At 40.4% G+C, this 41,973-nt stretch carries 35 protein-coding genes, 1 tRNA gene and 4 pseudogenes (1 of these 40 running past the window's edge); 17 read left to right on the forward strand and 23 right to left on the reverse strand.

All coding sequences use genetic code 11. The features are described from left to right. The 3 genes from F972_RS07125 to F972_RS07135 all read left to right on the forward strand — a co-directional run. Positions 1-535 carry the 3' portion of a Dyp-type peroxidase gene (locus tag F972_RS07125; RefSeq protein WP_004682128.1) on the forward strand. Its footprint begins 1,055 nt before the window's first position, so the window shows 535 of its 1,590 coding nt (coding positions 1,056-1,590); its start codon lies off the left edge, out of view; it ends in the stop codon at positions 533-535. A gap of 81 nt (positions 536-616) precedes the next feature. Next, the gene (locus F972_RS07130; protein WP_004682130.1) at positions 617-1,771 is read left to right on the forward strand and encodes a catalase family protein; all 1,155 of its coding nucleotides are present in this window, start codon (positions 617-619) and stop codon (positions 1,769-1,771) included. A 251-nt stretch (positions 1,772-2,022) separates the two neighbouring features. Then, positions 2,023-3,858 (forward strand): 3-hydroxyacyl-CoA dehydrogenase, encoded by a 1,836-nt coding sequence (locus F972_RS07135; RefSeq protein ID WP_004682132.1) that lies wholly within the window; start codon positions 2,023-2,025, stop codon positions 3,856-3,858. A 39-nt stretch (positions 3,859-3,897) separates the two neighbouring features. Here the strand turns inward: F972_RS07135 and F972_RS07140 are convergent. The 3 genes and pseudogenes from F972_RS07140 to F972_RS07150 all read right to left on the reverse strand — a co-directional run bounded on the left by F972_RS07140 (position 3,898) and on the right by F972_RS07150 (position 7,145). After that, a pseudogene (locus F972_RS07140) lies at positions 3,898-5,009 on the reverse strand (HlyD family secretion protein). A gap of 191 nt (positions 5,010-5,200) precedes the next feature. After that, positions 5,201-6,130, reverse strand: a complete 930-nt coding sequence (locus tag F972_RS07145) for an IS701 family transposase (RefSeq protein ID WP_004682137.1) — start codon at positions 6,128-6,130, stop codon at positions 5,201-5,203. 67 nt (positions 6,131-6,197) lie between these two features. Beyond that, entirely contained in the window at positions 6,198-7,145 is a 948-nt protein-coding gene (locus F972_RS07150) for a MobA/MobL family protein (protein ID WP_004682139.1), read from the reverse strand. Between the two features lie 501 nt (positions 7,146-7,646). On the opposite strand from F972_RS07150, the gene F972_RS07155 reads away from it, so the two are divergent. Both F972_RS07155 and F972_RS07160 read left to right on the forward strand, forming a co-directional pair. Next, positions 7,647-8,339 carry a hypothetical protein gene (locus F972_RS07155; RefSeq protein WP_004682141.1) on the forward strand — a complete coding sequence of 231 codons (693 nt, stop codon included), beginning with the start codon at positions 7,647-7,649 and terminating at the stop codon, positions 8,337-8,339. 252 nt (positions 8,340-8,591) lie between these two features. Beyond that, positions 8,592-8,894 (forward strand): hypothetical protein, encoded by a 303-nt coding sequence (locus tag F972_RS07160; protein WP_004682142.1) that lies wholly within the window; start codon positions 8,592-8,594, stop codon positions 8,892-8,894. A gap of 23 nt (positions 8,895-8,917) precedes the next feature. Here F972_RS07160 and F972_RS07165 read toward each other — a convergent pair whose 3' ends face one another. The 8 genes from F972_RS07165 to efp form a co-directional block, all read right to left on the reverse strand. Beyond that, positions 8,918-9,940 carry a tyrosine-type recombinase/integrase gene (locus tag F972_RS07165; RefSeq protein WP_004682144.1) on the reverse strand — a complete coding sequence of 341 codons (1,023 nt, stop codon included), beginning with the start codon at positions 9,938-9,940 and terminating at the stop codon, positions 8,918-8,920. A gap of 206 nt (positions 9,941-10,146) precedes the next feature. Then, positions 10,147-10,223 (reverse strand) — tRNA-Val (locus F972_RS07170). 19 nt (positions 10,224-10,242) lie between these two features. After that, on the reverse strand, positions 10,243-12,246 hold the full coding sequence (locus F972_RS07175) for a transglutaminase TgpA family protein (RefSeq protein ID WP_004769373.1): 2,004 nt from the start codon (positions 12,244-12,246) through the stop codon (positions 10,243-10,245). A 2-nt stretch (positions 12,247-12,248) separates the two neighbouring features. Continuing rightward, entirely contained in the window at positions 12,249-13,166 is a 918-nt protein-coding gene (locus tag F972_RS07180; protein WP_004682147.1) for a DUF58 domain-containing protein, read from the reverse strand. 13 nt (positions 13,167-13,179) lie between these two features. Then, positions 13,180-14,139 (reverse strand): AAA family ATPase, encoded by a 960-nt coding sequence (locus F972_RS07185; RefSeq protein WP_004682149.1) that lies wholly within the window; start codon positions 14,137-14,139, stop codon positions 13,180-13,182. A 79-nt stretch (positions 14,140-14,218) separates the two neighbouring features. Beyond that, a complete protein-coding gene (locus tag F972_RS07190) occupies positions 14,219-14,521 on the reverse strand; it encodes a YbdD/YjiX family protein (protein ID WP_004682151.1) in 303 nt (100 codons plus the stop codon). Between the two features lie 2 nt (positions 14,522-14,523). Continuing rightward, positions 14,524-16,626, reverse strand: a complete 2,103-nt coding sequence (locus tag F972_RS07195) for a carbon starvation CstA family protein (RefSeq protein WP_004769375.1) — start codon at positions 16,624-16,626, stop codon at positions 14,524-14,526. Between the two features lie 192 nt (positions 16,627-16,818). Next, entirely contained in the window at positions 16,819-17,388 is a 570-nt protein-coding gene (efp, locus tag F972_RS07200) for an elongation factor P (protein ID WP_004652839.1), read from the reverse strand. A gap of 89 nt (positions 17,389-17,477) precedes the next feature. Here efp and epmB point away from each other — a divergent pair, with 89 nt between their 5' ends. From epmB to F972_RS07215, 3 genes are read left to right on the forward strand one after another with little or no spacing between them, the layout of a single operon-like run. Continuing rightward, on the forward strand, positions 17,478-18,494 hold the full coding sequence (gene epmB, locus F972_RS07205; protein ID WP_004682155.1) for an EF-P beta-lysylation protein EpmB: 1,017 nt from the start codon (positions 17,478-17,480) through the stop codon (positions 18,492-18,494). A gap of 13 nt (positions 18,495-18,507) precedes the next feature. Next, the gene (locus F972_RS07210) at positions 18,508-20,265 is read left to right on the forward strand and encodes a hypothetical protein (RefSeq protein ID WP_034428222.1); all 1,758 of its coding nucleotides are present in this window, start codon (positions 18,508-18,510) and stop codon (positions 20,263-20,265) included. After that, positions 20,247-22,337, forward strand: a complete 2,091-nt coding sequence (locus F972_RS07215) for an EAL domain-containing protein (RefSeq protein ID WP_004769378.1) — start codon at positions 20,247-20,249, stop codon at positions 22,335-22,337. The genes F972_RS07210 and F972_RS07215 overlap by 19 nt, the downstream gene beginning before the upstream one ends. Positions 22,338-22,427: 90 nt before the next feature. Here F972_RS07215 and rpmE read toward each other — a convergent pair whose 3' ends face one another. Together rpmE and F972_RS07225 are read right to left on the reverse strand one after the other, a co-directional pair. Then, entirely contained in the window at positions 22,428-22,652 is a 225-nt protein-coding gene (gene rpmE / locus F972_RS07220) for a 50S ribosomal protein L31 (protein WP_004679402.1), read from the reverse strand. Positions 22,653-22,849: 197 nt separating this feature from the next. Next, complete coding sequence (locus F972_RS07225) at positions 22,850-23,824, reverse strand: bile acid:sodium symporter family protein (protein ID WP_171062631.1); 975 nt, start codon at positions 23,822-23,824, stop codon at positions 22,850-22,852. A 135-nt stretch (positions 23,825-23,959) separates the two neighbouring features. On the opposite strand from F972_RS07225, the pseudogene F972_RS15290 reads away from it, so the two are divergent. Continuing rightward, positions 23,960-24,588, forward strand: a pseudogene (locus F972_RS15290) (transposase family protein). Positions 24,589-24,870: 282 nt separating this feature from the next. On the opposite strand, the gene F972_RS15295 reads toward F972_RS15290, so the two are convergent. Then, a protein-coding gene (locus F972_RS15295) for an IS3 family transposase (protein WP_155756559.1) occupies positions 24,871-26,000 on the reverse strand; the annotation gives its coding sequence in 2 pieces (ribosomal slippage) (positions 24,871-25,748 and positions 25,748-26,000; 1,131 coding nt in all). A gap of 309 nt (positions 26,001-26,309) precedes the next feature. Here F972_RS15295 and F972_RS07245 point away from each other — a divergent pair. Continuing rightward, positions 26,310-26,606, forward strand: coding sequence for a hypothetical protein (locus tag F972_RS07245; protein ID WP_004682167.1), 297 nt, complete (start codon positions 26,310-26,312; stop codon positions 26,604-26,606). Between the two features lie 115 nt (positions 26,607-26,721). Here F972_RS07245 and gloA read toward each other — a convergent pair whose 3' ends face one another. Together gloA and F972_RS07255 are read right to left on the reverse strand one after the other, a co-directional pair. Further along, on the reverse strand, positions 26,722-27,123 hold the full coding sequence (gloA, locus tag F972_RS07250) for a lactoylglutathione lyase (RefSeq protein ID WP_004682169.1): 402 nt from the start codon (positions 27,121-27,123) through the stop codon (positions 26,722-26,724). 2 nt (positions 27,124-27,125) lie between these two features. After that, complete coding sequence (locus F972_RS07255; protein WP_004682171.1) at positions 27,126-29,300, reverse strand: AmpG family muropeptide MFS transporter; 2,175 nt, start codon at positions 29,298-29,300, stop codon at positions 27,126-27,128. Positions 29,301-29,496: 196 nt separating this feature from the next. Here F972_RS07255 and F972_RS07260 point away from each other — a divergent pair, with 196 nt between their 5' ends. Next, positions 29,497-32,124: a Lon protease family protein gene (locus tag F972_RS07260; protein WP_004769385.1), complete on the forward strand. Its 2,628-nt coding sequence runs from the start codon at positions 29,497-29,499 to the stop codon at positions 32,122-32,124. 55 nt (positions 32,125-32,179) lie between these two features. On the opposite strand, the pseudogene F972_RS16575 reads toward F972_RS07260, so the two are convergent. The 3 genes and pseudogenes from F972_RS16575 to surE all read right to left on the reverse strand — a co-directional run bounded on the left by F972_RS16575 (position 32,180) and on the right by surE (position 34,597). Next, positions 32,180-32,747: pseudogene (locus tag F972_RS16575) on the reverse strand (LysR family transcriptional regulator). Between the two features lie 129 nt (positions 32,748-32,876). Further along, on the reverse strand, positions 32,877-33,710 hold the full coding sequence (locus F972_RS07270) for a peptidoglycan DD-metalloendopeptidase family protein (RefSeq protein WP_004682176.1): 834 nt from the start codon (positions 33,708-33,710) through the stop codon (positions 32,877-32,879). A 110-nt stretch (positions 33,711-33,820) separates the two neighbouring features. Then, positions 33,821-34,597: a 5'/3'-nucleotidase SurE gene (gene surE, locus F972_RS07275; RefSeq protein WP_004682178.1), complete on the reverse strand. Its 777-nt coding sequence runs from the start codon at positions 34,595-34,597 to the stop codon at positions 33,821-33,823. A 103-nt stretch (positions 34,598-34,700) separates the two neighbouring features. Here surE and F972_RS07280 point away from each other — a divergent pair, with 103 nt between their 5' ends. The 6 genes from F972_RS07280 to F972_RS07305 all read left to right on the forward strand — a co-directional run bounded on the left by F972_RS07280 (position 34,701) and on the right by F972_RS07305 (position 39,715). Continuing rightward, a complete protein-coding gene (locus tag F972_RS07280; RefSeq protein ID WP_004761204.1) occupies positions 34,701-35,072 on the forward strand; it encodes an MCR_0457 family protein in 372 nt (123 codons plus the stop codon). 151 nt (positions 35,073-35,223) lie between these two features. Beyond that, positions 35,224-35,625, forward strand: coding sequence for an MCR_0457 family protein (locus tag F972_RS07285; RefSeq protein ID WP_004682183.1), 402 nt, complete (start codon positions 35,224-35,226; stop codon positions 35,623-35,625). 114 nt (positions 35,626-35,739) lie between these two features. Further along, on the forward strand, positions 35,740-36,888 hold the full coding sequence (gene dacC / locus F972_RS07290) for a D-alanyl-D-alanine carboxypeptidase PBP5/6 (protein WP_004682185.1): 1,149 nt from the start codon (positions 35,740-35,742) through the stop codon (positions 36,886-36,888). A gap of 90 nt (positions 36,889-36,978) precedes the next feature. Next, positions 36,979-37,521, forward strand: coding sequence for a gamma carbonic anhydrase family protein (locus tag F972_RS07295; RefSeq protein WP_004682187.1), 543 nt, complete (start codon positions 36,979-36,981; stop codon positions 37,519-37,521). Positions 37,522-37,835: 314 nt separating this feature from the next. Further along, on the forward strand, positions 37,836-38,843 hold the full coding sequence (locus F972_RS07300; protein WP_004682188.1) for a hypothetical protein: 1,008 nt from the start codon (positions 37,836-37,838) through the stop codon (positions 38,841-38,843). Further along, positions 38,837-39,715: an arginase family protein gene (locus F972_RS07305; RefSeq protein WP_004769389.1), complete on the forward strand. Its 879-nt coding sequence runs from the start codon at positions 38,837-38,839 to the stop codon at positions 39,713-39,715. The genes F972_RS07300 and F972_RS07305 overlap by 7 nt, the downstream gene beginning before the upstream one ends. A gap of 98 nt (positions 39,716-39,813) precedes the next feature. On the opposite strand, the gene F972_RS07310 is transcribed toward F972_RS07305, so the two are convergent. The 4 genes and pseudogenes from F972_RS07310 to F972_RS16255 all read right to left on the reverse strand — a co-directional run. Next, entirely contained in the window at positions 39,814-40,170 is a 357-nt protein-coding gene (locus tag F972_RS07310; RefSeq protein WP_004757958.1) for a roadblock/LC7 domain-containing protein, read from the reverse strand. A gap of 43 nt (positions 40,171-40,213) precedes the next feature. Continuing rightward, positions 40,214-41,206, reverse strand: coding sequence for a hypothetical protein (locus tag F972_RS07315; protein ID WP_228127551.1), 993 nt, complete (start codon positions 41,204-41,206; stop codon positions 40,214-40,216). A 73-nt stretch (positions 41,207-41,279) separates the two neighbouring features. Beyond that, positions 41,280-41,687, reverse strand: coding sequence for a roadblock/LC7 domain-containing protein (locus tag F972_RS07320; protein WP_004682195.1), 408 nt, complete (start codon positions 41,685-41,687; stop codon positions 41,280-41,282). Between the two features lie 8 nt (positions 41,688-41,695). Continuing rightward, positions 41,696-41,842, reverse strand: a pseudogene (locus tag F972_RS16255) (GTP-binding protein); the annotation flags it as partial. Positions 41,843-41,973: the final 131 nt, after the last annotated feature.

Genomic DNA, 41,973 nt, shown 5'->3' on the forward strand with positions numbered 1-41,973 from the left:
AAGCCCAGACCATGATGATGAAGCCCTCGGTAAAGACAATGTAGCAAACAATAAATTTGACTACACGGACGATCCCTATGGCAAAGGCTGCCCATTTGGTGCCCATGCTCGCCGTATGAACCCCCGTAATACCAAAGACTTTATTCTAAGCGATGTGCGTCTTCACCGTATCATCCGCCGTAGCGTATCGTATGGCGATATCGTGCCGCCCAACGTGACCCAAGACGATGGTCAAGAGCGGGGTCTATTTTTTATCGGTATCAACGCGCATGCCATGGACACGCTTGAGTTTTTGCAAAGTCAATGGATTAATGACGGTAACTTTATGAACCTTGGGGAAGAGCGTGACCCAATGCTAGGCGTACACGCAGGTAGTGACGCTGATAGCGATGTGTTCACCGTACCCGATGAGCCAATTCGTAAGCGTCATACCAATATTTTGCAATTTAATACCCTACAAGGCGGTGAATATCTTTTTGTACCGAGCTTGTCGGCACTTAAATGGATTAGTGAGCTTAACGAAAATTCATATTAGTGTAAAACTAAATAAAAAAGGTTAGGCGTTTTTAGTACTGCTAACCTTATAAAATAATGAAAATAACAGAGGACAATCATCATGTTAAATAAATTATTCGGTGGTCGTTATGCCAAGTTTGACCCAGCCATCGACCAGCTTACGAGCGACGATGAAAAAGCCATCGACCAAATCACCGCAGATATTCGTGACTATATCGGCAAATCAGACACGGTTAGCAAAATCAATTATCACACCCGAGATGCCCACGCTAAAGGCTACTGTGCATTAAAAGCCAACTTTGAGATTTTACCAAAACTGCCCAAAGAATATGCCCAAGGTATCTATGCCAAACCCGCTCGTCATGAAGCAGTGATTCGTTTTTCTAACGGCTCATCTCGTGTGGCTGCCGACAACAAGTTGGGGCTTTCTCAAGGGTTGGCGATTAAAGTCTTTGGTGTCAAAGGCGACAAATTACTGCCAGATGAGCCAGATAGCCCAAACTTTGACTACAATCTGATTAATTTCCCTATTTTCTTTTGTAATACTATCCAAGACTATAGTTATATTTCACGGTTATTTTTACAATTAAATGATTATTTTGCCAAAGGGGCGAAAGGTCAAGCCAAGTTTGCCTTTGACTGGCTTACCCAAAATGGCAAAAAACTGCCATCCAAAGAATCTCTTAAGACTTTTAGGGCTTTTAGTAAGTTTAAAACCATCAAACCGCAAAATACCTTGTTATACAGTTTTTATTCACAAGGGGCGGTGCGTCATGGCGACTATATGGCAAAAATCCGTGTCGCCCCGACCAAAGCGTCACAAGCCAAAATCAAACGCCGTGAGCTAGATGTCAACGCCACTAGCGAGGCGATTCGTCCTCTAATTTTACAAGAAATCCGTGAGCATGATTATGAGTTTGATGTGCAAATCCAGTTGTGCCGTAACTTAAAAGACCAACCCATCAATGATTTGACCAAAGAATGGGATGAAAAAGACGCCCCGTTTGTGACAGTGGCAAAACTTACCATCCCTTGCCAAGATGTGCCGGATGACGGCAACTTTGACATTATGGAGCATTTGTCATTTACCCCGTTTCGCTGTATTGAAGCCAACCGTCCGATTGGTAATTTGCAACATGCGCGACTGCGTGCTTATCAAACCGCCTCAACCACTCGCCATCGTTTAAATCATAAAAAACGTGCCGAGCCAATCAATCTAAAACAGGCATTTGATAAAGATTTTTATAACCTTTAAATTTGGCAAAAAACCAGTAGCGGGGCGGTTATGGGGGCATTGTTTGGGGTAAAATTTCACCCATTGGGTGAAAAACTACATCGCCCTCAATCATTCAACAACCGTTAGCCTGTGACTGGGCTAACGGTTTTTTACCTTTTTACGCCATTAAACTTATTTCATTAAACTTAAGCTATTAAACATAGTGATTAGCAAATACGATAATACCAAAAATAAAGTTGCGTATTTGCCAATCAATCTAGGAGTATTGTATGTCAGAGTCGAATCCTCTTGTTAATTTTACCCATATCACAGTCGCAGGCAGTGGTGTTTTGGGCTATCAAATCGCCGTACAAGCGGCGTTTCATGGTTTTAAAGTCGTTGTGTATGATATCAATGATGAGGTGCTCAATAAAGCCAAAACCAAATTTGCCGATATCGCCAAACGTCATCAGGATGATTTGGGTGAAACAAGCGAACAAGCCAAACAGGCTGAACAAAACTTGCGCTATAGCTCAGACTTAAGCGCCGCCTTAAAAGACGCAGACTTGTTGATTGAAGCAGTGCCTGAAGATGTCGCCATCAAAAAAGATTTTTATCAAAAAGCCTCAGCAGCCGCACCCGAAAAAACCGTATTTGTCAGTAACTCATCTACCATGTTGCCCAGTGATTTGGTCAAATTTACCGACCGTCCTGCTAAGTTTTTGATGATGCATTTTGCCAATGAGATTTGGAAGCGCAATCTTGCCGAAATTATGTCGCATGCCGATACTGACCCTAATGTATTTGATGCGGTGACCGCGTTTGCCAAACAAATCGGCATGGTGCCTATTATCGTCAACAAAGAAACCTCGGGCTATGTACTAAATTCACTACTCAATCCTTGGTTAAATGCAGGGATGCAGCTGTATATCCAAGGCATTGCTGACATTCAAACCATCGACAAAACTTGGATGCTTGGCACAGGCTCGCCGATGGGACCATTTGCTTTTTATGATATGCTGGGGCTGACTACCCCTTACAATATTTACAAGCTCGCTGTGGCTAAGGGCAAACAACAAGACCAAGCGGTCGTTGATATGCTCAAAAAAGAGTACATCGAGAAAAATAAACTGGGCGTGCCAACGGGCGAAGGATTTTATCAATACCCCAATCCCGCCTTTAAAAATCCTGACTTTTTAAAACCACCCAAAGCGGATTTATCCAAAGTACCCTATAAAAATATTACCGTGGCAGGTAGTGGCGTATTGGGCAACCAAATTGCGGTGCAATGTGCGTTTCATGGGTTTAATGTGACTATTTATGATATTAACGATGACGCGATTGCTAAGGCGAAAACCCGCTTTACCGACCTTGCCAATCAGCATCAGCATGACCTAGGTGAAACCGATGCCCAAGTGGCAGCAGCTAGCAAAAATTTAGCTTATACCACGGACTTGAATGAGGCGTTAAAAGATGCAGACCTATTGATTGAAGCGGTGCCAGAAAGCTTAGATATCAAACAAGATTTTTATCAAAAAGCCTCAGCTGCCGCCCCTGCCAAAACCGTGTTTGCCAGTAACTCATCGACGCTATTGCCAAGCGTGTTATCGACCTTTACTAACCGTCCAGAAAAATTCTTGATGCTGCATTTTGCCAATCATATCCATATCCGTAATACGGTGGAGTTGATGGCGGCCCCAAGCTGCGACCCACAAGTCTATGCTGACGTCATCGAATTTGCCAAAGCCATTGCCATGTTACCGATAGCGGTGAAAAAAGAACAATCGGGCTATGTGCTTGATAGCTTATTGATTCCGTTATTGGTAGCGGGGTTAAAACTGTGGGCAAACGGCGTTGCTGATGCCGCTACCATTGATAAAACGTGGATGATAGCCACGGGTTCACCCTTTGGACCGATGGCGATTTTGGATAAAAATGGCATGAGAACCAACTACAACATCTTTAATGAACTGGCAAAAACGGACCCTTCTTTGCAGCAGCCCGCTGAAAAGCTTAAAGCAGAACTGGTCGATACCAACAAACTGGGTGAAGCCACGGGTGAGGGGTTCTATCAATATCCTAACCCAGCTTATTTAGCGAAAGATTTTTTAAGCTTATCTGACTAAACTGCGTTTGGCAGAGGAGAATAAAAAAGGGTGAATTTGCTAACTTGACGTATCTACCGTTGCCACTACCGACATGCCTGGCATCAATTCATTCAGACGACTTTGGTTGCCATCGATGTCGATGCGTACAGAAATGCGCTGTACCACTTTGGTAAAATTACCGGTGGCATTGTCGGTTTTAATGACACTAAATTCTGACCCTGTTGCGGGGGAGATGCTTTTGACTACCCCCGTAAATTTTTGTTTGCCTAGGGCATCGACAGTAAACCACGCTTTTTGCCCGATTTTCATTTTATCAATTTGGGTTTCTTTAAAATTGGCAATGACCCACATCGATTTTGGAATGAGGTAAACCAACTGCGTGCCTTGTGTCACCAACTGACCGGTACGGATATTGATTTGCCCTAATTTACCTGAGGTCGGGGCGGTGATTAAGCCATACTCTTGGTTGGTATTGGCTTGATTTAGCTGTGCATTGGCGCTTTTAATCTGTGCCACCAAACCAATTTTTGCCACTTCCGCGGTCTTTTGACCTTCGCGGGCGACATTGACACTGGCGATTGCTTGGCTCAACAGTGCTTCATTGTTTTTAACTGCCGCTTTGGCAGTATCGACTTCATTTTGTGACACGGCGCCAACACCGACCAAGGATTCAAGTCGTTTAAGCTGTTGGATAGACAATGCTAGCTGGGTTTTAACTTGTGCTACTTTTGCCTGCGCGGCTTTGACATCGGCTTTGCGCTGCTCGATGATTTGTTGCTGGTTGGCTAAATTGGTGGTCGCTTGTTCCAGCCCTGATTGCGCTTGTACTACTTGCTGTGAGTAGTTAGCACTGCTGACTTTAACTAACGGCTGACCTTGTTTGACGTCCTCAAAATCGGTGACGTAGACTTTTTCGATATAACCATTAATTTGTGCCGACAATAGGGTGATATTGCCTTTGACATAACTGTTTTCGGTTTGTTGCAGTGGCGTATTAAACGGACCCAAATGCCATGCCCATAAAATCACCCCAACACCGAGCAAAACACCACCAACATGATAATTAAGGTAAGCGCCCTAGGGTTGATAATCTTTTCAGGCGCCTGTGTGGGTTTATTATCGCTGTCATCAGCTGGCGCATCATTCTGGGTTGTTGGTTCACTACTCATGAGTTGGGTTTTCCGTAAGCATTTTATTGTTGATTAAATTTTATTTATCACTGAAGTTACGCACCGCTAATAGCCTTAAGCTGGGCAAAAGCCGACTGATTAGCGGAAATTAGTAACTTCGTACGCAAAGCGAAATGATTTAACTTGGTTTTGATCTTCAAACACTCAAGCTTAAACACCGCATACGTGGCTTAAAACATATGATTAAACCGAGCCCTTTGGCTATGAGCAGGCGACTTACCCAAATTGGCATTTTGCTTTAACGACTTATGATACACTTCAACCTGCCATCGTTTTTGATAGCCGTTGATAAATTTATCCTTGTCGCATTGCAAATCTGAGCATACTAGATATAACACCCCTGTAGAACCGTCCTTGTTTGTAAAGACTCGGCGTAATAACAAGACTTCATCATGATAGTCATTTAAAAAGCCGTGAACAGGGGTATTATCGGGTAGATTAGATTCATCAATACGTACAAAGTTACCTTTTTCTCTATCATCCGGGGTTAAAGCCACCAAGCGATTTGACTTTAACGCAAAGATGAAATGCTTGTTAGCTTTACGAATATGTTTGAATGTTGCTTTGGCTGAAAACCAAGAATCGGCTAATACATAGTCGAATTTGACTTGGTTTTTGATTGCCCTATCAAACATATCAAGCAGTCGCTGATTTTTGGTTTTATCACTTTTACGTTTAACCTTGCCTTTGTCATCGGTAAAGACATTGGGTTTGGTGATGATGTCAAAGCTTAAGGGTATGTCGATATCTTTGCGATGATACAGACAGTTAAGCAGGTTAATGCCTTTGACATTTTTGTTTTGGGTGTGGTCGTAGTGCCAGCAGTTGATGTCGTCGACGCTTGTGTGCGGTTTGGGCTGTATGGTGTCATCAAAGATGAGATAGCCGATGGCATTGGGTGTGGCATTTTCATGCTGTCTTAGCATGGGTTTAATCAGTTGCCATTGTTCTTTGGCGGTGAGTGTTTCACTGTTTAGAAAGCGGGTGATGCTGTCATGGTAGATGCTCCCTTGTAGTAGATTGGCAAGTCCTGTGGCGGTGGTTTGCCCAAAACTTGCGATGAGGTAGTCGCTGTAGAGTTCTATCATGTCTTTGTTCATTTGTTTACTCTCGCTGACTACTTTTTTTGTTATGATAGCGCTTTTTTAAAGGGCTGCGTAACTTCAGTTAGAAGTCAAAATCAAATTTTTTAGATTGATCAAGTTGTGGCTTATTCTGGTTTTCCTGTTCACGTTTTTTAGCCAACGCTAGCTCATACTCTTTTTTATAAAGTTCATACAGATTATTTTGACGAATTTCCCGAATGTTCTTTCTATATTCTGCTACCTTGTTTTGATCTTCAGGATCAGTGCTATAGAGTAATGACCTTGGAATTTGTGGGACTGTTTTTAAATTGGTTCCATGTTTTTTATTATAATCTTCATTAGATAAGCACGATACTGCACTGCTCACTTCGATTTCCATACCATGAATTTCTATAATTTTTGTGGGTGCATATTTTTCTAAAAATTCATTTATTATTTTTTCAGTTTGTGTTCGGTAGTGAAATAATATATTACGACCAAATCCAAGCACATCCGCAGTAATTTTTAATGCGCCTCCTTTTTCAGGATTTTTTTGACGATATTGCTTAAAGAATTGCTCTGGGGAACGTTGAATATTATCCAACATATTTTTTTCTGAAAATAATAAATGTAAATGTGGCTGTTCTGACTGCTCATCGAGCGCAGCCACATGATTATGAATTGCGATTGTTGATGGCATTTTATATTGACCACAGAACTCATACATCAGTCTCTCAGATAATTCGATACATTTATTTCTATCCAGTTCTTTTGGCAAAGCGATTGTAATATGTGATGAGGTTCGTCTAGTCTCACTTGTATATTGATCTGCTGCATACCAAAAATTTTCAGGATTATTTTCAGACCAAATCGGCATATTATAAGATGCACAATATTCAAGCTCTTCAATGTCACTTTTATGCTTTGAAAAATATAAAGTACGCGTAATATAGTGATATGCACTTTTTGAGAGTCGATACTTTGAATCACCATCACTCAATTTTATTTGACTATCACCTTTAACGTTATGACTTAAATGAAAATAATACATTTTTACTTCCGATATTAATTTAATTGGAATATCGGATCCTACAAAATTTTAAAAATTCATGATTCGTTTCGTGAAGAAAAATGAAAAAAAATATTTTTTCAATTAAAACGCATGAGCAATACCACTCCCATAGTTTCAATTTATATAATAAAAACAATAATTTAGTTGTGTGTTTTTTATATGTAGAAACAGTAAATCTAAAACATGAGTAACGCATAAATTATATAATAATCAATTGCTTAAAACTAAAAGTGCTGCGCAGCACGAGGAGAAGTGTCTTTTAAAGCGAGCGAAGCGAAATTTAAAAGACACGGAAACGAGATATAAAAAATCTTTTTTGCATTCGCAAAAAAGATTTTTTATCTGCCCCACCATTAACAGCCATAAATTAACAGTTAAAACTAACAGAAGAGTAGTTTTTTTTGAAAAACACAACATATGACGATTTTTTTTAAGACTCTGTGATATACCAACATTTTCTTAAATGCAGATGGTTTAAAAATGGCTAGAACTAGATTAACAGTAGATGAAATGATTTTAAGTGTTGAAAAGCACTTAAAACAGATAGCAAGACGCACTCATTCAGATGAGTTAATACTACAATTGATTCGATCAAAAACTGCAAATCAATTTACAGAAGAAGACATTAAAAATTTGAGGAATAAATATCATAAAGTTTTAGAATTAAATAGATTAGAAGAAGTAATGGACACTATCTGCTCAATCAAAAAAAGTGATCGCTCTGATATTGAAAAAGACATTGTTGATTTTAGTGGATATGAAGACCATTTCTCTCAGACTGATGAAAGATTAAAAATAGCCTTAAGGATGCTAAAAAACTACAATCGAAGAGTTCCTGATTTAATAAAACAAAAAGCACATGATGAAATCAAAAATTCATTTCATAGTTCTTATAGACAAGTAAAACAAAAGATAAAAGATCGAAAGCAAGAGAATCATGAGAAATTTTTTCTTGGAAGTGTGCTTATATCATTTTTTAAATCACAAAATATTGAAATGAATTATCTTGAGAATACACTTAAAATGATAGAGCTTTATCAAATAAAAAATTATTTTAGAAAAGAGCTGTTTTTAGAATCAGAAATCAAAGAATTTAAATTTTCAGAGCAAGGTAGAAGCTTTAACGACAAGAAAAACGCGATTTTATCTGATCCTAAAAATCCTTTTAAATAGAAATATAGATTAAAAGATAAAGCAGTATACGTTTATCTCATTTATTTTAAATGAGATAAGCAGTCAACGTTGTTATTACCTAAAACTAACAAAAGATTATTTACTGACATAATAAAAAAATAAGTCTTTTTTTTGTTTTTTTAAACATATCTCATCTTTTTTTTAATTAATTTGTTAAATTATATTTTATAAGTAATTGTATTGCTGACCCTCTGCAATTATTTTTAAATCTATTTTTTAATTGGACATAATATGGGAATTATAAACAAATATTTCATGGTAGTTGAATCCGATCAACCTCCACAAGTTTTTCTAAATGAGACTATTCCCAAAATTGGAAAAGTCATTGAACTTAAAACAGAACAGTTGCCTAATCGTGTAGACGCTGCTTGGTTACAAGAACGATTCAGTATCTCGCGCAAAGCACTTATTGAAAAATTGAGAATTTTTAATAGAGGTACTGATAACAAGCATCTTTATGATCCAAATGAAGTTATACCAGTTTTAGAGAATCTCAAGGTAACAAACAGGCGTGGTGCAAACAGAAAAAAATAGGGAGCAATTGCTCCCTCAATTACTTATGAAGCATTCATCATTTTAGCAATGTCTGAAGCATTCGGATTATAATAAGTATTTATCAGAGTTTTAATATCTCGATGCCCTGTCACTTTAGCAAGTATCTCAACTGGTAGTTTACGCTTGTTCACAAGTCGAGTAATAGCTTCATGCCGTGTATCATGAAAGTGAACTATATTATTCAATTCAGTTTTTCCAATTGCCCTTTGCCAGATTAATCGAAATGAATTGGAATTGTGTGGAATCAATTTTACTCGATCTGTATGGGGAATTAGATTGAGAAGATCACGTGCTTCTTTAGATAAGGGAACATCACGAGCATCACCATTTTTTGTGATTGGCAAATGTATGTAATCAGGATAGATATTGTTACACGTTATCCCTAGAATCTCCCCTTTTCTCATAGCAGTTTCAATCGCAAAAAGAAAAGTCCATGCAACATACTGTCTTGGTGTTTGGGGCCTTGTTCCAATTGTATAATTAAGCGCCTTAAGTATGATTTCAATTTCACTATGACTTATTAGTCGATTGCGTGCGGGAGGTTTAGTTGGCTTAGTGACCTGTGCGAATGGATTGTCTTCAATCAAGAAAAGTTCATTTTTGGCATAATTAAAAACTGATGTGTATAAACACATTTGTCTATGTACTGTCCCAGGTGCGACTTTCTCTAAACGTTTATCTCGCCAATTTTTTATGTCAATAGGTTTAATTTCATAAATTGACTTTTCAGCAAGTTCACCAAAATAATTTTTAAATGTTTCTCTTTTTATTTGTTGTTTTATGAAGGATTTACCTCTTTTCTTATATCCAACTTCATCATAATATTTTTGACAAAGGATAAAGAATGAAAAATATGGTTTTTGCATCTGAGTTTTTTTAGGATCATACTCAGCTTTCATTTCAAGTAAACGAATAGCAGCCCATTGTTCACACTCTCGTGCAGTATCACGTGTGACACTGTCTCTAAGATTTTTATAGCGTACTTGAATACGCCAAGCATTGCCGCGCTTCACTGGTTTTTGCATAAATCCACCTTGGTGTCGTAGCAGCACCAGACACAAAACCCAAGTGTAAACTTGGGGGCGTTTTGGTGCTAAAACGGAAATAATAAGGTGTTTTTGACGCAGATTTTGACGATTTTAAACCATCAAGCTGACCAATTTAGCATTAAAAACTCTTAAATTACCTTAATTTTAGCGACTTAACTATTTGATAATTAAGTATAAAATTTTGGTAGGTATAAGCAGACTCGAACTGCTGACCTCTACGATGTCAACGTAGCGCTCTAACCAACTGAGCTATACACCTAGAATGAGAAGTATAATATTCATTTTTCAGCGTGTTCACAAGTTTTTTGGGACTGTTTGAGTGCAATTGCGCAGTCTTTAAGCAACTTCGTGAATTGATGAATATCGGAACCATTCTTTTGTTCTAAAAACACGATTTTTTGATATAACACAATTACTTTTTCAAATGGTTGTTGATCCTCAACAAGTAAAGACAAACGTTTGATCCAGCAATGGAAAGTTTCAGCAGGATATTTTTGCAAATATTTCGGTAACTGTTTTTGAAATTTAAAAATGATACGTTGATATTGCTGTTGACGTCTGCTTTGTTTCCACCAATAGAAACCAACGTAAAGCATTAAAACACCACCGATTCCTAAAATGAGAACCACAGCATAGCCATAGCTTGAATCCAGCCCCAGTCGAGCCAACCAGTTTTTCTGTTTTTCGGCATCATATCCTACGACTTTGCTTTGCCATTGATAACTTAAATAATCGCTCCAGATACGCATATTTTTTAATAATTTAAACTGCTGAACACGCCAAGCCTGTGTTTGATTATCGCCCCAAACTGTTTGATCTTCTGCCAGATAATCCTGCATCCCCGTATCAATTCGTTGTGGGGCAATCATTGCAGTCGGATCAATTCTTTTCCACTTGCCATTGAGATAAACCTCACTCCAGGCATGTGCATCCAGTTGACGAACCTCCCAACTTTGACCATCAGGTGCAAGTTGCCCACCCTGATAGCCTGTCACCACGCGTGCAGGTATTCCAACATAACGCATCAGCATGACAAAACTGGAGGCATAATGTTCACAAAAACCTTTTCGACTTGAAAACAGGAATTGATCGATGCGATCTCCACCCAAAGTGCCAGGTGTCAGGGTATAGACAAAGCCATTTTTACGATACCAAGACAGCACTGATTGAATGTATTTTTCAGGTTGCTGCTGGCTCTGCTCAAACAGTTCATGCGCCAATTGCTGGGCTTTTTTATCACTGCCCTCTTTAAACCTGATATTGAATTCAAGCTGACGTGGTGACAAATAAACAGCTTCTGTTGATGTTCGCCCCAACCATTGCATTTGAATGGGTTGATTACGTTTAATCAATCGGGTTGGTCGAATACTGTCATCCTGATAAAGCTGTAAATAACGTCCCTGAGGAATCGAATATTCCAAACCCATAATCCAGTTTGCCTGTTCATCGGCAGGCAGATATTGGTATGGCACACTATGGGAGGTAGACTGTATATTTTTGACTTGCTGATTAAAAAAACTACTGGTCCAGGTGGTGCCATCATATTCATCCAGCACCAAAGCACGCCAATATAATTCATTGCGACTTGGCAACTGATACATATTTGCGACCACACGAAAAGCCAATGCCGAGGACTGCGAAAGCTCCGCAATATCCCCAGGTGACATGCGGTCACTAATCCCTGTGATTGCCTGATCTTTCTGAATTGGAATTGACCACAGAGGAGGCAGACGTGGGAAGAAGATAAACAGTAAAATAAAGAACGGCGTTGCAATACCAACAAACTTAAAAATCTGTTTAATGTCCTGTTTCAGTTGATTGGTAGATATGGTGTTGTTGTTAAATAAGCTGGTCTGAATCCGATACAATCCCATCAGGCACATCACAAATGATGCGAATACAAGTACCGCCATCCAGAATGCCTGACTGTGCAACAGTAAGCTCGCACTAACGAATAAAGCAAAGTTGAACACGATCAGCAGATCCCGGGTATTTTTAGCCTCCAGACTTTTGGCAAATAAACAGGTGCTTAAAAATGCGACTCCTGCTTCTACTCCCAGTAAAGTTTGATAATTTAAATAAATAAGACCTAAAGACAATAAAGAGAAAAAAACTAAAAATAAGCGTGGAAATGGTGAAATTTTTTGTTTTCTATATCGCCAGACCAGTGTTAACCAAACCACACCCCATAATCCACTTAGGGTGACTGGAATAAAGGCGACTTGCCCCATCAAGACAAATGCCAGTGCAGCCAAAATACAGAAATAGATTTGCTTGGTCATCATTAAGCCTGCGCCAGTAAAAGTTTAGCCTTGATGAGCTGTGATTGCCCTTGTCCACTTTCCAATCGCGCATGTGGCAAAATCACCGCGTAGTCATCACCCAACTGTTCACATTGCTCAATCAAGCCCATCATGAAACTGAGCTTTTCTTCATGCCCCTGTGCTGGAATCTGTTGATAATCAATTTCCAGATGTTGATGATTGGCCTGAGCTTCAAACATCTTGATAAAAAATCCCTGCCCACGCGCAACCTGCTTCCATGCGACATTTTGATAGGAATCACCCTGCTGAAATGCTCTCAACTCTTTAAACTCATCCAGACTATCATGTGCATTTGTAGTTTGCTGCTTATGTTCTTTCTGCCACTCATAGGCTTTGGGTGCAATCCAGACTTTTTGTTTGGGATATAGGTAAGTCCAAGCCCGTACCAGCCCTAAAGGATAGGTGGAATAGATTTTTACTGAGTCTACATCGTAGATACCCCGTTTTTGCGGAATAACTGGTAATTCTAAAGTTTGTTGAGCCTGCTCAAGAAAAAAAATCTGTTCCTGTTGTTGCCATTGCACACGCAGATATCGACTGTTATTTGCTGGCTGTTTAAACAGCAGCTTGAGCATTAAAGCCTGTTCAACCTGCCCAATTTCTGGCGGCACAACTTCAATTTGTAAGCCGTGCAACTGTTTGAAAGTCAGGTAAAAACTAATACATAAAATGGCACTGATTAAAAAGCAGAATCCTAAAATCAGGTTATTGGCATAGTTAATCCCAGCAATAAAGGTAATCAGGATCAAAATGAGATATAAGAAACCCTGCTTATAAATGAAAACCAAAACATCTTTCTGCAACAGTGTTTTACTGCCATCCACCTGAAAGCGTTTTGCAATCCAATGCTGTACTCGCTGCCTAAGTCCATTCTGCATAGGTCAATCTCAACTATAAGACTTCAACTGACTGCAAAAGCTGTTTCACCTCAACCTCTCCCAGACTTAGACGATGCGCAACCACCGCCACAAAAACCGTTTGCACATCATCGGTGGTGACGAAGCTTCGTCCCTCAACCAGTGCATAGGCCTGAGCTGCTGCCTTGAGTGCTAAAACGCCACGGGTAGAAAGTCCATGCCGTTGCTTACGGGTTTCAGCCGCTAAATCAAGAATATAATTTAGCACCGTATCACTGAGAAAAACCTGTTTTGCTAATTCACGTAATTGCAAAATATCAACTTGCGTAAATACTGCTTCTAATTGATGAATTAAAACCTGACGTGAACTTTGTTGTAACAGTAATTTTTCAGCTTGGCGAGACGGATAACCGAGCGATAAACGCATCAAGAAACGGTCAAGCTGCGACTCAGGCAAGGCATACGTTCCACTTTGAAACAGGGGATTTTGGGTCGCCAACACCCAGAATGGTTGCGGTAAGTCATAATGAATCCCATCCACCGTGACTGCCGCCTCTTCCATTGCCTCAAGCAAGGCACTCTGTGTTTTGGGGCTACAACGGTTAATTTCATCAGCCAGCAAAATTTGGGTAAAAATCGGACCTTTCTTAAACTCAAATAAATGTTCTTTTTGATTAAAGATATTGATCCCGATGACATCACTTGCCAGCATGTCATTGGTAAACTGAATACGCTGGAAATGCAGCCCTGCTAGACGAGCCAAGGCACTGGCTAGAGTCGTTTTGCCTAATCCTGGTAAGTCTTCAAACAATACATGGCCACCTGCCAATAAACAGGTCAGGGCAAGTTTAGTCTGTTGTGGTTTATCCAGAATAAGCTGGTTCACTTCCACTAAAAATTTATCGATCTTTTGGCTAAAGCTTTTAATATCTTGTTCTAATTCTTGGTTTTGTTGTTTTTTCTCTTGAACCGAAGCTTTTTCCATGCCCCACATAACGCAATCCCCCAACCTAAAACAGTGCATGATTCAACATACACTGTTTTTGCTTTTTTTCAAAGAAATCAAAAGATTTCTAGCAAGGACATTTCTTCATATTACCGCCTGCTGACGGATAACGCGCATCGATACAATGCCGATAAAATGTCTTGGCATCCATAGGCGTTAAATCAGGATGATGCGCTTGCATATGCTTTACGTAGTTTTCATAATCAGGCACACCTACCATCAAACGAAAACTTTTTTGCAGGTTTTGCCATAAAGTTGCAATACGAGACCAATTCTTCGGAGATAAAAGCAAGTGCTTTTGCGACATGATGGTGAATTTAATAATCTTCACAATCACAGCACTTCCTTGCCGAGCAATCTTAAAATCCATGCCTACTCTCCCTTGATGCTATTCGCGGTCATCGGTGTTTCTGAATAAACTGCGGGTGCCTCATTGACAGTAGGTACAGAACTTTGCAATGCACGGCGTACAATTCCAATTGAGGCAATTACCATCACAATCGCCACAATCATAAAGAAGCCACACAATGCGGCATTGATCTGATTGGACATAACAATGGTCTGCATTTCAGCAACAGTTTTGGCTGGAGCAAGCACCTCACCACGTGCAATCGCGTCAGAAAAACGGTTGGCTTGTGCAAGGAAACCAATCTTTGGATTTTCATGGAAAATCTTTTGCCAACCCGCGGTCATTGAAGTAATGAACAGGAAAATTGTTGGGACAATGGTGACCCAAACATATTTCTCTTTTTTCATCTTGAACAAAATGACTGTACCCAAAATCAATGCCATTGAAGCAAGAATTTGATTTCCAATTCCAAATAATGGCCATAAAGAATTAATACCACCCAGTGGATCAACCACGCCCTGATAAACAAAGAAGCCCCACCCTGCAACCGCAACAAAAGTTCCGACCAGATTTCCAAAGAATGAGCTGGATTGTTTCACCGCTGGCACCACGATACCGACCGTATCTTGCACCATGAAACGACAGGCACGTGTTCCCGCATCTACCGCAGTGAGGATGAATAAGGCTTCAAACAGAATGGCAAAGTGATACCAGAATGCCATCATGGAACGGCTATTGAAAATTTCCGAGATGATATGAGCCATACCAATCGCAAAAGTTGGCGCTCCACCAGTACGAGAAAGGATTGAACTTTCACCAACTTCCTGAGCAAGCACAGTCAGCATTTCAGGTGTGACGATAAAACCTAGATTACGCACCGCTTCCGCAGCCGTATCCACGGTTGTGCCCAGAACTGCTGCTGGTGCATTAATCGCAAAATAAACCCCAGGATCAAGCACGGTTGCACAGATCATGGCCATTATCCCAACGCCAGATTCCATCAACATCCCACCATAGCCGATCATGCGGATATTGACTTCATTATCAACCAGTTTTGGGGTTGTTCCAGAAGAAACCAGTGCATGGAAACCTGAAATCGCACCACAGGCAATGGTAATAAATAGGAAAGGAAATAAACTGCCTGCAAATACAGGACCCGTACCATCAATAAAAGGAGTCACCGCAGGCATTTTCAGGTCAGGCATGGCAAAGATAATCCCAACAGCCAGACCTGCAATCACACCGATTTTAAGAAAGGTGGATAGATAGTCACGAGGCGCTAACAATAACCACACAGGCAATACTGACGCAATAAAACCATAAATGATCAGTGCCCAAGTCAGTTGAGTTCCAGTTAAGGTTAACAATTGCCCCCAGTAAGGGTCTTTTGCTACATCACCACCAAAGACAATCGCCGCCATCATTAGCACAAAGCCAATGATCGAAACCTCAGCAATTTTCCCTGGGCGTAGGTAACGCATATAAATACCCATGAACAGGGCGATTGGAATGGTGGCGGCAATACTAAACACACCCCATGGACTATGTGCCAAGGCTTTTACAACAACTAAAGCCAATACCGCAAGGATAATGATCATCACGCCCAATGTACCGAGCATAACAATGACACCTGCAAAAGTCCCGAGTTCCTGCTTTGCCATTTCTCCCAAGGAACGACCATCACGCCGTGTTGAAATAAACAGAACCAGAAAATCCTGCACTGCACCAGCAATCACCACACCCACCAAAAGCCAGATTGTTCCAGGCAAATAACCCATCTGTGCTGCTAGAATTGGTCCCACCAACGGTCCTGCACCCGCAATCGCTGCAAAGTGATGTCCAAATAAAACATATTTATTGGTCGGGACATAATCCAGACCATCATTCAAACGATGTGCTGGTGTTAAGCGTTTAGGATTTAATTCAAAGACTTTTGTTGCAATAAATAAACTGTAGAACCGATATGCAATGCTATAAACACAAACTGCGGCAAGAACAAGCCAAACCGCATTGACATGCTCACCGCGACTCACCGCCAATATCCCAAATGAAATTGCCCCGACTATGGCAACCAAACTCCATAGGAGTTTTGAGGGGAGTGTTGATTTTGCTTGTGTTGTCTCCATTCAAAACCTCTCCAATACATAATTTGTGGTTATTTTGATTTCGCTTTCTCTATTTTCTGTAGAAAAATATCTTTGTCAGTTTATCTTTTATCAAAAATGATTTATCTAATACTTTGGCATAAAAAAGGGATGATTGTTTAATCACCCCTTAGAGAATCGTGTATCTTACGTAGCAGTGCTACTCATTCACGATTATGCACGCTCTAGGTAGTCACCTGTACGCGTGTCTACACGAACACTTTCCTCTTGCTGTACGAACAATGGAACACGCACCACAGCACCTGTTTCAAGTTTCGCTGGCTTACCGCCACCGCCAGAAGTATCACCACGTACACCTGGATCAGTTTCAACGATTTTCAATACCACAAAGTTCGGTGGACTCACAGTTAAAGGTACGCCATTGAACAGCATGATGGTACATTTTTCATTTGAATCGTCTTTTAACCATTTCGCAGCATCACCCATTGCGGTTTTGTCAGCAGCGATTTGCTCGAAAGATACAGGGTCCATGAAGTTCCACATTTCGCCATCGTTGTAGAGGTAATCCATTTCAACTTCCACAATATCAGCGGCTTCCAAAGAGTCACCTGACTTGAAAGTTTTTTCCAATACCTTACCAGAACGCAGGTTACGCAGTTTCACACGGTTGAACGCCTGACCTTTACCTGGTTTTACATATTCGTTTTCCATGATTGAACATGGGTTGCCATCAAGCATAACCTTGAGGCCTGCTTTAAAATCATTTGTAGAATAATAGGCCATGAAAGGCGCACTCCAAACTTAAAACTCAACTCTATTAATGCTAGACTACAAGTACAGGCATAGTCCTCACACTATTTTTAACGTATGGCATGATAAACTATTTACATCAAGAGCAAAACTGGCAATCACAACTGAGTGACCTCATTACTGATCCTCTGGAGCTGTTAAATCTACTTGAGTTATCCACCGATCAGCTATTATCAGGGGCAATCCTCGCCTCTGAAAAGTTTAAATTGCGTGTCCCGCGTGCATTCGTCGAAAAAATGAGCATTGGCGATCCACTTGATCCGCTGTTGCTACAAGTCCTGCCCCATCATCTAGAACTTGAGGAACATCCTGAGTTTGTCACCGATCCACTGGGTGAAGAGGCAGCCAACCAGATGGCTGGCGTTCTACATAAATATCAGTCCCGTTTTTTACTGACCTTAACAGGTGCATGTGCAATTCACTGCCGTTACTGCTTTCGCCGTCACTTTCCCTATCAGGAAAATTTGCCTAAAAATGATGACTGGCCACATATCAAACAATATATTGAGCAAAATCCGCTGATCAATGAAGTGATTTTGAGTGGCGGAGATCCCCTAACTTTGTCAAATCGAAAAATTTCACTTTGGCTGGAACGTCTTGCCTCCCTCCCACAGATTAAAATACTGAGAATTCATTCACGTGTTCCCATCGTTATTCCAAACCGCGTCGATGAAGGGCTGATTTCTATATTAAAAAACAGTAGGCTACGCATTATAGTAGTGGTACACTCAAATCACGCAGCTGAGCTTGATGATTTCACCTGCTCTAAGTTATTACAGTTATCATTACATCACATTACCGTGCTAAATCAGGCGGTTTTGCTCAAAGGTGTGAATGATTCTGCAAAAACTTTGACTGAGTTGAGTAACCGTTTATTTGATGCACGAGTAATGCCTTATTACTTACATGTTTTGGATAAAGTAAAAGGTGCTCAACATTTTGATCTAAGGTCTTCAGAGATAGACCATATATACAGTGATGTATTAGCAAGTTTGCCAGGCTATTTAGTGCCTAAACTTGTGAGGGAAATTGCGGGCGAAAAAAATAAAACACCGCTTTTTGGGGTTCAAACGTTCTGAGATTGATAACACAATGATGAATAATGCTTTTTCGGATATTTTTCAAATTCCAACTGTCTTAAGACGGGACAAACTCAGCTTTTGTGATACCAATACCAAAAGTTTAAATGAGTGGATTTCTAATCTATCGATTATGCAATTGGGTGATACATCAAAAGCCCTATTTGCCGCATTATTAGAACTCAGTGAGTTAGAGTGCTCTGAAACTTTACGTTTTGACTTGGTTCAAGTATTACATCCAACAATTGAAAATGTTCTAGGCAGTTTAGAGAAAAACTTTTTCAATCAAGGTGTGATTAGTTCTGATCGAAATGAACACATTATTGAACTGGCCATGTTGTTACGCTGTTATTTTGCGGCTATCTACATCAATATTGTGCGTCGCAGCAGTGACCAGCTCGATAATCAGAAATTTTCAATCTTTGCACTAAACCAGAAAAAGAACTTACAAACCGCCAGAACACTGGCAACTTTTCAGGCATTGCAGCAACTGACCCAACTTCTCTATCAGCAACATATGCTCTATAGTGAACCTGTTGCAGGACAATGGCTGATTTCCCATCAACTTTATGAGGCTGCACTCACCCATAAATACCACCAGACCAATCTGGAACAGATTCAGGGCAGTAAACCCAACTCTCTCAGCAATATTTCCCAGGCCTATGCCCAACTAATTTTGATGGATATTTTTAATACCAATCAAATTCGCCAGTCTGAAATTCAGGCATTGTTCCAGTGTAGTTTTGACTGGGCAAAAATGCTTCAGATTCTGTCTAAAGAGACTGACCTGACCAAGTATGTGGTGGACACCAGCAAAGACCACCCACCCATCTACAATAAAAAGCAAAGCTCAGGGTTTAATCCCAATGTTTTTATCAGTACCAATACCCTGCTGGACCATGTCACAGCAACCTTGCATAAAAATGCTGAATATATTTCCAAGAATGAAAAAATTTACCTGACTCCTGCACTCAAGTTTCATGTTCAGACCATTCTTGGAACCACAGCAGAACGCCATCATGAACGTTATGAATATTCTGCCCAGTTGCATATCTGTTTTGGTTTGCTAACCGCACACTTTTATCTATCTAAAGCCAAAAATTTTGATGAGACCTTGTTGCTGGAGCATCACTTCAATTTACAAAACGAATCGAGATTTATGTCCTCATGGGATAAAAAGCTTTCTGAAAACAATGAGGAATCAAGCATCCAGCGCTTAAGCCGTGAAAGCAAGGTCGTTTACCAATCCGACATACTGGATATCAGTGTCAATGGTTACCGCATTAAATGGTCAGCAGAAGCCCCTAAAAACTTAAGAACAGGTGAATATATCCTGGTCAAGGAGACCTCACATGGACACTGGCGTGGCGGCGTGATTCGCTGGCTTAAACAGTCAACCGAGAAAAGTCTGGAACTGGGATTGGAGGTTCTTGCTCAGGAAATTTTCCCATGTGCTGTACGCATTCAGGCCGATCGGCATGTCAGCAACTACCATCCAGCACTTTTATTAAAAAACCAGAATCTGGATGAAACCAAAACAACTTTAATTTTACCTGGTTCACAAATTTTTCGGGAACAGCAAGCTGTTCATTTGAGATTAGGGAAAGAGGAAGTAAAAGTGTATCTATTGACTGCACAACTAATTACCCAGAGTTTTGTTCAATTTGATTTTGAACTGCTAAATGAAGATGAACAGTCCATTCTTCATAAATTCATGGCACAAAATAATATGGATACCAATGATCAAGATTTATGGGAAGCATTGAAGTGAGAAATTCTTTACTCTCTAAAAAGTTAAAACGAACTGAAACCCGCTTACTCATTATTGATGATAACCAGTTACGTTATAACCAGATTCTGGAGTTATTCGCCAATCAGGAGCATCAGGTTAAGGCAACCTTGCTTGATGACCTCAAGACATTTGAAAAGCAACTGAATCTTCCCTGGGATATCGTCATTTTTGGACGTGCGTACGACCTAAAGATTGAACAGACTCTTTCAGTGATTCAGGCATCCTCACAGCCTAGCCTGCCTGTACTGTTACTTGAACCAGATGACTACAAAGCTGATCAATATCAGACGTATATCCATAAAGGGATTTATGATGTCCTAAATCTTAAATCACCTGAAAATTTTTATATCAGTATTATTCGGGCCCTGTCCTATAGCCGCTTGGTTCAGGCGGAACACCGTCTGCTCAGTGAACTGGAAGCGGCTCAAACTCAGGCGCAGTCACTGGTTGCAGAAACCCATAAAGCGGTCGCAATTTTGCAGGAAGGCATTCATATTACGGCCAACACCGAATATGCACAGCTTTTTGGATTCAGCAATGCAGACGATTTAATTGGCCTACCCATTCTGGACGTTTTGCAGCCTGAAGAACTAGGTCAGTTTAAACTGCGTTTTAAGAAAATTTCACAGGGACAGTTCGAACAAGGGCGATTTGAACTTCGCACCCAAAACCCAAATGTAAAAAATAGTGCATTACAGGTTGAGTTCCTTCCTTCAGGAAATGAGGATGAAATCCAGCTGAACATCGAATGTGAGTCCACAATTCAGTCTTCAGCGACAATACCAGCCGTTACTTCTTCTGAAAAAATTTCAGGCTTGAATAGTGCACTGCAACATATCAACCGACAGCTTGCAAACCATCCAGCCAATGCCAATGCACTGGTTTTATTTAGCCTTAACAGCTGTCCAAACGAAGTATTCCAGACTGACTGGCGTGCCACCAAGACCTATTTCTCCAACATTGCAGGCTTTATCAAGGAGCAGGTCAATGTTCCTGTCTGCCAGGTGGACCATGCGCTTTATGTTGCGCTGTTTCAGGCAGAATCAACCCATGTACTCAACTCACTTCTGATTGGGTTGAATAGCCTGCAAAAACCACAGTTACTGGTAACTGAGAATTATACATTCCCTCTTCACCTAAAACTGGGCTACAGTGAGCTTGCCCAGCCAATTGCGGATGAAGCCAGTTTTGAACAGATCCTGACCAAGGCATTCTCACTTGGTTTGCCAACCATTGATAGCCCGAAAATTGATGCAGATATTGGTTTAACAACCGAACAGATTCCAAGCAATGTAGAGCTAAGCCTGTTACAGGAACTCAGGCAAAAACTGGATGCAGGCGATATCCATCTGAAATACCAGCAGCTTTATGACAAGCAGGATCAACATACCCATACTTATGAAGTGTCGGGTGGTTTTATCCATAACAATCAATGGCAGGATATCGCTGATCTGGGTGATTTAAAGGATGATCCTGAATTATCAGTTCAACTGGATCGCTGGATACTGGTTGAGGCATGCAAGCAGTTGCACAACTTCATTACCCAGTATCCTAAAGCGAAATTGATCGTAAACCTCAATCACCATATCTTGTTGAATGACAAGAAACTACCTGAGCTGGTTGCCAAGTTACTCACCATTGTTGGTAGTAAACAGGCTCACCCACTGATTCTGCAATTCTCAGAACAGGCCCTACAGCAGAACCTGTCTCAGGCACAGCCACAAATTGCCTTACTGCGACAACATGGGGCAGAGATTTCCATCCGTGGTTTTGGCGACTCATTGTATAGTGACAGCATACTTCAACAGATTGATACCCAATATCTCAGCTTCCATAGCAAGCTGGCAAAAATGCTGGGGTCTGAAAAACAGATGGCGGCACTACAGGAAAAGATTCTACACTTTATTGCCCAAAAACCTGTTGAGATTTTCCTGACTGAACTCAATGATATGAACCAGTTTGCCAATGCATGGAATGTAGAGGCCCGTTTCCTACAGGGTAACTATTTCCAGAAGAAACTGGACCGTTTAACGGACGTGCAAGACCAATAAATTCACATAGGGCGTATTCAATACGCCCTATATCTAAAAATTATAATCATAAAAAAACGGGCATATTGCCCGTTTTTTGTTTTCTTGATATTAACGCTTGATAGAACGCGACATACCAGAGAAACGTTGCTTGAATTTGTCGATACGGCCGCCAGTGTCCACATTCTTTTGTTTACCAGTATAGAATGGGTGGCAAGCTGAACATACGTCAAGGTAAATTGTTTCTTTACCAAGCGCAGAACGAGTTTCGATCACATTACCACATGAACAGGTAGCAACTAATGTTTGGTATTTAGGGTGAATATCGGCGCGCATGGTCGATGCTCCTATTTAGCAAGAAAGGCTTAAGCTGTTATCGCAATTGATCACTCTCAACATGAGGAAAGCTAAGTGTTTTCACACTCGCAGATCAACACCACAACAGACCATTTCTTTTGACTCACCGAGACTCCAGGTCAGAGCAAAGCCAACAAGTGGCGAATATTATACACCAATAAATTCAATTTTGCGAACTATTCCTGACCTGATTTTGACCAGTGATTGGCGATTATCCCACACACCATCAACTGAATTTGGTGGAAAATCATAATCGGCAACACAATCATCCCCAATGGTTGCCCAATAAACAGGATTTGTGCCATTGGGACACCACTGGCCAGTGTTTTCTTGGAACTACAAAAGAAAATGGTGATTTGATCAGCACGGTTAAAGCCCAGCCATTTGGGCAGATATAAAGCAAGCAACATCACTACAGTCAGCAGAACAGAACATGCAACCGTTAAATAAAGCAGCGTCAAGCCACTCACCTGATGCCATAAACCAGCAACTACGGCACTACTGAAAGCACCGTACACCACCATCAAGATCGAACCCTGATCAAAAGCCTTTACCAGACTCGGCAGCTTGAGCATATAAGGGAAAATATAAGGACGTAATAACTGCCCCAAAATAAAAGGAACCAGTAACAATAAGATGATTTGAATAATCGACTTGGTTGGATCAAAACCATGCTGGCTTTGCCCGAGAATAAAATAGCTGACCAAAATTGGCGTAATAAACATGCCAATGATATTGGAAAAAGATGCGCTACACACTGCCCCAGCAACATTGCCCTTTGCCATTGAGGTAAATGCAATGGAGGACTGTACTGTTGATGGCAGGAAGCACATGAACAGGAAACCCCAATACAACTGCTGACCTAAAAGAGGTTCCAAAATGGGTTTTGCCAGTAACCCAATGGCTGGGAAAATCACAAAAGTAAAGGTAAATACCAAGGCATGCATTTTCCAGTGCAACATCCCCTCAACCACTGCTTCACGTGAGAGTTTTGCACCATGTAAAAAGAACAGGATAGCAATTGCGACAGTTGTGAGAATATTAAAATAATGTGCAAGCTGACCTGATACTGGAATAAAGGTCGCCAATATCACCATTGTAATTAATAATATTGTAAAACGATCCAATGCCAATAATTTCAACATAATAATTACGCTCACTGCTAAAAAAATTCTGAATCTAAGATATTTTTTTATTCAACAAGTATATAAAATAAAAAAACATTTTAATTCAACACAATATAATAAACCTCTTGCGAAAGTAAAAACTGCCTCAATATAGATTTCATGAAATATCAGAAATTAAACCGTTTTTCAGATTCTGAATTCAAGCGCTTGGTTGGCGTACCTCGACCAGTTTTCAGTGAAATGGTCGAAGTTTTAAAAGATGCAGAATCACTTAAAAAGAAATCAGGGCGTCCTTATACTTTAGCTATAGAGGATCAATTATTATTAACACTCAATTACTTACAAAATTATAACACTCAATTGGAATTGGTGGCAAATTACCATATCGCTGAAAGTAATGTGAATCGAACTATTAAAAAGGTTGAAGATGCATTAATGAAATCAAGGCGTTTTACCCCGCCAAAACGAAGCATTACAACAGCAGACGAACAGTTTAGCTGGTTCATTATTGATGCGACAGAATGTTCAATAGAACGCCCGAAAAAAATCAGAGTAAGTTCTAAAGTGTTAAAAAAAAAGCATACGCTAAAAGCCCAAGTGATCTATCATCCGAAGAGCAAACAAATCATAGGAGTAAATATACCATCTGGCAGTCAGCATGATATTAAAACATTAATAGTCCATTGAAAAGATTTAGAATACTCAGTGAACGCTATAATAGACGGAAAAGATTCGGTTTACGCATTAACTTCATCGCTGCACTGGTAAACCGGATGAACTTGCAATAACGACTTTCGCAAGAGGTCTAATCGAGCCTGTAAATAATTTGATTTCTTTCACTAATTACAATATACTTTTTTAGTCAAATTTTAAGCAGTCGAAAGCTATATTTTTGAGGTTTTAGCCAATTAAAAAATTAGATAAAACTATACTTTCGCAAGAGGTCTAATAAAGTTCCGTATAAAAATTCTAACGTTTTTATAACACTTCAGCTCTATTATGATGTGGTTCCGTTAATTAGACCACTCAATTCAGTTTTATAAGTGATAAATCCGCTCTAAATATTTAAATCATGCTGCCATTACTTTTAGTAAATGTTGATCATAAAATTCATTTGGTGTTGCCTTATTCAAACTTGAATGAGGACGTATCGTGTTATAAAAATCCAAATATTCAGCAATTGATTGTTTCGCTTGTTTAACCGTATCGTAAGCCTTCAAATAGACTTCCTCATGCTTCAAGCTGCGCCATAACCGCTCAATCATCACATTATCTCTCCACCGTCCTTTCCCATCCATACTGATACGGATATTTCGCAATTTTAACTCATTCAAAAATGCCTCGCTTGTGAATTGACTGCCTTGGTCTGTATTAAACACCTCAGGACAACCATATTTCACAATTGCTTCTTGCAACGCATCTATGCAAAAGTCTGTTTCCATACTGATCGATACACGATGAGCCAGTACTTTACGACTATGCCAATCTATAACTGCACACAAATAGACAAAGCCTTTAGCCATAGGAATGTACGTGATATCTGTACACCAGACTTGATTAGAGTGATCGATGACCATGTTTTTCAACAGATATGGGAAAATACGGTGTGCAAGATTAGGCTTACTGGTATTGGGTTTTGGATACAAGGCATGTATTCCCATCAAGCGCATTAAACGTCGGACTTTACGCCGACCTATTTGATGCCCTTGACGCTGTAGCATATCTCGTATCATTCGACTGCCCATAAATGGGTAGTCGAGATGAATTTCATCGATCAGACGCATCAAACTCAAATCAGTTGATGAAATCTCTTTGGGCTTGTAATACAACGTACTGCGATTGATTTGAATCAATTGCGATTGTTGTCGTACCGAAAGTTGATGGGTCTTATCGATCATTTTTTGCCGCTCAGCTGCCCTATTTTTCTGAGCGCACCTTCTAAAAAATCAATTTGCAATGCCTGATGCCCTATCTTGGCATGTAGAGCTTTGAGGTCAATCTCTGGTTCTTGTTGTGCTGTTGGTCGTGAAAAAATATTGACTGATTGCTCAAGCAGTTGATTTTTCCAATCGATGATTTGGTTTTGATGTAAATCGAATTGAGTAGAAAGTTCAGCGAGTGTGTGGTCGCCTTTAATTGCTGCGAGAGCAACTTTAACTTTAAACTCTGCTGAATGATTACGACGTTTTCTTCGTGTCATGGTTGACTCCAAAAACAAGCATTTCCCATGCTTATTGGGGAGTAGATTATCACTTATAGACGTGGTCTAAAATCCTAGAACCACATCAGTCGTCCAAATGGAACATCATCTACTAATTATACAATACGAAGTTTTAATGATTATAAAGACTATTTCGTCAAAACAGGTGCAACCTACTTCTCCATTGTAGGTACAGGAACTTTACTTAGACCAGACTTCACCACTACCCAACCAGACGATCCAAATTTTTATTGTGATGGTCAAGGTGGTAGTGCCTATGGTGGTGCACACTTTAAAGAAATCTCACGTTTGACAGGCGGCAGCTCTGCTTCTATTTGTACAGATGCAGCAAGTTGGTCCGTTGTATTTGATGAGATTATTAAATCTGCTTCTGGTCTAGCCAGTAGTTTTACCCTTACACAAACACCAATTCCATCATCAGTGAAAGTCACCGTTGAAGGACAGAATGTTGCTCGTGATGTAAGTAATCAAAATGGCTTCGATTTAATTTATAGTAATACTGGAACTTCTGTGGTCTTCTTTGGTAATGCTATTCCTAAAGCGAATCAAAAAGTTAATGTTGAATATAAATATCTAGCAAAATAACTTAATTTGCTGATTAAATAAAAAAACTGCAATATGAGATTAAAAACATCATATTGCAGTTTTTAAGTAAAAGGCTTAATAAAAATCAACCCTATATGACTCAATATACACCATACTAATTATTACGTGCGTTTAAATCCTGCTGAATCAACTCGACTTTATAGCCATCTGGATCTTCAACAAATGCGATCACGGTCACCCCACCTTTCATCGGGCCAGCCTCACGCACTACCTTACCACCACGTGCCTTGATCTCCTCACATGCCTTATAGGCATCATCAACACCAATCGCGATATGACCATAAGCATTGCCTAAATCATAGCTTGCTGTATCCCAGTTATGAGTCAGCTCAAGCACAGTGTTATTTTCTTCATCACCATAGCCCACAAAAGCCAGGGTGAAACGCCCCTCTTCATAATCACGTTGACGTAGTAATTTCATACCAAGTACCTCAGTGTAGAACTTTAAAGATTGTTCTAAATTACCTACTCGTAACATCGTATGTAACATGCGCATAGTTATTCACCTGTCTGTTGAATTGTTTGGTTTTCATGGTCACGTAATAGTTTCGCAACCCAAACCACAAGAATCAAAATTGGAATTCCAATTAAAGTCGTCATTAAAAAGAAATTTGGGTAGCCAATATTACTCACAATCGTTCCTGAATAACCACCCAATAATTTGGGTGTTAAAGTCATTAATGAACTGAAAATTGCATATTGAACTGCGGTAAATGATACGCTGGTTAAGCTAGATAAAAAGGCAATAAATGCAGCACCAGCTAAACCTGAGGCTAAATTATCGACAATAATGGCAAAATAGAGCCACAATGAGCTATAGCCTTTTATCACTTTGCCAGAAATTTCTATTGTGCCTGACTGACTTGGATCGACCACAGCAATTGGCTGAATATCGACATCGAGTGTGGTTTCAACATGTGATGCAGTATTAATACGATATGATCTTGTTGCAAATAACTGGCTTGCACTATTATTTTTGAAATTAACAAAAGCTTTAATGGTTTTAGTGGGAGATGCTTGTAATAGCTTTCCATCTACAGCACCAGTAAATATTCCTTTATCATCCAGTTTCGCAGCAAACTCTTGATTATCTAATTTAAGAATAACAGGCTTATCCTGATTTAAATCTTCATTTTTAAGCCCTGCTAATTGCCCTTTAACGACTAGACTTTGCTTCAATTCTTTTTCCGTTAATTGATCATCACCACTGATTGGTAATAATTGAATCTGAGCGTGCTGGGCATTTACTAAATATGGTATTGCAAGAGTTACATTGGTATCGCTCTGATTTTGGTACTGAGTACTTACCTGTACCGAATTTGTTTTTGCCAAGACGTCATTCGGCACTTGTAATTTCCAATATCCAACATCATCGGTTTGCACTTGATAATGTTTATTTCCGACCTGAACCTCAACTGGAGCAAGTGGTTTTCCTGATTTGACCAAGCCGATAAAAATTAAATTGGTTGAACTGGCCAACACTGCGCCCACGAACATCAGTTTCATAATGTTCATGCGTTGCGCTAACAAACCACCGAGAAAACCACCAACTAAACTAAAGATCACACCATAGATTTTCACAGCCTCAGCAATTTGTTCTTTACTGAAATTTAGATCTTGATAGAACACATTGGAAATCACTCCTGCAATGATGTCTGAGATGCGGAAAAAACCAATCAGCAGCAAAAGCACTAAGGCAAGTTTAATACCGTAACGTTTGAAGAATTCTAAAACTGGGGCAACCCAAGTTTCTTTTGCCATTTGTTGATTCACGACGCCAATTTTAACTAAACCCAAACCAACCAATAAAGCTGTGGCTGTAGCAGTTAAAAAGCGTAGGGCTTCTAAACCAAATAAAGCTGCGGTGTCTTTAATATTTGCGGCTTTAGCGGTAGCATCTGTTACATTCCCAGAGTAAATATAACTGACAACAAAAGTTGCAACAGCAATAAAGAATACAAAGACTAAGCGATAGTAATCTGTAGTTTTATAATGTTTATAAACACGATTTACTTGAGGTTCACGAATGCATAAAGTTGTAATAATACCAACCACCATAACTGCTGCCATGGTTAGATAAGTATATTTCCATGCTTCATAGATATAATTGCCTTTAGCTGTACCTAAATAAGCAGCAAGAAATAAAGCCCCTGCACCCGCAACGATCATCCCAATACGGTAACCTGCGTTGTAAGTTGAAGCTAAAACCGTTTGCATCTCACTTTCAGCAAGTTCAATACGATAAGCATCGATGACAATATCTTGAGTCGCTGCCGAGAATCCTAATAAAACGGCACCAACTGCCATTTGAATTAAATAGCTTTGTCCAAGTGCTGGGTCGGAAAATGCCATGATACAAATTGCACATATAATCAAAGACTGTGCAATCAACAACCAGGCACGGCGACGGCCTAAACTTTTCGTTAATAATGGAACAGGCAATTCATCAATCAATGGTGCCCAAACGAATTTAAAAGAGTAACCCAATGCCGCCCAACTAAAAAAGGTCACCGCACTCTTATCAATACCAGCCTCACCCAGCCACAGCGATAAACTGGAAAAAATCAGCAGAATCGGAATCCCTGCCGAGAAACCCAGAAATAACATAATCAGGGCACGGCGATCCCAAAATGCCTTAAATGCGGATGCCCAGCCAGTGGCTTGAGTTGTCATTGGTTATTATTTTCCATGAACATGCGTGAATGTGCCTATTCAATCGTGTCTTGCGCCTGCTTGCAAGTTGCTTTATGCAATCAAATAAAATTATTGTTTTGTTTTGTCGATAAAAAACACAAGTTCGCTTGATCTTTGGACCTAAAACTGTATACCTTTAATTACCTAACTTTCGTTTCTTTGTTGGATAGCAATAGTGACCCAAAAACTCGATCAAATGACCGCAACAACTTTATCCTCGACACCAACAAACACGATTACAGCAAAAATCAATTCATTTCCAAGTGCTTTTGAACAGACGGACATCCAGGCAACTCTACTTAAAACCGCATTACATGCACACCAACTGACGCATACGCCAGATTTGGCTGAAATTCCAAGTTCAACCAAACGCATTAAACCACTGAATAATTTTTTAGGACAGGACCGCGCCCGTGCCTCAGTCGAGGCAGGGATTTCTTTACCCTATTCAGGCTATAACATTTTTGCCGTGGGTACGGCTGGTCTTGGTAAACGAACCATGATCAAGCGTTTGCTCCAACAGCACGCCAAAACCATGGCTACCCCTGATGACTGGGTCTATGTCAATAATTTCAAGAACCCAAGACAACCGATTGCTCTGCGCTTCCCAGCGGGACAAGGCAGCAAATTTCAAAATGCATTGCAGCAGGCATGGCAAATTATCTTAAAGCAGCTGGAACGCCGTTTTAGTGCGGAAACCTATCACAATCGTATTGAACGTATCCGTCAGGATACGGGTGATGTACAGCAACAGGCATTAGTTGAACTGACCAAAGAGGGTGAGGAACTCGATTTAAAATTGATTTCCCGTAATGACAAGCATGTCTTTATTCCAATGCAGTTGAAAGACAATGAATATCATGAACTCACCCAAAATGACCTGAACGCATTAACTAGCAAGGAACGTGCTGAAATCAACTCCAATATGCGTTATATGGAGAAAAAACTTGAACGTCTGGGTTTACATCTGGGCGATCTGGAAGATGATGCGCGGGATCAGGTGTCCAGCTTAAACCGTGATATTGCTACCCAGGTGGTGATGCCTCGTATTGAACTGATTTTAAATAAGAACAAAGAGGTTAAAGGTCTCGATATCTATTTAAAGCAGTACGCCGAAGACATTATTGACAACGTTGAGTTGATTTTAGAGCAAGAGGAAGATGACTTTACTCCTGCACTGTTCAACCGCGTACCCTCTCGTTATCAGGCCAATGTGATTATTGCCAATAAACCAAATAGTGGCGCACCCGTTATTTTTGAAGATTTCCCAACACACTACAATTTATTGGGTCATGTGGAGCAACTGACTCACAATGGTACGATCACCACTGATTTCACCCTGATTCGTTCTGGTTCACTGCATCGGGCCAATGGTGGCTTTTTGATGCTGGAAGCGGAACAATTGCTGGAGCAACCTTATGCATGGCAAGGCCTGAAACGTGCCTTAAAATCTGGACAACTCAAGCTTTCTTCACTGGAACATATGCTCACCCTCACAGGCAGTATCTCCATTGAACCCGCTTCCGTTCCACTTGATATTAAAGTGGTTTTACTGGCCGAACCTGAAATTTATTATGAAATTCTGGAAGTGGAACCTGAGCTTGGCAGTGTCTTTAAAATCCGTGCCGACTTTACCGATACATTACAACGTAATGACAGTAACGAACAGGCTTATATGCAGTTAATTGCCGACTATGTTCAGGCAGATAAATTACTTCCGTTTGACCGTTCTGCACTAGCCGCATTGCTTACTGATTCCAGCCGTCAGGCTGAGGATCAAAGCTCTTTATCATTACATGCCTCAACCCTTGGTGACCTGATCCGCGAAGCGCATCACCATGCCTTTAAAGCGGATGACAAGATTGTCACCGACCAGCATGTCAACCAGGCCCTGCACCATCGCCAATATCGCTTAGGCTATTTACGTGAGCTCTACTGGCAAGACCTGTCTCGCGGTACGCAGTTGATTGAAACTTCTGGGCATCGTCTTGGTCAAATCAATGCCCTCTCAGTGATTCATTATGCTGATGTCGAATTTGGATTACCGTCGCGTCTAACAGCTTCTGTATATCAAGGCGGCGGTGATATTTTAGATATTGAACGCAGTGTGGAGCTAGGTGGCTCATTGCATGCCAAAGGTGTATTGCTCATGTCGAGCTTCTTAAAAGCACACTTTGGCCGTGAACAAATCCTGCACTTCTCTGCCGCCTTGGCGTTTGAGCAAAGCTATGGGCAAGTGGATGGTGATAGTGCCACTGTTGCAGAACTTTCTGCGTTAATTTCTGCCATTTGTCAAATTCCAATTGACCAATCATGGGCTATTACAGGCTCGATGAACCAGTTGGGTCAGGTACAGCCAATTGGTGGAGTGAATGCCAAAATTGAGGGCTTCTTCGATGCCTGTAAGTTGCAAGGCTTTACAGGCAAACAAGGGGTGATTATTCCACGCCAGAACATGCAGCACCTGATGCTCCGTCAGGATGTGATTGAAGCGGTACAAACTGGTCAGTTCCATGTCCATGCGATTGACACCATTGATCAGGCGCTGGAAATTCTGATGGCCCGTCCAGTTGGCACCCTCGATAAAAAAGGTCGATACAGCAAAAACTCCATTTATGCTGCAGTGATGGAACAGTTGGAATATTGGCAAGCCATTGAGGATGGTGAAGCCGTTGAAACGGAACAGCCCAAGAAAAAGAAAAAACGTAAGAAAAGCAAAAAGGATGAAATGGAAGCCAAAGCCGCGGATGAAACTGTAGTCGAAGTTGAAACTCTCAATACCTTAGCTAAAAAACGTAAATAATCCATAAAAAAAGCCATGCTCTCTCAAGCATGGCTTTTTGGTTTTATTGATCAGTTCAAGCAACGCCCTGCAAAGAGCGACCACCAGGTAACTGCACAAAGTATTGTTTCAATGCATCAATACAGCGCTGTACTTTCATTGGATACTGTTCACGCTTGGAGGTTAAGGCATGCAAGGTATAGGCAGGCATGTGCCAGTCAGGCAACACCTCAACCAGTGTGCCATTAATCAGCTCTTTCTGGATGTCCATGTATAAAATACGTGCCAGCCCAAGACATCCAGTGTGACAAGGCTGGAATGACATGCAGCGCACCCAGCTCAGGCGTGGTTGCAATACGCAAATCTCCCACCAGATCATCACGCAATTCGTTAATACGGATTTTGCCACGTTCTGCTGCTGCCAGCATTTCCTGACAGCTTAAAAAGAATGCCTGACCCGCCTCGGTGAGGCTGAGTTTTCGGGTTGAACGATGAAGTAAGGTGACATCCATTTCTTGTTCTAAAGATCGGATTTGTTGACTGACCGCACTGGTTGTGATGCCCAGTTCTCTCGCTGCACCGCTAAAAGAATTTTTTTCTACAACGCAAGCAAAGACCCCCATTGCACGCAATTGATCTAACATAGACTTCCCTCGTAATTTATTAATATGCTTATTGTTCTAATAAAAGCAAAGGAGCTTATTATACAGAGAAGTCTACTTGTAAACTAGAGATTATTAACAATTTGTTGAAAATGTGTTAAAGGGGATAGATTAATTCGGTAAAACAGTCGCTGGATTCACAGGTTTACCATCCAGACGAACCTGAAACTCCAGCATCACACGGTTAGCACCAGAAGAGCCCATCTCCGCGATTTTTTGTCCTGCCGTGACATTGTCCCCACTCTTCACCAGCATCTTGCTGTTATGGGCGTATGCTGTGATGTAACCGTCAATATGCTTGATCAGCACCAAGTTTCCATATTCTTTCAGACCATCCGCAGCATAAACCACCTGACCATTTGCAGCGGCAAATACAGGATCTCCCTCATTTCCACCATAGCGAATGCCTTTCACATTACCTGTGAGATTGAAACCCTGAATGACCGCACCATTTGATGGTTTTACCCAACGCAGGCTGGATGCCAGAGTTGAAGAAGATGGGTTTAGGGGAGCCACTGGAACAACAGGCTGAGTTCTAGGAACCACAGGTTGCGGTTTTGGAACCACTGGCTGCTGCGCTGGCAAATTAATGCTCTGACGCTGGATTGGAGCCGCCTGGGTAAACACCTGGGTTGAGGTGGTACGTTGCGCTACAGAGCCCTTTAAGCGTAGAGACTGGTTGACATAGATGCGGTACGGCGCCGCAATGTCATTCAATGCGGCAATATCCAGATAATTCAGGCCATAACGATTTGCGATTCCACTCAAGGTGTCGCCTGAACGCACTGTATAGTAATTTGGTGCCTGCACATTGCGAACGCCACCATTCACCTGCGGTTTAGATGCACAACCAGTAACCAGCGCTGTGAGTGTTACCACCGTAGACAGCACGATTGTTTTCATCATTTTTTGTGATAGAAAAATCGAAACATGATTTAAGTGCATCTTCGCCCTCATCGAAAAAACCTTAACTTATTTGCGCCTAAGAGTACCAAAAAAGTGAGAAAAAACGAGTTCTCACTTTCCATATTCACAAAGTTATAACATTTAGGTGCTTATTCAGGTCCATTCACATAGCTATGTAGATTGTCCAGTACCGCATAATTGGTCGCATCCATCTGAATTGGGGTGATGCTGACATAGCCATTCGACACCGCAAAAAAATCAGACTGGATATGGCTGGAAGCCGACTGTGGATCAGTCACCGCCTCTCCAGCAAGCCCAATCCAGTACACCTGACGACCACGCGGATCAACATGGCTGCTGATTGGCTTGGACTGCGCACGGCGTCCCTGATAAGTCACCTGTGCCCCCTTGATCTGCTCAACATCGGGAATGTTAATATTAAAGATATGACGCGGTGGCAACACAGGCAGCCCTTTGGCAATGAAGTCATGTACCCATTGTGCCGCTTGCGCATAATGCTGCGGATGTTCATAGCAACGTACATTTGCACCCGCCAAAGACACGGCAATTGCTGGATGTTTCATCAATCTTCCCTCAAATGCAGCCCCAACCGTACCTGAATATAGAACATCATCGCCCAGATTGGCGCCACTGTTGATTCCACTCACCACAAGGTCAAACTCGAAATCAAACAGGCCATTCATGGATAAGTATACACAGTCCGCAGGTGTGCCATTGACAGCCCAGACATCTTCAGAAATGGGGATGGGACGTAAGGGCCGATCCAGGGTTAAGGCGCTTGAATAACCACTACGCTCACTTTCAGGGGCAACCACCACCACCCGCCCCAAAGGTTTTAACGCCTGCGCCAAGGCTTGCAGTCCAGGTGCAAACACACCATCATCATTTGCGATTAAGATATTCACTAAGGTTCTGTCTCTTCAAAAATTACTGTGCAGTTTTTTCAATTGAAATTTTCATTGAATTATATATATTTATATCTTCATAGTATGAGAAATTTATGCAGCCATGAGACATTTATCCAGTTTTGTTCGAGTTTTAGCGGTTAGTTTCACATTTCTTGTGGCACCAGCAGTTTTTGCTGACGCAGCTTCAGTAAAAGAAGCGGATGCATTGATTAAGGATGATATTGCCAATGCACAAGTGCTGATTGAGATGTGTCCTAACCTGATCGGTAAGAATGCAAAATTTGACCAGAATATCAAAAAAATGGTGGATTCTTATTTGGGTAGTTACTCAGACAAGTCTGCTTCGCTTGAAAACCTGCAAAAAGATGCTGAATTCAACACTTTACTAAAAGATGCCCGTCAAGCTGCCACAGAGGTTGATAAGGCTGAACAGAAAGCGGTATGTGAAGAGGTATTGAATTTTGAGGGCTAAACAGGCCATTCAGACCTTAAAATGGTTTTAGATATTGATATTTAAAACCACAGTTTCTCCATATTCCCTACAGCAAACATACAAATTTTTATCTGTTTTTATGCTATAAATTTTTCAAATTCTTTAAGTCTTGTTTTGAGTTTGATTTCTTATGAAGAAAAATGTTGTAAAAACACTAGGTTTATCATTCCTCATCGCTGCCAGCACTTTTGTTCCTACCGCATTCGCAGCAGACAAACAGCCTGAAACTGAAAAGATTGAAGTCACCCCAATGTCTGATGAAGTGTCTCCACAGGAACTTGCGGTCATTTATGTATTGTCTGAAACCTGCCCAACCCTAATTGGCAAGGATTTAAAGTTCAACAAGGCCTACGATACACTGGTCAAGTCCTATTTATCCAATGAAAAAAATGCGGTTGAGATTCTCAGCAAACGCATGCAAACCAAGGAATATAAGCAACCCTTGAAAGAAGCCCGTGAGATTGCCAAGGCAGCCTCGGACGAAGATAACCGTCAAATCTGTAATGATGTCCGTAATTATTATTCCAAGTAACCGATTTGCTACAATAGCATGATAAAAAGCCGACTTCGCCCATAGCAGTCGGCTTTGCTTTGTCCTAAAATGCTAGGCTCTTCTGCTTCATACAAGATATTGGAACCACCTAGAATGACTCAAAAAAGCGCTCTTGCTGCATTACTACTTTTGCCAAGCTTTTCATATGCAGCAACTGTCCTATCTGCTCCACCAGAATTAAATAATAAATCCTATGTGCTCATGGATTATGAGACAGGACAGATTCTCGCTGCCAAAAATGAAAATGAAAAACTTGCACCCGCTTCCATGACAAAAATGATGACAAGCTACATCATAGAGCAGAAACTTTTAAAGGGTGAATTGACTGAAGATGAACAGGTGCGGATGAATGAATCTGCATGGTGCCGTGGTAGCAGCACTGAATCCTGTATGTATGTTCCATTAAATGGCACAGCAACCGTATTAGAGATGTTGCGTGGTATTATTATCCAGTCAGGAAATGATGCCTCTAAAGCGATGGCTGAACACATTGCAGGCAATGAAGGTACATTTGCCCATATGATGAACCAAGAAGCAAAACGTGTTGGTATGGTGAATACACATTTCATCAATTCAACAGGTATGCCTGCTGAAGGTCATTATTCAACAGCTAAAGATATGGCTGTTCTTGCTCAGCACATTATCAAAGATAGCTCTAAATACTACCCAATCTATTCTGAAAAAGAATTTACCTTTAATGGCATCAAGCAAGGCAACCGTAATGCCCTGCTTTACACTGACCCAAGCGTTGATGGCCTCAAGACAGGACATACCGAAGAAGCGGGTTACTGCCTCACTACCTCAAGCAAACGTGGTCCAATGCGCTTGATTTCCGTGATCTTTGGTACTCCAAGCATGAATGAGCGTGCCAGCCAGACACGTACCCTTTTAGCGTGGGGTTTTGCAAACTTTGAAACGGCTAATGTACAACCAGCCAATCAGGTGCTTGCCAAAGCCAAGGTCTGGTTTGGTAAGGAAGATGATGTTCAGATTGGTTTAGCTGAAAACTTCAACGTAACCATGCCGAAAGGTCAAGCAGATAAAATCAAAACTCAAATCGTCGTTCAACCAAAACTGAATGCACCTTTGGCTAAAGGTCAAGTTGTAGGTAAATTAGTTGCGAGTCTTGATGGAAAAGTGATTGCTGAAAAACCACTAGTTGCATTAAAACCTGTTGAAGAAGCAGGCTTTTTTGCTCGTATGATCGACCATATCAAGATGTTCTTTAGCAACTTGTTCTAATTTTAGAATTGCCAAATCAGGCACCCACACACTTTAGTCTGGGTGCCTTTTTATTTTATAATTCATGCAAATTATTTATTGTATTTTCTCATGGCTAAAAACATTCGCCCTTATTTAGATCATTACCCTGATATTGATACGAGTTGTTATATTGATGAAATGTCTGTGGTCATTGGTGATGTAAAACTGGCAGAGAATGTTTCAGTATGGCCTTTTGCCGTGATTCGTGGTGATGTCAACTCAATTCAGATTGGCAAAAATAGTAACGTGCAAGATCATTGTATGTTGCATGTCAGTCATAAAAATCAATCTAAACCAAATGGCTCTCCACTTGTAATTGGCGAAGATGTGACGGTTGGGCATCATGTAACCCTACATGGTTGTACGATTGGCAACCGTGTTCTAGTGGGTATTAAAACCGTGATTCTGGATGATGTGGTTATTGAAGATGATGTGATGATCGGTGCAGGCAGTCTTGTTCCACCACGTAAACGTCTGGAAAGCGGTTATCTTTATGTCGGCAGTCCTGTTCAAAAAGTCCGTCCACTCACTGAAAAAGAACTGGAGTTTTTGCCCTACTCAGCACGTCATTATGTGAAAGTGAAAGATAATTATAAAAATGGTAGAGTTTAGCTTCACTATTTTTCCTATTCATATCATACATATAAATTAAATAAAAATGAAGTTATTTAAAGCTTCATAAACAAGACCAGACCTTGAAAATGATAAGCAATAAACCTCTTGCAAAAATCATTTTTTAATCAATTCCATGTTGTAAATAGCAGCAATCGAGTGTGTAAATAATTCTGTGTAAATACAGTTTTATTTACAGTCTCCAAATTTAACCTGACAGGCACAATAAAAAATGGGTAACTGTCCGATCAGGTTTGAGCTAGTACATCTTACTAAAAATTCAAAAAAGCAGTACACTTACACAATTAAAACAAATGATTCAAGAGCAAATATTCGTGTCCACGTTAAATGACCATGAAATTATTCAAATATTTAGAAATCACGTCTATCCACTGTCAAATAAATTGACAGAAATGCTAAATGAGCATTATACGCATCAAACTGAACGTCGTGGTTGTGGTTATACGCAAGCAACACGGGTGTTGGGGGAATATATTAATATCCCGCGTGATGCGCAGGAGTTAAATGATCTAAATCTTTTTAACCAGTTCGATACTAAAAGTTTAAAGCAATTACTTGAGCAGCAATCCATCCAGCCAATTCATATCACTGATTGGCACAACCTTGATCAAAACCTAGAGATCGTTACATTTTTAGCGGAACACTGCCACGAATCCTTTGCTGAACAATTAGAACAAGCTGTCAGTTTTCAAAAAAATTTACGTCATATTGCACAGCATGCTCAACTTGAAGAAAGCCAAGTGCTGAGTCAGCTGATTGCAGATGTGATTTTACCCCACAATTGTCATGATACGATGCTGACTCAGCTACACACATTGCAAGAAAAACCTAAAGTTGGCTCTTGCCCAATGGCTGAAAATTTTTTCTTAAAAATTGCACACGGTAAAATTCTTAGACAAGGTCGAATCAATATTATTGTAGATGAACAAAACACACCCTTATTATTAGAAAAAATTAATATGGGAGATGATCATTCCTGCATCAGTCTACAGCCCTTACTAATGAATGGCGTGCGTATTCCTGCTGGCGCACTATTTTCAATACATTATGATGCAGACACAATTTCCACATTCCCAGCCTGTCCAGATTTTAAAGGACATATCATTCCTTATACTGCTATTCAAGGCTTTTGGTTCTTAAGACTGACCACCTTGGCAATTTCTCCTGAAAATCGTGCACGTGCTTTTAGCACCCACTATGCACAACAGGTTGCCAATGGTTTATATAGCCCTGGCAGCACGCAATTGCAGCAATTAGTTGATTTGGCACAGCGACAAATAAGTGAATTAAAGTCATGTTAAATATTTGCTATTCACCTGAATATTTTGCCCATACTCACACCAATAGTATGGAAAAACTCAGTGCCGTTGCAGATGATTTACATGATTGCAATTTTATAAGGCTGCATGAACCACAACCGATTGATATTCAGATTCTAAAACAGCTGCATGACCCAACCTATGTAGATGCTTTTATGACAGGCACACCTGAAAAACTAGCCACCTTTCAGGGATTCAAACCATGGAATACACAACTACGTGACGCTGTTTTACGAATCAATGCAGGTCAAATTTTAGCTGCTGAATTGGCGTGGGAACATCAAATCTCAGCTAATCTTGCCCAAGGTTTTCACCATGCTGTTTATGAGTTTGGCAATTCCTTCTGTACCTTTAATGGCCTCGCCTTGATTGCCCAACAATTTCCAGATAAGCGCATTTTTGTACTAGACTGTGATCAACACGGTGGCAACGGTACTGCCGAATTTACACGGCGCCTTGATAATTTATTTAATTTCAGTATTTATGGTCTGGCTTTTGGCTGTCCAAGCTATCCACGTGCTGAAACGCGACATATCCATAAAGATAAAGGGACTTTTGCGCAATATATCATTGCCATACATGAAGCCTTTCAAGCTGCAATAGATTGGAAAGCAGATTTAATTATTTATCAGGCAGGGATGGATTGTCACCAAGATGACCCATGCGGTACAAGTTGGTTTAAAACAGAATATATTCAGCACCGCGAGCGTATGGTATTTTCATTAGCAAAAAAACACGGTATTCCTTTAATGTTTGTACTTGCTGGGGGTTATCAGGCACTTGAACCTTTAGTACAGCTGCATGTGGAAACCATAAAAATAGCGCATCAAGTTTACTATACAAATTCCATGTAACTCATAATTTTAAAAATTAGCATCAAAAAATACCAGCAAAAATGCTGGTATTTTTTTGACTCAAACCACTTTTCAAATTGAATAAGTAGTACTAGCAATTAAGTAAAATCTAATTCTTTTTCAAATGCTTTTAATTCATAACGAGCCATTGCAAGGTTAGACTTAGAACGGTCTAAAACCAAATACAAGAATAGGTTTTCGTTACTGTCCAATGGACGGATTAAGTGATATTGCTTACCTAAAGTAATTAGAATATCTTCAATGCTATCGTTAAGTTGTAAAGCTTTAGCCACTTTACGCTTAGCACGAACAACTTCAGTGTTACCTGCAGCAGCAAGTTCTAAATCTATGCCGCTACCTTGAGTAGCTAAAGCCAAACCACTTTCGCTGTCAACTAAAGATGCTGCAACGAATCCATCAATGCTCGTTAAAGTATCTAAACTAATACGCGCCATTTCTCATACCTCAAGTTAAGGGGTTTCCCCATTAGAATTTAATTTATAACCCTAGTTTTTTCCGCAGTTTCCCAAAGAAACTACGTAATTTATTCACTTGACCAGAATTATCTTGCTTCTGTTCAATACTGAATTTCGCTTGATCTGCATCAATCAACTCACCTAGTCTTAAGGTTTGAGCCATTGCTACAAATTTTTTAATTCGTTCTGAAGACAAACCTAAATATTGTTCTACATCTTGCACTTTTGCACCTAAGGCAAAACAAGCTGCGATCTTTAAGTTATCTTTACGATCTAAACTTTTTTCAAATTGTGGCCAAATATTCAATTTAAAAACATGGTCAGCATCTACCTCTGGCAAATCTAAATCACCTGAATGCGAGATAGCTTGCCATAACCAAGCTCTTAAATCGTAAGGTGTTTTATCCTTAATCATGTCTTGCACAAAAGAATTTTTTGCATAGGTTTGATTAATGCTGTTTCTCAAACCATACAGCACCTGATCATCTGCAAACCAAACGCGTTCTGTGCGGGTATCAATCAGCGCTAAAAAACCCGTGTGGTCATACAATTGAATATAGCCATTTCGTGGTGTGAAAATTTCATTAAACACTACCTGATTTTCTACCTTTGTGTGCGAGTATTCCGCCACAGAATATTGTGGTGTATTTACGACTGTACGACTTTCAAAACTATGGCTCGGACGGCTTGCGTAACTAAAATAACGCTGTTGTAACCACTCTACGAGTTGATTCATACAAGTGAATGGGTAAAAAAGTTTATCGCCAATAATACTACCCGCTTGGTTTACATCTTTGACCAAATGCAAATATGACTTTTGCTGCTGAACCACACGCTGAATGTTCGGTGAATCAAAAAACATATCATTCACGAGTAATAGATCAATCTCATTACTTGAGATATTCACCCATTGCACATTTACGTCTGTTGGTACTGAAAGCAATAATTGGTTTTTCATTTGGTCTAGCGTTTCTAAATTTAAACCAAAAATTGCCACATTTAATGCATTTTTCATCACGATTAAACCCATCTAAATTCTTGAACAAGAAGATGAAAAGCACCCTATTATTTGTACAATTCGCCTATGATTAAGCTTGAGCCAATGTTTCTGCTGTTTTCTTAATGGCATAGAGCAACTGACCAATGAGCACATCTTTAGATGCCACAGCAACTAACACCATTGGATGTTGTGGATGCTCAACCGCAGTGAGAATCACCTTGCCGTTGTCTGCATCTAAAGTAATGGTTTTACATCCAGCCAAATGAATTTCTGAAATAAATGCAGAAACCATTGCTAAGATAGAACTACTCACTGCAGCAATCTTACCGCTGTTACCCAGATTTTTTTTACTGGCCAATGCAAGTTCAAAACCATCGGATGAGCACAGCATAACAAAGTCCACACCACTCACCATGTTTAATAATTCATGGGTTTGTTTAAATGCTTGATCTGTCAGTTCTTGTGGAATTTGGCGCTGATTATTTAACGCGAGCATAAATCACCTTATTCAATTTCTGTTGTCACAGATTGCACTTCTAATGAAGCAATCAGCGCTTCAATGATCAATAAAACATCATCTTTTTGTCTAGCATCTACAGCAAATAATGGAAAGTGTCGATTATTCACTGTCATCCAGTCATAATAAATTTTTCTCTGTACACGACAAATTTCACAGAACCCTTATCCTATCAGGATTCTGCTTTCTTAAAATTGCCAAAATTTCCTTAAACTCTTCTTTTTTCCCAAAACCAATTAAATGCTGAATCGCCATTTGAACATAG

Origin of the sequence: Acinetobacter sp. CIP 102529, from assembly GCF_000368325.1 — a bacterium.
Classification (GTDB): Bacteria; Pseudomonadota; Gammaproteobacteria; order Pseudomonadales; family Moraxellaceae; genus Acinetobacter; species Acinetobacter parvus.

Coding starts and splice junctions, on each gene's coding strand:
- F972_RS07130 (WP_004682130.1), top strand. CDS start 617: ATGTTAAATAAATTATTCGGTGGTCGTTATGCCAAGTTTGACCCAGCC.
- F972_RS07135 (WP_004682132.1), top strand. CDS start 2,023: ATGTCAGAGTCGAATCCTCTTGTTAATTTTACCCATATCACAGTCGCA.
- F972_RS07145 (WP_004682137.1), bottom strand. CDS start 6,130: ATGAACAAAGACATGATAGAACTCTACAGCGACTACCTCATCGCAAGT.
- F972_RS07150 (WP_004682139.1), bottom strand. CDS start 7,145: ATGTATTATTTTCATTTAAGTCATAACGTTAAAGGTGATAGTCAAATA.
- F972_RS07155 (WP_004682141.1), top strand. CDS start 7,647: ATGGCTAGAACTAGATTAACAGTAGATGAAATGATTTTAAGTGTTGAA.
- F972_RS07160 (WP_004682142.1), top strand. CDS start 8,592: ATGGGAATTATAAACAAATATTTCATGGTAGTTGAATCCGATCAACCT.
- F972_RS07165 (WP_004682144.1), bottom strand. CDS start 9,940: ATGCAAAAACCAGTGAAGCGCGGCAATGCTTGGCGTATTCAAGTACGC.
- F972_RS07175 (WP_004769373.1), bottom strand. CDS start 12,246: ATGACCAAGCAAATCTATTTCTGTATTTTGGCTGCACTGGCATTTGTC.
- F972_RS07180 (WP_004682147.1), bottom strand. CDS start 13,166: ATGCAGAATGGACTTAGGCAGCGAGTACAGCATTGGATTGCAAAACGC.
- F972_RS07185 (WP_004682149.1), bottom strand. CDS start 14,139: ATGTGGGGCATGGAAAAAGCTTCGGTTCAAGAGAAAAAACAACAAAAC.
- F972_RS07190 (WP_004682151.1), bottom strand. CDS start 14,521: ATGGATTTTAAGATTGCTCGGCAAGGAAGTGCTGTGATTGTGAAGATT.
- F972_RS07195 (WP_004769375.1), bottom strand. CDS start 16,626: ATGGAGACAACACAAGCAAAATCAACACTCCCCTCAAAACTCCTATGG.
- efp (WP_004652839.1), bottom strand. CDS start 17,388: ATGGCCTATTATTCTACAAATGATTTTAAAGCAGGCCTCAAGGTTATG.
- epmB (WP_004682155.1), top strand. CDS start 17,478: ATGATAAACTATTTACATCAAGAGCAAAACTGGCAATCACAACTGAGT.
- F972_RS07210 (WP_034428222.1), top strand. CDS start 18,508: ATGATGAATAATGCTTTTTCGGATATTTTTCAAATTCCAACTGTCTTA.
- F972_RS07215 (WP_004769378.1), top strand. CDS start 20,247: ATGGGAAGCATTGAAGTGAGAAATTCTTTACTCTCTAAAAAGTTAAAA.
- rpmE (WP_004679402.1), bottom strand. CDS start 22,652: ATGCGCGCCGATATTCACCCTAAATACCAAACATTAGTTGCTACCTGT.
- gloA (WP_004682169.1), bottom strand. CDS start 27,123: ATGCGCATGTTACATACGATGTTACGAGTAGGTAATTTAGAACAATCT.
- F972_RS07255 (WP_004682171.1), bottom strand. CDS start 29,300: ATGACAACTCAAGCCACTGGCTGGGCATCCGCATTTAAGGCATTTTGG.
- F972_RS07270 (WP_004682176.1), bottom strand. CDS start 33,710: ATGCACTTAAATCATGTTTCGATTTTTCTATCACAAAAAATGATGAAA.
- F972_RS07280 (WP_004761204.1), top strand. CDS start 34,701: ATGAGACATTTATCCAGTTTTGTTCGAGTTTTAGCGGTTAGTTTCACA.
- F972_RS07285 (WP_004682183.1), top strand. CDS start 35,224: ATGAAGAAAAATGTTGTAAAAACACTAGGTTTATCATTCCTCATCGCT.
- dacC (WP_004682185.1), top strand. CDS start 35,740: ATGACTCAAAAAAGCGCTCTTGCTGCATTACTACTTTTGCCAAGCTTT.
- F972_RS07295 (WP_004682187.1), top strand. CDS start 36,979: ATGGCTAAAAACATTCGCCCTTATTTAGATCATTACCCTGATATTGAT.
- F972_RS07300 (WP_004682188.1), top strand. CDS start 37,836: ATGATTCAAGAGCAAATATTCGTGTCCACGTTAAATGACCATGAAATT.
- F972_RS07305 (WP_004769389.1), top strand. CDS start 38,837: ATGTTAAATATTTGCTATTCACCTGAATATTTTGCCCATACTCACACC.
- F972_RS07310 (WP_004757958.1), bottom strand. CDS start 40,170: ATGGCGCGTATTAGTTTAGATACTTTAACGAGCATTGATGGATTCGTT.
- F972_RS07315 (WP_228127551.1), bottom strand. CDS start 41,206: ATGAAAAATGCATTAAATGTGGCAATTTTTGGTTTAAATTTAGAAACG.
- F972_RS07320 (WP_004682195.1), bottom strand. CDS start 41,687: ATGCTCGCGTTAAATAATCAGCGCCAAATTCCACAAGAACTGACAGAT.